Below are 56473 nucleotides of genomic sequence, written 5' to 3'. Positions count from 1 at the left end.
CCTACACTCGGCCCACTCGGCCGCTCGGCTCACTTGGCGGCCAGAACCCGAATGTAGGAATCGCGCGTTACGCACTTTGACGATCCGTGGCTGTGCGTTCGTTACATGTAACTCACTGGCGTAACGGGCAATACACATGTGTCACTGAGGAAACCTGCTGTTAATCCAGGCTTTCACTGGTGTAGGCGGCGACCAGCTCGGCGAACTCCTCAGGGGTGACGATCCGCACCCCGAGCTGCTCGGCTTTGGCCCGCTTCGACCCCGCCTTCTCCCCGGCTACCAGGAGTGACGTCCGGGCTGAGACGCTCGACGACGACTTGCCCCCGGCACGCTCGACCAGCTCGTTGACCTCGTTGCGGGTCAGCTCCGCCAGCGTCCCGCTCATGGCTCCGGTCACCACCACCGACATCCCGTCCAGCGGCCGCGCCTCCTTCGTCTCGCCATTCGGCTCCTCACCCGCCGGCAGACGCGCGGCGCCCCCGGGCTCGGCCATGTTGACCCCCGCGGCCACCAGCTTGTCGATCAGGTCGGTGAGCTCGGCCAGCTCGGCGACCAGCAGCGCGGCCTTCTCCGGCCCGACGCCCTCCACCTCCTGCACCCCGTCGGCCCCGGCGGCGCGGATGGCGTCCATCATGCCGAAGTGACGGGCGATGCGGCGGGACATGGACCGCCCGGTGCCGCGCACACCCAGCGCGCAGAACACCCTGCTCAGCGGTTGGGCCTTTGCCCGCTCGATGGCGGCCAGGAGATTGTCGGTGCTGGTCTCGCCCATCCGCTCCAGGCCGAGCAACTGCTCGCGGGTCAAGGAGAACAGGTCGGCGAAGTCGACGATCAGCCCGGCGTCGAGCATCTGCTGGATCCGGTTTTCCGCGAGGCCCTCGATGTCGAGGGTGTCACGGCCGACGGCGTAGGCGATGGAGGCGATCGCCCGGCACTGGCGCCCGCGCACGCATCGCCAGCGCTCCTGCGAGGCGTCGATGGCGTCACCGCACGACGGGCAGACCTGCGGGATCTCGATCGGCTGCTCGTCGCCGGTGCGCAGGTGCACCACCGGGGCCTCCACGCGCGGGATGACGTCGCCCGCCTTGTAGACGGTCACGCTGTCGCCGAGCATCAGGCCGCGGCGGGTGATGTCGGCGACGTTGTGCAGGGTGGCGTAGGTGACGACGCTGCCGTCGAGCTCCACCGGCTCCAGCACGGCCCGGGGGGCGATGATGCCGGTGCGGCCGGTGTTCCACTCCACGCCGATCAGCTTGGTGATCTTCTCGGTGGCGGGCAACTTGTAGGCGATCGCCCAGCGCGGCGCCCGTGAGCTGAACCCGGCCGCCACCTGGTCGACCGCCAGATCACACTTGATCACGATGCCGTCGATGCCGAACGGCAGCTCTGGACGGATGGTGGCGATCTCCCCGACGCGCTCCTGAACCTGCTCCAGCGACTCGGCCACGATGCCCGCGACCGGCGTGGCCGCCGTGGTCTGCACTCCCTGCCCGGCCACCCAAGCCATGATCTCGCTGTGCGGCAGCTCGCGCAGGCGCACGGCCGGCTCGGAGCCGTCGTCGGGGTGGGGCAGCGCGCCGTAGCCAAAGAACGTCAGCTCGCACACGTACGGCCGGTCCTGGGCCCGCAGCGTGCCCGCCGCCGCGCTGCGCGGATTGGCGAACGTGGTGCCGTCATGCGCCTGCCGCTTGGCGCAGGCGTCCTCGAACTGCGAGGCGGTCATCATCACCTCACCGCGCAGCTCCACCGTGACCGCCTCGGCCAGCCGGTCGGGCAGGCCGACGATGGTGCCGATGGCGTGGGAGACATCCTCGCCGGCGACGCCGTCCCCCCGGGTCACGAGCTGCGTCAGGCGGCCGTGCCGGTAGCGCGCCGAGATCGCCAGGCCGTCGAGCTTGGGCTCCACGCTCCAGGCGGCCACTGCCCGCCCCAGCCTCCGCTCCAGCCCGGCGGCCCATTCAGCCAGCTGCTCAGCACCGAACACGTTGTCCAGACTCAGCATGGGCACGGTATGCGGCACATCCCCGACCACCGCCCCGCCGGCCACCTTCCCGGTCGGCGAGTTGGGCAGCACCTGGTCGGGATGCTTGGCCTCATATGCCTCGATGCCACGGACCAGCCGGTCGTAGGTGTCGTCGTCGCGGGTGGAGGTGCCGTCGGTGTAGTAGGCGGCGGCGGAGTCGACAGCAAGCTGCACGGCTTCGGCGTAGGCCGTTTCGTCGGCCAGGACGGTGATGGGGGGCTCGTCGGTCATAGGGCCATCATGCCTGTTGGCACCGACAGTTCTGCGCCGGACATCTGGGGCTTGAGCTGCGCTCGAACCGGCCTGCCGGCACCCGCCTCATCGGCGCCGTGCCGCGCCCGATCAGGCCCGTGACTCTCGCGGACGCCACGACTCCGCTCAGTTCGGGACAGCCGAGCCGACCACCGAACAGGCCTGCCGGTCCGTTCAGTTCGGGACAGCCGGGCCCACCACCGAACAGGCCTGCCGGTCCGTTCAGTTCGGGACAGCAGAGCCCACCAGTCAGTCCGAGGCGGCCAAGCCGACCGCCGAGCCGGTCCGCGTGTGCATCCGGCCCGCGGGCAGGTCGCGCAGGCGCCGCAGCGGGCTCGCCAGCAGGATGAGGCCGCTCAGCGCGAAGACACCCAGCATCACCCACAGGGCCGCGCGCACGGAGAACGCCTCGGCCAGCGTGCCCGCCAGCAGGGCGCCGAGCGGGATGGCGCCGAAGTTGACCACCTGGATGCTGGTGCTCACCCTGCCCATCAGCTCGCCGGGCACGTACGACTGCGTGAACCCGCTGAAGATCACGTTCCCGGCGACGATCCCCCCGATGATCGTGATGCTGGCCGCCACGAACAGCACCAACCCGACGCCGCGATCCGCGCACGCGATCAGCAGGCCCAGCGGCGCCAGGCCGGCCTTGCCGAGCAGGACGGCCCGCGCGCTGCCCAGCCGGGCCGCCAGCGGCCGGGCGGCGAAGGCGCCGGCGACGCCGCCCGCGCTGGTGGCCGCGAGCAGCGCGCCGGTCGTGCCCGCGGACAGGCCGATGTCGCCGACCAGGAAGACGACGAGCAGCGACTGGTAGCCGGTCAGCGCCAGGTTGGCCACGCAGCCGTAGAACATGTTGCCGCGCAGCAGCGGGTCGCCCACCACCGTGCGCAGCCCGTCCCTGATCTCACTGCGCAGCCGCCGCCGGGGCCGCGGCTCCACGATCTCGACGTGCCTGACGCGCATCAGGCAGAGCGCCGAGACGGCGAAGCTCACCGCGTCCACCACCAGACCGCCGAGCGCGGAGGCGAACTGGGCGAGGAGCCCGGCCACACCAGGCCCGGCCAGATTGGCCACCTGCTCGCTCCCCTGCAGCTTCGCGTTGGCCTCCAGCAGGTCACGGTCCTCGACCAGCGACGGCAGGTACGCCCGGTAGGCAGTCGCGAAGAACACCTTCGCCGTCCCCGCGACCAGCGCGACCGCGACGAGCTGGCCGATGGTCAGGACGCCGAGCAAGGCCGCGGCCGGAACGCTGAGGAAGGCCGCCATCGACACCCAGTCGGCGGCGAGCATCACCCCGCGCCGGGAGAGCCGATCGACCCAGGCCCCCGCGGGCAGGCCGACCAGCAGCCACGGCAGCCAGACGGCCGCCGCCAGCACGCTGACGGCGAACGGGGAGGCGTGCAGCACGGTCACCGCGACCAGGGGCAGCGCGACTCCAGTGACCGCGCTGCCCAGGCTGCTGGCGCTCTCGCCGATCCACAGCAGCCGGAAGTCACGCTGCCGGAGCAGGCCGAACCTGAGCTTGGAAAGCGTCTCGGCCGTCATGGCTGCCCCGGGACGCCACGGGCGAAGGTGAAGACGGTGGCGCGTTCCTGGCCATCGTCGGGGATGTCACGCTCAGCCCATTTGTCCATGACGGCGATGATCTCGGCGGCGAACTGCGCCAGCTCGTCGTCGGTCGCCTGGATCCAGGTCTCGGTGGAGAACGGGCCGCGCTGCCAGCGTTCCTGCTCGGATTGGGGCTGGTCGGCCCAGCTCCGTACGTGGCCGACCTGCCGTTCCAGGTTGAGCGACTCAAGGGCGCGGGCGATGGCCTCGCCCGCCGCGTCCTCGGCGAAGTCCGTGGAGGACCAGCACAACTTCTCCGAGGTACGCCGCCACCAGCGCTCGCGCCGGTCGCGGGCCAGCTCGGGCGCCTCCTCGATCAGCCCGGCGCCGGCCAGGGCGCGCAGGTGGTGGCTGACATTGCCCACCGCCTCGCCCGTGCGCTGGGCCAGCGCGCTCGCGGTGCCGGGGCCGTGGATCTTCAACAGGTCGAGCAGGCGGCGGCGCACCGGGTGCGCCATGGCTGCGAGCACCCTGGAGTCGGTGATCTGGGACATGACCCCACCCTAATACACAAGAGTCATTGTGCAATATCTCTTGTGCTTTAGGCGCAAGTAGATGGTAGGTGTAGGGCGCCCGCACAGCATCGGCTGGACCTTCCCCGAAGAGGTCGACGCGCCCTGCTCGACTTCATCTGAGAAATCTGCGCTCACCTGTCGATCCGGGCCATCGCGATTCGTGTGAAGGGTGAGACGTCGGCACGAGAACGGCGCCAAATCCGACAGGAGAAGCTCGCCATGAAGATTGTCGTGACCACCAACGTGACGCTCGACGGGGTGGCGCAGGCGCCGGGCCGGCCGGACGAGGACCGGCGCGGCGGCTTCAGCCACGGCGGCTGGGCCCTGCCCTACAGCGACCACATCATGGGCGCGGTCATGGGGCGGCGGATGGCCGGGGAGGGCAGCCTGCTGCTGGGCCGCCGCACGTACGAGTACTTGTTCGGCTACTGGCCCAAACAGAACGACGGCAACCCGTTCACCGAGGTGCTCAACCGGACACACAAGTACGTGGCATCGCGGACGCCGTCCCAGCCGCTGCCGTGGGTCAACTCGACCCTGCTGGACGGCGACGCGGTCGAGGCCGTGGCCGGGTTGCGGGCGCAGCCAGGCCCGAGCCTGGGCATCATCGGCAGCCTGGACCTGGTCAGACAGCTAGCTCGCCGTGATCTGATCGACGAGTACGTCCTGCTGACCCATCCGCTGGTGCTGGGCACCGGCAGCCGGCTGTTCGCCGACGACAGCGCCTCCCGCCCGCTGCGACTGACGGACAGCGTAACGACCACCACCGGCGTAGTGATCGCCACCTACCAGAGGGAGACCCGATGACCGAGTACCTGCTCAGTGTGTACCAGCCGGACGGGCCACCACCGGCCCCGCCGATCCTCGCCAAGATCATGGACGACCTCGAAGCGCTGAACCAGGAGCTGCGGGCCACCGGTGCGTGGGTCTTCAGCGTGGGTCTATACCCACCGACCACGGCCACGGTGCTCCGCGCCCAGAACGGCGACGTACTGATGACCGACGGCCCCTTCACCGAGGGCAAGGAACACGTCGGCGGCTTCACCGTTGTCGAGGCCCCGGACCTGGACGCGGCCCTCATCTGGGCCGGCAAAATGGCCCAGGCCACCACCCTGCCCATAGAGGTCCGCCCAATCCGATGACCCCGGACCCGATCACGCCCGACGGACCCTGCCCGACCCGACGCCGCCCGAACCGATCACGCGAGACCCGATCATGCCGGACCCGACACCGCCAGACCCGATGACACCCAATCCAATGGCGCCGGATATCGAGGGTGTGTTCCGGGAGGAGTACGGGCGGGCCGTGGCGGTCCTGGTGCGTGTCTTCGGCGACATCGATCTCGCCGAGGAGGCGGTCCAGGAGGCCTTCGCCGAGGCGGTCAAGCGGTGGCCGTCCACCGGCCTGCCGCCCAGCCCCGACGGCTGGATCATCACCACCGCTCGGAACCGGGCCATCGACCGGGTGCGCCGCGAGGCGAGCCGCGACCGGCGGTACGCCGAGGCCGCCCGGCTGCGCGTCCCCGATGAACCGGCCGAGGAGGGTCCCGTGCGTGACGACCGGCTGCGTCTGATCTTCACCTGCTGTCATCCCGCGCTGGCCACCGCCGCCCAGGTCGCCCTCACCCTACGGCTGCTGGGCGGCCTGTCCACCGCGGAGATCGCCCGTGCCTTCCTGGTCCCCGAGCCGACCATGGCCCAGCGCCTGGTCCGAGCCAAAGGCAAGATCCGCGACGCCCGCATCCCCTATCGCGTACCCGCCGACGCCGACCTCCCGGCCCGGCTGCGATCCGTGCTGGCCGTGGTGTATCTGATCTTCAACGAGGGCTACACCGCGAGCTCCGGCGATCGGCTGACCCGCGAGGACCTCGCCGCCGAGGCGATCCGGCTGGGCCGCCTGCTGGCCGCGCTGATGCCCGACGAGCCCGAGGTCCTCGGATTGCTCGCGCTGATGCTGCTGATCGAGTCGCGGCGAGCCACCCGCACGACCCCGGACGGCGACCTGGTGCTCCTGGCCGACCAGGACCGGGCCCGCTGGGAGCACTCCCTGATCGCGGAAGGCCAAGCCATCGTCCGAGCCTGCCTGCGACGCGGCCGACCCGGGCCTTACCAGATCCAGGCCGCGATCAACGCGGTGCACAGTGACGCGCCGTCGGCGGCGGCCACCGATTGGGGGCAGATCCTCCAGTTGTACGACCAGCTCGCCGCCGTGGCCCCGAGCCCGGTAGTCGCGTTGAACCGGGCGGTGGCGGTGGCCGAGGTCAACGGGCCATCGTCGGCACTCGCCCTGGTCGACGGCCTCGATCTGGACGGCTTCTACCTCTATCACGCGATCCGCGCTGATCTGCTCCGCCGCCTGGGCCGTGGCGCGGAGGCGGCACAGGCATATGAGGCAGCCATCGCCTGCAGCGGCAACGCGACCGAACGCGCATTCCTGCGCCGTGCGGCCGTAGCGGTGGATCCAGCCTCGGACCGATCGGACTGATCCGAGCGCGCCCTCCCGCACCGATGCCGCTCCGGTAGCGGACCCAGTCTCGGGCCGAGCTGAGCGGGTTCTCCCACACCGTGCGGCTCTAGCGGTAGATGCGGCCTCCGGCTTGAGCCGAGCACGTCTTCTCCCACCGATGCCGCCCTGGCGGTGGAACCGGCCTCGGGCTGAGCCGAGCGGGCTCTCCTGCGCTGTGCCGCTCCGGCGGCGGATCCGGCCTCGGGCTGACGTGGGCGCTCAGCGTCCGACAGCCGCTGTCCGATCCGTCACAGCGAGTGTTTTCAGGGAGGCCACGGCCCGCGATGCGCCGTAACGGCGGCGGGCCCCGTGCGGGTCAGAGGCCGTCTCCCTGGAGGCGACCGACCCCGTACGGCGGGTGGCGCCAACCCGGCTGTGCCGTAAAAGAAGAGACAAAAGCATCGGGACGGCGGTCACGTGGACACGTGGATGAAGAGGCTGCGGCGGGTGGCTCCGTAAGAGAAGGTCAAAAGCGTCTGGAACGGAGATCACGCGGCCGCGGCGGGTGGCGCCGTAAGAGAAGAGACGAGAGCGTCTGGGAGGAGATCACGTGGCCACGTGGACGAAGTGGCCGCGGCGGGTGGGGAGGACGGCGGGACACGCGTCGGGCTCGTCGAGCCCGGCCAGGAGGATTTCGGCGAGTTGGCGGCGCTGAGAGCTGGTCAAGGTCATGGGCAGCACGATGGGCATCAGCTCGATGGCGTCGCCGGGTAGCTCGCGGACGTGGCAGGGCAGGAGGAGAGAGGAGTGAAGCACGACCCCACTATCGCAGCCGCCACCGACAGATCGCGGCGACTTGGTCTCACCGAGACCTGAGTGAAGCCTGGCCGACGCCGAAGGAGCGCGATTACCCCTCCTGGCCTTGGGTAACAGGACCAGAACAAAGGGGGAATCATGATCAAAATGCTCCACAAAATGGGCATCCGGTCCAGTCATATGTACGCGGCCGGTGTCGCGTCGATCGGTGCGTCCATCGCGTCCTGGCTGATGTCGAGGAACATGGAGAAGGCCGGCCTCGACCGGGCGGACCGCTGGGGGATCTTCGTCGGCCAGTGGGCGCCCACGTTCCTCGCCCTGGGTGTCGCGCTCCGCATCGAGGAGACGCACATGGAGGTCGACGAGGAAGCGAAGGTGGAGATGTTCGACCGGGCGTCCGGCGGTGTGCGCCCCCGGACGCACGCAGGCACGTAGTGGCGCGCGCCCCTGGACGCACGCGGGCACGTAGCCGCACGCGCTAATCACACGGAGCGAAACGACCAGCGAACCGACCGCAGGCCGCCTCTCATGGAGCGGCCTGCGGTCTGATGTCGAGAGAAAACCAATACACGTGAGAAAGCCGCCGCCGCGAGAAGCCCAGTGCCCGAGAGGGAGGTCTAGCGTGCTTCGTCCGTCTGTGCGGCCAGGAGCTTGAGCGGTTCGTCGGTCAGTCTGAACATCGTCCACTCGTCGAGCGGTACGGCGCCCAGCTTGCGGTAGAACCCGATGGCCGGTTCGTTCCAGTCGAGTACCGACCATTCGAGCCGGTGGTAGCCGCGTTCGGCGCAGATCCGGGCCAGCTCGGCCAGCAGCGCCTTGCCATAGCCGGACCCGCGCATCCCGGGACGGACGTACAGATCCTCCAGATAGATCCCGTGCGTCCCCCGCCAGGTCGAGAAGCTGAGGAACCACACCGCGAACCCGGCCACCTCACCATCGTGTTCGACGACATGCGCGAACACGGCGGGCTCAGCGCCGAAGAGCACGTCGCGCAGCTGTGCCTCGGTCGCCCGCACCTCGTGCGCAGCCTTCTCGTACGTGGCCAGCTCATGCACGAGCTGGAGCATCGCGGGGACGTCGTCAACGGTGGCGCGGCGAATCATGGGCCTCAGAGTAGTAGGGGCAGGCAAACGCCAGAACACCGGAACCGGTTGCAGTGATTTCGGCGCTTAGAGACCCGATGTTTTATGTCCGATATCCCCTCGATCTGGATGTTTCCAAATCATATCCCTTGTCACATCCGACCTTTGAGCCTAGCTTGAGCGTCAGGTCTGCAACCGACTGTCAGGCAGGAGCACACACCCCCATGAGCGAATCCGCCTTACCAAGAGCAGCCGCATGGGTTGCCGCCGTCATTCTGGCGATGTTCTCGATCGTCATCCCCGCTCAGCCCGCGGGGGCGCTGGCGGTGTTCAACGTCAAGGACTACGGAGCCACCGGCAACGGCTCCACGAACGACACCTCCGCCATCAACTCGGCCATCACGGCGGCCAACACCGCCGGCGGCGGGACCGTGCAGTTCCCGTCGGGCACCTACAAGTCCGCCAACACCATCCACATGAAGAGCAACGTCACCCTCCAGCTCGACGCCGGCTCCACCATCATGGGCGCCTCCAACGACGACTACGACGCGCCGGAGTCGAACCCGAACGACAACTACCAGGACTACGGGCACAGCCACTTCCACAACGCGATGATCTATGGCGACCGCCTCACCAACATCGGGTTCGTCGGGACGGGCACCATCGACGGCGGCGGCAACCTCATCACCGGCAACCCCGGCTCCGGCGAGGCGGACAAGATCATCTCCCTCACGCGGTGCGACGGACTGACGGTCAGCGGCATCCGCCTGCGGCGCGGCGGCCACTTCGCGATGCTCACCAACGCCTGCAACAACATCACCTCGGACGACCTGCGGATCGACACCGCCAGCGACCGTGACGGCTGGAACGTCATCAGCGCCCAGAACGTCACCATCCGCCGCCCGAACATCGCGGCCAACGACGACGCCCTCGTCTTCAAGAGCGACTGGGCACTCGGACAGACCTACGCGAACGGGAACGTCACCGTCACCGACGCCCAACTCTCGGCCGTGTGCTGCAACGCGCTGATGTTCGGCTCGGAGACCTGCGGCAACTTCACCGGCTACCACTTCGAGCGCATCTCCATCAACGGCTCGAACAAGTCAGGGCTCGGCATGGTGTCGATGGACGGCACGGTCATCTCCGACGTCCACTACAAGGACATCACGATGACCAACGTACGGGCGGCGATCACCGAGAAGATCGGCACCCGCAGACGATGCGGCGGCAGCCCCGGCGTCGGCCGCATCGAGAACATCACCTACGAGAACGTCACCTCCTCCGGCCAGAGCGGCAACAACTTCACCGCCACCCTGTGGGGCGAGTCGAACACCAGCAACCGGATCCGCAACGTCACGTTCACCAACGTCGACCTGACCGTCCCCGGCGGCAACGGCTGCATGGGCACCGGCGTGCCGAGCAACGACGCGACCAACTACAACCCGAACAGCATCGGCACCCGGCCGGCGTACGGGTGGTACATCCACAACGCGCACGACATCAAGTTCGTCGACAGCTCGGTCCAGTTCAACTCCAACGACTGCCGGCCCGCGGTGATCGCGAACACGGGCAGCACGGTGTCGTTCGACCGGTTCACGGCCGAGCGGGGCAGCAACAGCCCGAACGACATGGTCTTCCAGACGATCACCGGCTACTGCGTCCAGAACAGCCAGAACACCGCCGGCGGAGCCCTGCGGGTCAGCGCCACCGGCTCTTCCGACGCCTGTACGCCGGGCAACCCCGGCACCGAGTTCCTGGAGGCGGAGGACGCCACGATCTCCCAGGGCGTCGTGGAGTCCAACCACGCGGGCTTCAGCGGCACCGGCTTCGTCAACGGCGACAACCTGGTCGGCAGCTACGTGGAGTGGAGCGCGCCGGCGACGCAGGCGGGCAACACCACCCTGACGTTCCGCTACGCCAACGGCACCACGACCAACCGGCCGATGGACATCACGGTCAACGGCGTCCTGGTCGCCGACGAGTTCCCGTTCCCGCCGACCGGGGCCTGGACCACCTGGCAGTCCGTGACGGTGACCGCGCCGTTCAACGCGGGCGCGAACGCCGTACGCGCCACCTCCACCACGGCCGGCGGCGGCCCGAACCTCGACTACCTCGACACCGAGGTGGCCGGGCCCGCGCCCACGGAGTACCAGGCGGAGAACGCGACGATCTCCCAGGGCGTGGTCGAGTCGAACCACGCGGGCTTCACCGGCACCGGGTTCGTGAACTATGACAACCTGGTCGGCAGCTACGTCGAGTTCGCGGTGACGGCTGCCCAGGCGGGCAACGCCACGGTGGTCCTGCGCTTCGCGAACGGCACCACGTCCAACCGGCCGATGGACATCACGGTCAACGGCGTCCTGACCTCCGACGAGCTGGCCTTCCCCACCACCGGGGTGTGGACGACCTGGAGCACCGCCACGGTGACCGTCCCGCTCAACGCGGGCGCCAACGTGATCCGGGCGACCTCGACCACGGCCGGCGGCGGCCCGAACCTGGACAAGATCTCGGTCGCCTGAGCAAACCTTCCCCCTTCCGCCTTCCTGCGGGCGGAACGAACCGCCGCCCCGCCTCCACCGGCGGGGCGGCGGCTTCGTGAAGAGGGCCTGGAAGCTCGGCGGCTTCGTAACGGCTTCGTACGGAGGCCCGGCGGCTCGGCGGCAACGGCGCGCGATATAAAGATCACCAAGGAAGGAGCGCCATTTGGGAGCGCTCCCATGTGCCGAAAACGGGAGGACCTCTCCTTTGTTCCACAACCGCATCGCCGCGGTGTTCACCGGTATGGCACTCGTGCTCTGCACCACCGCCACACCCAGCTCGGCGACCCCGCCCACCACGACCAACCCCGCGAAACCGACCAAGCCCAGCACCATCACCCTCATCACCGGCGACGTCGTCGACTTCACGCCGGGCGAGAACGGCGAGCCACCGAAATTAGCCACCCGGGCCGCGCCCCGGCCCGACGGCTCGACGGTGACGTTCGCCACGCTGCCCCACCGCGACGGAGGCACCCTGGTCATGCCGTCCGACGCCGCCGACCTGGTGGCCGCGGGCACCCTCGACGAGGAGCTGTTCGACGTCGAGACACTCGTACGGGAGAACCGCGCCAAGGCGATCCCGCTGATCATCACGTACAGCGGCAACCCCGGCGCGAAGGCCGCCGAACCCCTGCCCGGCACCGAGCGCACCCGGACGCTCGACATCATCCACGGCGCGGCCGTGACGGTGCGGGCCACCGAGTCCGGCAAGCTGTGGTCGGCACTCCAGCCAGGAGCCACGCTCAAGAGCGGCATCTCCAAGATCTGGCTCGACCGCCGCGTCAAGGCGTCCCTCGACCAGAGCGTCCCGCTCATCGGCGCCCCCACCGCGTGGCAGAAGGGCTTCGACGGCGCCGGCACCAAGGTGGCGGTCCTCGACACCGGCATCGACGCCGGGCACCCCGACTTCGCCGGCCGCATCCTCGCCACCGAGAACTTCTCCACCACCCCGGACACCACCGACGTGGTCGGCCACGGCACCCACGTCGCCTCCACCATCGCCGGCTCCGGCGCGGCCTCCGACGGCAAGTACCGGGGAGTCGCGCCCGCCGCGTCGCTGCTCGTCGGCAAGGTGCTCGACGACGACGGCTACGGCGAGCTGTCCTGGCTGATCGCGGGTATGGAGTGGGCCTCGGCCCAGGGCGCCGACGTGGTGAACATGAGCCTCGGCGTGTGCTGCGGAGACGGCACGGACCCGACGAGCCAGGCGGTCAACGAGCTGACGAAGAAGTACGGCACGCTGTTCGTCGCCGCCGCGGGCAACGAGGGCGAGCCCCAGACGGTGAGCGTCCCCGCCGCCGCCGACAAGGCGCTCGCGGTCGGCGCGGTGGACAAGGTCACCGGTACGACCCTGGCCCCCTTCTCCAGCATCGGGCCCCGCCTCGATGACGCCGCGGTCAAGCCGAACATCGTGGCCCCCGGCGTCAACATCGTCGCCGCCCGGTCCGGCACCTCCGGCCAGCCGTCCATCCCCGGCAACGACCGCTACACCTCCTTCAGCGGCACCTCGATGGCCACGCCGCACGTCGCGGGCGCCGCGGCGGTGCTGGCCCAGCAGCATCCCGACTGGGACGCCGACGAGCTGAGCGCCGCCCTCGTCTCCACCTCGACGCGCAACGCGGAGCACAACTGGTTCGAGGAGGGCGGCGGGCGGCTGGACCTCGGGCGCGCGGTCACCCAGAGCGTCTTCGCCGACCCGGTCGTCGACTTCCTCCGCCTCGAACGGGACAAGGGCAGCGTCACCAAGAAGGTCACGTACCGCAACACCGGTGCCGCGCCCGTCACCCTCGCGTTGAAGGCCGACACCCGCGCCTGGAGCGGCGGCCCCACCCCGGCGGGCGCGATCCGCCTGGGCGCGGAGACCGTCACCGTCCCCGCGAACGGCACCGCCACGGTCGACCTCACCGTGAACCCGGCCCTCGGCCCCGAGGGCGCCTACGGCGGCTGGGTCACGGCGACGGCGGGCGACGCCCGGCTGGCCACGCCCTTCAGCTACTACACCGGCCCGGACACGCACCTGCTGAAGATCTCCCTGACCAACTCGTACGGCGCCAAGGAGTTCTCCTCCCGTCCCGGCCAGGGCGGGCGGCTCGGGCCGCTGGTCTACATCGTCCCGCTGCGGCGGAGCAACAGCCCGGATGACCCCTTCCATCCGTACGCGTACTACTACGGCCGCCTCGACCTGACCGGGAACGGCGAGCAGTACCTCCCGGACGGCGACTACGAGGTGATCGCCGTCGCGAACGAGACCTACATGAGGACCCGCACCTCCCTGGTCATCCGCGACGTGACCCTGAAGGACGACCAGACCCTCGACCTGGACGCCCGCGACACCGTCCCGCTCAAGCCGACCTCGCGCACCGCCACGGACGCCGCCATGGACGCCGAGGGTAAGGTCCAGTACGTCCGGACCTTCACCGACCGCCCCTCCCCCGTCACGATCACGGCGAGCACGGAGAACGGCAGGCACGTGGACCTGTACGCCACGCCGGTGTCGTCGGTCAAGGCGGGCACGATGAGCCTGTCGCACATGTGGCAGATGGAGCCCGGCGTGCTGGCCGCCGCCACGGCGGGCCGGCTCACCCTCGACCCGTCCTACGAGGTCGACACGGTCCGCTCGCTCATCACCAAGCCCACCGACTATCCCCTGGTCTACGCCGGTCAGGGCAGGCCGGCGGACTTCGAGGGCCTGGACCTCACCGGCAAGCTGGTCCTGGTGGGGGTGCCACTGGGCACCGGCCCGACGCCGTACAGCGACGCGACCCCGCGGATGGACGAGGCGTCCGCACTGGCCAAGCAGGGCGGCGCCGCCGGTTTCATCGGCTTCTACGACGCCGACGGTGCCGGGACACGGCTGCCGGGCTTCGCCGACACCAGGTTCCTGCGGTTCGGGCTGGACGCGGCGCAGGGTCGCGCGCTGCGGGCCGTCGTCCAGCGTGGGGCGACCTCGCTGCGGCTCACGCCGTACTCCGGGGAGCCCTCCTTCTACCGGCTGCGGTATGACTCGAAGGGGAAGATCCCCCGCAAGCCGGAGAAGCTGGACCGGGACCGCCTGGCCCGCGTCGAGACCCGCTACCACGCCGACCAGCCGAACGCCCAGGGACACCTGCTGGTGACGTCGTCCGCCGGTGCCGCCGAGCTGTCGTTCGGCCAGTGGGTGACGATGCCGTTCGAACGTACCGAGTACTACGGCCCGGTCCGCGATGACGTGCGCTGGTCACGCTCGGTCGGCAACCAGGGCCTGGAGCTCCGGTCGCAGGACACGTTCGCGCGGGCGGCCCGTACGGACGAGGACTGGTTCAAGGCCCCGCTCGTGCCCGGCGCGGCCACCGCGCCGTCGGGGGTGCCGGTGCCGTGCGCGCTGTGCCGGGACGGAGACCGGTTCGTGCCCGCCGAGCAGTGGCTGGACTCGGACCCGCGCCACTACAGCGACCTGAGCACGGTCTCCTCCGCTCCCCGTCTCGTGGCGGGCGGCACCGAGATCCCGGTGCAAGGCTGGGGCCCCCGCTCGTTCACCGTGCCCGCTGGACCGTCGGCGTACCGGCTGGACACGGTGGACACCACCTACCGGACCTTGTCCCCCAAGGTGACCTCCGGCTGGCGGTTCACCTCGACGGGAGCGCCCTCCGGCAAGCCGCGCGACCATACGTGCAGCTTCGGTCCCGCCTGCGCGTTCCAGCCTGCTCTGGTGCTCAGGTACGACCTGCCGGTGGACCTGCTCAACCGGGCCTCTTCCGGGCGGCCTTTCACCTTCGAGCTGACCGCCCGCCCGGCGGCGCGTTCGGCTTCGGAGGCACGCTCGGCCCGGGTGGAGTACTCCGTCGACGACGGCACCACCTGGCGCCAGGCCGAGAACGTGCGCAAGCTCGGCGACGGCCGTTTCCGAGTGCGCATCCTCCACCCAGCACTGGCCGCCACCAGCGGCTTCGTATCACTGCGGGTGAACGCTGAAGACAAGACTGGCGGCAGGGTCACCCAGACCGTCGACCGCGCGTACGGCCTGAAGTAACCTCTTCGGCTTCGGCGGCCACGGGATGCTCGCGTTCCGTGGCCGCCTACCCGCATGTCCAGTGCCAGCCGTTCCGGCACAATGGCAGCGAATTTGAGCCCGAGAACGGCGCGACGGTCGACGTTCGCGAGCATGACGACCTTGTCATGTCCCGCGCTGCACGTCGCGACACGCATGCTGGACTTCAGCAGCCCAAGGACACCCTGACCTCGCCGGCTCCGGGACGTCAGCTCTTTCTTCACCCTGGAGGAGCTCCACTGGCCGGCACCTGGGTCGACCGCCGGGTGCTCTCCCAGTCGGCGGTCGACTGGCAACGGCATGCGGTCGAGCGTCTGTTCGGCGATGATCCAGCGCTCGGTTCAAAGGCTTTCCGTCGAGAGCTCCAGGACTGCCTACGCGCTACCCTGACCATCGCCAGTGACAGTCGCCGGAAGCTGCGCCACCTCATCGACCTGGGCCGGCCCGGATACCCCGAAAATTCCGCCGGGGGAGCCGCCATACATACGCCGAAGTCGTGGTGTCACTGGTAGAGCCACGACTGAAGTACCCGCACTACATGCTCAAGAAGAAGGACCGTCGATCACGGTGAGCTTCGGGAGTACTCGACGGCGCTCAGCAGCCGCGATGACGGCCACGTCGAGCAGACGGAGCGAAAGGCCCTCAAGGGGTGCTTTCTATGGCCTATCACGCCGATGTGAAGCGGGGGTGGCGTCCTTGATCTACAGTGACAGTTCGGCAGAACGCCCAATTGGGTGGAACTACTCCGCCCTCGCAACCAGTTCTTCAGGAAGGCCCCGGCGGATGACCTGGAATGCATGGATGGGCGTACTTCACTGGGCAGCGTTCGTCATGGCCTGCGCGGTCGGGGCGTTCGGTTTGCTGGCGCTGAACACTAAGCTGCTGCATGCACGATGGCAGCGTCACCGGGGTGGAATCAGAGCGGGCCAACTGATTGCCAAGGCCGCCTGCTTGCTAGCGGTGTTTCTGATGGCCATGGCTAGCATTGCCCTCTTCGACTTTCCTCGCTGGCTGGTGCTGGCTCTGATCCCGCTTCAACTGGTATGCCTCGGCGCCTATATATGGTTGTGGTTGGTGGCACAGAGGATTAGATCGGAGAATGCGCCTCAATGAGGCACACCCCATCATGCTGGCGGAAACGGCCTGCACATTGGCCGCCGCCTCCGCCTCGGTCACCCAGACCACCGTCGCCTCGTCCTCATGAGCCACGGACAGACTCTAGAACCCCAAACCCATCCCGATCAGGTGATTTCGGGAAGTTTCCGCCGCACCGAGGCCAGGATCTCGCGAACCCCTGGTGACTAGCTGCTGATCCAGTGAAAGGGTCTCGTTCATGGACGAGCTTAGAGAATTGATCGAATCCTTCTTCAAGGCGGTCTCGTTCGACAAGGGTGGCCGGCCGTCCTACGCCGCGATCCACGATCTCTTCATCATGGACGGCAGGCTGATCAGGAGCGGTCCCGGCGACCCGGAAATCCTCACCGTCGCCCAATTCGCGACTTCTCGCGGCAAGCTGTTCGAGGCGGGCGAGCTCACGGCCTTCCGCGAAACCGAGTCGGCGGCGACAACGGAGACATTCGGCAACGTGGCTCATCGTTTCAGCACCTACCGGAAAGAGGGCGTCTTGAACGGGGCGCGGTTCACCGTAGAAGGCCTCATCTCAACTCAGTTCGTCCGGTTGGCGGGCGAGTGGAAGATGAGTTCCATGGCCTGGGACGATGAACGCCCCGGCCTGGTCATCCCCCAGCGATACAGATGACCAGGCAATACCGGCGACTGATCCGCAGCCGCCGGATCAACCCACCACGCCGGGCACGGCGTACTTACCTTCCGCGTGGAGCGGGAAGAGCTCACGGGCCTTCCCCGTCCGCACATTCACCGCGTAGGCCACCTCTGACGCACCGCTCGTGGACGACTGCTCGACGGCGATCAGCGTGATCTCGTCGGCCGTCAACCAACCGCCCAGCTTGTCCGGCAGCATGTTCTCCGGAAGGCCGGACACCGCCACCCGCTTCTGGGTGGCCCCGGTGAGGGCGTCGAAGATGACGATCGTTCCGTCTCTCCGCACCATGGGCGCCGTACGGCGCAGGACCTGCCCCACTCGAACGAGCGTGCGGCCATCGGGGTTCAAGGCGCTGAAAGCGTAGGTGAAGTCGGGGATGGTGACCGGCTTATGGCCACGCACCCAGACCTGGGTGGTGTTGTCGTACGGCTTGGCCAGCACCACCGGGCCGTCACCATCTGCCACGCTCACCGGCCACCAGCCCTTGTCCAGTTCCTCCACTGTCCCCTGCTCGACGTCCACGAGCATTTTCGGCTGACGCCGGCCACCCCAACCGGAGACGATGAAACGCAACCCGTTGGGTGACATCCGAAGGGCGTACTCGTCGGCGAAGTCCTCCTTCGGCTGCTTCAGCGGTGACTTCCAGATCCGGCCACTGGCCAGGTCGCGCACCACGATGCCGCGGCTCTGCACGCTGTAGTAGGCGATCCGGCGACCGTCAGCCGTGGCCGTCACCGGCCCCGGTCCGGCGGGTAGCTGGTAGATTTCGCCGCTTTGGGTGACGATGCGCCACCCGTCCTGCTTGCACCCTTCTGCGCAGGACGGCCGATAAGCCTGCTGTACCGGCGCGACCCCCTTCTCGGGCAGCGGGAGCGCCTTGGTCTCCGGTGGTGTGAGTACGACCGGCGGCACCCGCCGTACCTCTTGCTGGAGCAGTATGACGGAGCCGCCGGCGATCCCGACGACCACCGCGGCTGCGGCGGCCAGCGACAGGCGGACCACACGGCTGCGGCGGCGCGCTCCCCTGATCGCCAGGTCGGCCAGGTCGACGTCGGGAACGTGGGCGGCCAGCTCGTGCAGATCATCACGGAGCGTGTTCATCTGTCCACCTCCTGCGGGGTGAGCGCGCGCAGCTTCGACAGCGCGTAATGCGTCTGACTCTTGACCGTGCCCAGCGAGACGCCCATGAGCTGGGCGGTCTCGTGTTCGGTGCGATCTTCGTAGTAACGCAGCACGATCACCGTCCGCTGTTTCGGGGTGAGCTGGGCGAACGCCTGAAGCAAGGCGAGCCGCCGCACGGTCGCCTCGTCGTGCGACTGGCCGACCTCCGGCAACTCGCTTCCCGGCAGCTCGACCCGCTTGCGTCTGCGCCAGGAGATGTTCTGGTTGACCAGGGCCTTACGGGCGTAGGCCTCGGGATTACCGCCCTTGGTGAGCTTGGGCCAGTGTGAGGCGACACGGGTGAGGACCGTCTGCAACAGATCCTCGGCGAGATGGGTGTCTCCAGTGAGCAGGTACGCCGTCCGCATCAGCGATTGCTGACGGGCACGCACGAACTCCTGGAACCCCTCAAAACGGTCCATGCTCTTAAGAACTCCGGGGAAGACTCCGAAGTTGGAATGCTCGCTTACATAGGGCCACCAGCACTACTGGGCGTGCCCCTGAAGGAGCCGTTCCCACAGCCGCTTCGCGTCGGCGACCCGAAGCCAAGGACTCTCACTGAGACGGATGCCCTCCGACGACCTCTCCGTACGGCGGATGTGGCCGAGTCCGCCCGCCACGCAGAACTCGTACACCGTGATCAAGCATTCGCACGTGTGGCTTCGGACCCTGACGGAGTTGCTTCTGGCCACCGAGTCGGACCAGTCGATCGCGGTGTACCCCTTTCGTAGGGGCTTCAGGTGCGGGCCATGGAATTCCTCCATGATCATGCTGATCTCCAAGGAGGATCGCGTCATCAAGTTCCGGACACGGGATGGACTTACTCAGGCGCTCCCGTACTGGCCGAGGCCTTCGAGCCATGCAGAGCTCCGGCGTCCTCTACGTCAGGAATCGAGACGATCAGAACACAACTCTCGCCCTCCTCCTCGCCCTGATCGCCACCGCGCATCCCGCCGAACGACACCTCCCCGAGATAACCGCCATACAGCTCCATCGCCTGAACTCCTTTCGCCTGCCTCCGTTGTGGCACAACCTTAGGCTCACCTATACCCACCTGTCTAGGACTAGCCTGGACGCGACCTGTACTGTTTGGTCTATGTATGTAAGTAGGTGACGGTCTAGGGTCCGCCTGTGATGTTGCCTGACACGCCCTGGACTTCCGACGACTGGAACCCCGAGTTCTACCGATACGAGCAGATAGCCGACTGGGTTGGAGAGCGCATCCAAGCCGGCGACTACCCGCCGCGTACTGTGCTGTCCGAGGTACAACTCCAGGGCTACTTCGCCGTCGGCCGTGACACCATCCGCAAAGCGTTCGCCATCCTTCGCGAACGTCAGCTGATCATCACCAAGCCCGGCAGGGGATCCGTCGTCGTACGCCGCGATGACAACGAATCCTGAGACAGCCAGCTTCTTGGAATTCGAATAGACCACCACTTAGTTTTGTGGTCGAAAGCCCTTAGCGGCTAGGCGCCTTATGGCCTGCACGTAGCGGGCCGATTGCCGAAACCATCTCTCACGCTTGATCGTCTAACGGTGCGTTCCGTTTCTTCGCGATCTGAGGACACACCGATGCGGCAACTTCGCCCAGCACTCCCCGCCCTCTTCGTCATCATTTGCCTCACCGCGTGTGGGCCCATCAACTTGCCCGCACCGGGCAAGACGGTCGCCGGGTCAGATCAAGCACCCACCGCCACCGCAACCAAGGCCACCAAAGCGAAAAAGCCCAGCCCGACCACAGAGGCGAAGGCGTCGAAGAAGAAGCTGCCGAATGTCGTCGGCATGAACCTCCAAGCAGGCCAAGACAGGTTGCAAGCAGCGGGCTTCTACATCCTCAACGACAAGGACGCCACCGGCCAGAACCGTTTCCAGGTGTACGACCGCAACTGGGTCGTCACCCGGCAATCCCCTGCCGGCGGCAGCCGGGTCAGCACCTCCACGCTGATAACCCTCTATGCGAAGAAGTACGGCGAATAACGCACCATAGTTGCATCAGCCCAGGCGCCAGAAAAGGCGCCGCCACCCATGAAAGGGCGGCGGCGCTCATGGCTCAAACGTCAGGTGCGGTGCACGTCAGGTGCAGTGTTCGAAGGGGCTGTTGTAGGTGGACGCACCGGCCTTGCCGCCCCACTTGACGCACTTGTCCGCCGCGCTGGCGACTACCGGGCCCGCGTAGTAGGTGAAATTGCCCGTGTCGGTGGCCCGCGTCTTGCCCTTCACCTCCAGGTAGGCGCTGGTGGCGGTGGCCTTGCCGAGGGAGGTCGACTTGATGGTGGCCACGCAGTTCTTGCCGTTGGCCGAGTTGAACAGCAGGTAGACCTTGCCCGCCGTGCCCAGGGCAGCCGAGTCGATCACCTTGTAACCGCTGCCGCACACCGACTCGGCAGTGTTGGGGTTGCCGCCGCCTCCGCAGTTCTTGGAGGTGAGGGTCTGGTTCGGGTAGCCGAACGTGGCCCCGTTGAAGACGGCCTTCTGGATGTTCGACGGGTAGCTGCTGCCCTTGCGCACCTCGAAGTGCAGGTGCGGCGAGATGCCGTTGCCCGGCTTGCTGGTGTTGCCGACCGCACCGATCTTCTGGCCCTGGGTGACCTTGGCGCCCGCGGCCACGGCGCGCGAGTTCAGGTGCGCGTAGAAGGTCGTGTAGCCACCGCCGTGGTCGATCTTGACCAGGTTCCCGTAACCGTTGGTCGAGCCCTGGTGGGCCGAGATGACCACGGTGCCCGCAGCGGCGGCGACGACGGTGTCCCCGCGGTCGGCGTCCGGCGTGCTGCCCCGGTTGAAGTCGATCTCATACGACCGGTGCGCGCTGCTGCCGCTGGAGTTGCCGGTCCACTTCTGACCGCAGGGGAAGGGGAGCTGGAAGCGCGGGGCGGCCAGGGTCGACACCTGCGGCCCCTCCACCTGGTTCGGCGGGTCGTTGTTGTCCGGCCCAGAGGTCGGCGTGGGGGTGGCGGTCGGCGTAGCGGACGGCGTCGGAGTGGCCTCGGCCCCCGTGCTCGCTAACGCGCCCTGGCCCGATGCGAGACAGATGAACAGGGCGAACCCCGCCGTGAGCACAGCTTTGGGTCTCATACCAATCCTTTCAACGCGTGCCGGAGCCGCGCGTGGGTCTATGGGGTCGTTCCAAGCGCTCTTGCTGGAGATCAAGAGTGCGGATGAGCCATACAGAGAACATCCAGAAGCCGCATAGAGAGCCATCCGCGCCGAGCACACGCCGACCGGGAAGCCTAGTGTGACCTGCGGTTTCAGCCCGCGGGCTCCTCTCCTTCGATCAGGACCCGGTTCGGCCGTGCGGGCAGGAGCGAGACCGTGCCCAGCAGCCAGTCCGCCAGCCGATCGCGTTCGACCAGGATCAGCGGCTCCCGGGCACCGAGCGCCTCCAGCCGGGCCTGACGGGTCAGGCTCCCCGAGGTGACCAGGACTCCGATGTGCCCGGCGAAGGTGTTGGCGAGCGCGCCCAGGAAGTTGCGGACGTCGGGCGCGCCGACGGTCTTGCTGTAGCGCTTGCACTGGATGGCGTACTTCCCGTGTCCGGGAGCGACGGCGGTGATGTCCACCCCACCGTCGCCACTACGGCCGCGTTCGCGGACCTGCCGGAAGCCATCGGCGATCATCCGCTGGGCGACCAGGTGCTCGAACTGCGATCCGGACATCCGGTCGATCTTCTCCAACTCGACGTTGGCCGCCAGGAATTGCCGTCTGCGTGCCTCGATGGCCTGGTAGCGCAGGAGCAGCCCGCCGCCGAGCACCGCCAGGACCAGGCAGACGATCGCCGCCGCCCAGACCGGATGGTCGCGGACGAACGAGACCACGACCGCCCCGGCGATGGCCACACCCGCGACTCCCAGGACCCATATGTCCTGTCTGCTCCGCGACTTTCTCCGACCCCGTCTGGATCCCCTCGCCATGGGTTCCCCTCCTCGATGGGTGGTGTCCATGGCGAGTGTGAGCCACCGGTCCGACAAAATGACAGGGTCAGTAGCCCGCCGGTGCCGGCCAGTGGCGCTCAACGCCGATCTTGTCCAGCTCCCCGGTGAACTCCTCCAGCAAGGTCTCCTTCTCCCTGACCTCCTGCGGCTCCACCCTCCGGCGCAGGCAGTACGCGGCCAGCTGGCCCGCCGCCTCGCCCACGTTCCACTCCACCGGATGCAGGCGGAAACACCCGTTGGAGATGTGCGTGGTGCCGATGTTCTTGCCCGCGGGCAGCAGGTTGCGCATCCTGACCGGCAGCAACGCGCCGAGCGGGATCTCGAAGGGCACGCTGGCGATGTCGATGTAGTTGTCCCCGCCGGTCGACGGGTGCAGGTCGATGCGGTACGCGCCGACTCCGACGGAGTCATGGTGCCGCAGCGTGCCCCGGTCGCCGAGGATGGCCCTGGAGACGTGGTGCTCAGTGACGGTGGTGACCGCGCGGATGCGCCTCGACTCTCTGACATAGGCGGACTTCGCCAGCCCATCGGCGGTGCCGACCACGTCGTGGCGGAGCCGGAGCCCCGGGAAGCCGGTGCCGCCGTCAGGACGGGGCGCTTCGGTCTGGAGCCAGTACAGCACCGACAACGACAGCTGCTTGGCCTCCTTGTGCGCCAGCGCCGCAGTGTCGGCGTCGACTTCGATGATCGGGCGCAGCCAGTAGTCGTTCAGCGGCCAGTTGACCAACGTGATATCGGAGGCGGCGAAGCCCGGCTCGAACAGGTCCCGAGCGAGGATCCTGCGGAACATCCACAGGTCCTTGTCCCCTGATTGGGCACTCTGGTCGGCCAGAACCGCGCGGGGGTCACCGGTCGGGTTGGGGTCGAACCAGCGGGCTTCGGCCTCCAGGGTGCGCGGGTCCGGCGCGCTGAAGCCGAGCAGCGGTCCGGGCCAGAAGTCGGGCCGGTAATCGCGCCAGAATCCGTAGTCCGCTGGCCGGTCGATGACGTGGTTCTCGCCGTCGTGGTGGGAGACGGCGAAGCAGTAGGTGATGCCCTGCATGTTCAGCGGCTGGTATTCGTCCGGCGCGTGCGGCTCGTCGTGCTCGCCGCGGGCCTCCGCGCCCGTGACGTACTCCGTCTTCGCCAGCGGCAGCAACTCACCGGTCTCCGTCGCGTCGAGGACGTAGGCGGCGGCGATGGTGCGCGAGTCGCCGGAGCGGAGGTCCAGCAGCGTGACCGCGCTGACGCGGTCACGGTCCACCTCGACCTCGACGGGGCGGTGTTCGAGGAGGACGCGCAGGCGCCCGGCGGCCACGTGGGGAGCCAGCATGGCCTGCAGAACCGCCAGGGAGACGCGTGGTTCGTGGCACAACTTGCTGACATATCCGGCACCGGGGTTCAGCTCGCGCCAGCGCTGCGCGCCGCCGGTCATGGGGTACCAGCGCCGGTAGTATTCGCGGATGGAGCCGCGCACCTCACGGTAGGTGGCGGTGGCGCCGTAGCTCTCGATCCACGGGTGCTCGTCAGGGGGTACGGCCTGCGCGGTGAGCTGGCCGCCGATCCAGTCCGTCTCCTCGGTGAGGACGACGTCGTGGCCCGCGCGGCAGGCGGCCAGGGCCGCGGCGACGCCGCCGAGCCCACCGCCGACGATGAGGATGTCGGTCATGGGTGGTGCCTTTCCAGGGAGGGCTAGCGGGGAGGTGCCGCGGTCTCGCCCGGCTCCAGCTCGCAGGTCATGAGCTGGTGCCTGGGGACCGTACGGTCTCCCGCGATGAGTTTCGTGAGCAGCCGGACGGCCGCGGCCCCCATCTCGCGACGGGGTACGGCGAAGCCGGTCAGACCCGCCGGGCGGTCGGCGGGGTCGCCGAGCGTGGCCAGGGAGAGGTCGTCGGGGAAGCGCAGCCCCGCCCCCTCGGCGGCCGCCAGGAGGGCGCGGTGGGCGGCGTCGGTGTCGGTGGCCTCGGTGACCAGCGCGGTGATGCCCTGGTCGCGCCAGGTGCGCAGCCGCTCGGGGGTCAGGTCGGCGCCGTCGGTGCGTACCACTTCGGCGGCCAGGCCGCATTCGTCCATGCCGCGTCTGAAGCCCGCCTCCCTGTCGACGGAGGTGATCGCCTCGTCGGCTTCGCGTACGTACAGGATGCGCCCATGCCCCAGCCCCGCCAGGTGCCGCACCACGGCGGCGCCGGCGGAGACGTAGTCGGCGCCGACGTAGGGCAGGCGGTCGCCGAACTCGTCGTGCCGCCCTATGTAGACGACGGGCAGATCGGTGGCCAGCAGGCGGTCCATCTCCGGCACGGGCAGGTGCCTGCCCAGGAACAGGCAGCCGTCGGCCAGGCGTACCCGGTTGAGCACCTGGGCGTGCGGGCGCTCGCCCGTGACACTGGAGGCGATGAACATCAGCAGGTCGTAGCCCTGCGCCGCCGACTCCTCCTCGATACCTACCAGGAACGGGTAGTAGGCGTGCGACATCTCCGTGGGGAAGGTCGAGGTGAAGGTGTAGAGGCCGAGCAGGTTGTTCTGACCGGCCGCCAGGCGGGTGGCGATCGGGTCGGGCACGTACCCGAGCTGCTCGGCGGCCGCCATGACCTTGCGCTGGGTCTCCTCGGCGATGCCCATGGCGGCGGCGCCGCCGCCGAGGATCAGCGACACGGTCGGCTGTGAGACGCCGGCCAGGCGAGCGATGTCCGCCTGACGAGGTCGACCGCTGGGTCTCATGGCATATCCCCCAAGAAGTAGTAGATCACGGAGCTTCGAGCCCGCCGTCGGGCCTGCGCACCCGCGCGGCCCACCGCTCGTGCAGGTGTGTCTCCGGCGGGTACCGCTTGGCGGCGCCCTCATCGAGGTCGATGCCCCAGCCGGGCCGGTCGGAGGGCGTGATGTAGCCGTTCACCGTCCGCAACGTGCCCGGGAAGACCTCGTGCACGGTCTCCGGGTAGACGTGCGCCTCCTGGATCCCGAACGCGGGGCTGGTGACGTCGAGCGTGACGTTGGCCGCCGCGCCCACCGGCGACACGTCCGGCGGCCCGTGCCAGGCCGTCCGCACGCCGGTCAGCTCGCACAGCGCGGCGAGCTTGCGCACGGGCGTCAGCCCGCCGACGGCTGAGACGTGCAGGCGCAGGTAGTCGACGCCACCGGAGGTGATGAGCCGCGCCGCGTCGGTCACCGAGGAGACCAGCTCACCGGAGGCGATCGGCATCGGCGCCGCCGCCCGCACCTCGGGCAGCCGGTCGAAGTGCTCGGGCGCGAGCGGGTCCTCCAGGAAGAACAGCTGGTACGGCTCCAGCGACCGCGCGAGCACCACGGCCTCCTTCGGCGTGAGCCGGTTGTGCGCGTCGTGCAGCAGGCCGAGTTCGTCACCGAGGACCTCGCGGGCGCGCTCGAACAACTTCGGCGTGCTGCGCAGGTAGTGGCCGACGTCCCAGCCGTCGGGGTGGGGGCTGTCCGGATATCCGCCGGGCGTGCCGACGCCGCCGTACGTGCCGAGCCCCGGCCCGCCCGCCTGCAGCCGTACGTAGCGGTAGCCCTGCTCGGCGAGCGCGGCGGCCCGCTCGATCGACTCCTCGACCTCGCCACCGCGGGCCCCGGTGTAGACGGCGGCGGCCGCCCTGACCCGCCCGCCCAGTAGCTCGTACACCGGCACCCCGAAACGTTTGCCGGCGATGTCCCACAGCGCCTGGTCGATGCCGGACAGCCCGTTGTTGTGCACCGGGCCGCCTCGCCAGTACGAGGAGTAGTGCAGCATCCGGCCGATGTCCTCGATGTCGGCCGGATGCCGGCCGATGACCATGGGCGCGATGTGCCGCTCGATCGCGGCGACCACGGCGTGGAAGCGCTGGGTGAAGGTGGCGCAGCCCAGGCCGTACAGGCCGGGTTCTGAGGTGTCGATCCGCACGACGACGAGCGGGACCCCGCCCGGCGCGGTGACGATCGTGCGTACACCGGTGATGCGCAGCCCGTCCCTGGCCTGCCACGGCGCCTGCGTCTCCGGCATGATCATTATTGTCGCTCCTCTGGAAACGGATGCAAGGCGGTGAACCCGAGCAGCCGCCGGGCCGGTTCGAGATCGATGGCCACCGCCCTGCCGGGCAACGCCGTACGGCACGGCACGCCGGGGTGGTGTGCCGCGAGCAGGTCCTCGGTCGGCGTCGTCATGAGCGTGTCGGACGCGGCGACGAAGATGACCGGCGCGCCGGACAGCGGGGCCGTCAGCCCGAGCAGGCAGGCCCGCGCGGCGTCGCGCAGATCGAGATAGCTCCACACCTCCGTGGCCCCGGCCGCGGGATCCCCGGCCAGCCGCTCCGCGCGCGCGGCGAGCCTGTCCTGGTCGCCGAGGAAGGGGAAGCGCAGCGCGGCGACGGTCATGCCGTGCCGCCGGTGCATCATCGCCGCCGTGGCCTCGTCCACCTGCTTGGACAACGCGTACGGGTCCTCGATCAGCAACGGCACGTGCTCGTCCAGCGGCAGATACGCCGGGCTCGGGCGCGACCTGGCGAAGGGCAGGCCGGTGATCGACAGGCTGCTGGCGATCACGGCCCGCCGTACCCCCTGCTCCCCCGCCTCGTTCAACACCACGAACGTCGCCTGCGTGTTGGCCGAGAACACCACCTCGGGCGCCGCCACCTCGGGCGAGGCCAGCGCCGCCGTGTGAATGACGGCGTCGGCCCCGTCGAGGGCCGCGCGGACGGCGGCCGGGTCGCGGGCGTCTCCCACGACGACCCGCTCCGCCGCCAGCGGGCCGGGATCCTCCGCGACGAGGGCGGTCACGGCGATGTCGCGCGCGGCGAGTTCTGCCAGTACGGCGGAGCCGAGGCGGCCGGCCGCGCCGGTGACCAGGACCCTCATCCCTTCAACCCCGTGAAGGCGATGCCCCGGATGATCTGCCGCTGGAACAGCAGGAACACCAGGACGGGCGGGATGATCGCGATCAGCATCCCGGCGATGAGCAGGGCCTGGTCCGAGGTGTCGGCCAGCCGGGGCAGGGCCACCGCCAGCGGCTGGCTCTCGGTGTCGGTGATGGCGATCATGGGCCAGAGGAAGTCCTTCCACGCGTTCATGACAGCCAGCAGTGATACCACGGCCAAGATCGGCCGCGACATGGGCAGCACCACCCGGGTGAAGATCCGCCACGGCCCCGCGCCGTCGAGGCGCGCCGCCTCGAACAGCTCCTTGGGTATGCCGTCGAAGAACTGCTTGACCAGCAGGACGTTGAAGGCGTGCGCCCCGGCGGGCAACCACACCGACAGCGGGGTGTTGGCGATGGAAAGGTCCAGGACGGTCAGATAAAGCGAGACCATCGAGACCGTGCCCGGCAGGAACAGCGTCGCCAGGACCGCACCGTAGACGTACTTGCCGTAGGAGGGCCGCAGGACCGACAGCGCGTAGGCGCCGGTCGTCGCGACGAACAACTGGGTGAACCAGGAGCCGGCGACGAGGACGACGGTGTTCGTCAGGTAGTGGCCGACCTCCAGGGTCGTCCACGCCTCCGCCAGGTTCGACCAGCGAACGTCCGCCGGCCACAGGGCCAGCGGGCTGCGCAGCGACTCCTGGGTGGAGGAGATCGCGCCCTTGAAGATCCAGTAGATCGGCCCGGCACCCTCCAGGAGCAGGGCCACGATGAGCAGCGCCTGGGTGGTGCCCAATCCGAGGCGCATCCCGCGCCGTTCGGTCTCGGAGATCACTCCCCTCACTTCGTCCCCCAAGTTCTGGTGAGCCGCAGGTACACGGCCGACAGCACCGCCAGCACCACGGCCAGGCTCACGCTCAACGCCGCCGCCGTGCCGTAGTCGCCGTTGACGAACGCGTACCTGTAGATCAGCAGCAGCACCGTGACCGTCGAGTCCTCCGGCCCGCCGTCGGTCAGCACGAACGGCTCGGTGAAGACCTGGAAGGTGTTGATCACCTGGAGCAGCAGCATGATCAACAGAATGGGCCGCAGCTGCGGCAGTGTCACGTGCCACAACCTCCGCCAGACGGATGCGCCGTCCAGCTCGGCCGCCTCGTACAACTCGGTGGGCACACTGGACAGCGCGGCCAGGTAGATGAGCACGGCGCCGCCGGCACCCGCCCAGGTCGCCTCCAGCACCAGGCTCGGCATCGCCATACCCGTGGACTGCAGCCAGGGGTACGGTCCCAGCCCGACCAGCCCGAGCAGCTGGTTGAACAGGCCGGAGTCCGGGTCGTAGAACCACTTCCACATCAGCACGGCCACCACCGGCGGCACCACTACCGGCAGGTAGACCAGCACCCGCATCAGCCCGGAGCCGCGCCGCAGCTCCGACATCAGCACCGCCAGGAAGATCGGCAGCGGGAAGCCGATCACCAGGGCCAGGCCGGTGAACAGCAACGTGTTGCGCACCGCCAGGCCCAGCAGGGGGTCGGCGAGCAGGGTGCGGAAGTTGTCCAGGCCCGCGAACGTCGCCGCCTCGACCAGATTGGTCTGCTGGAAGCCGAGCAGCACGCTGCGGATGATCGGCCACCACGAGAACAGCCCGAAGACCAGCACCGTCGGGATGAGGAACAGCGCGGCCGCGACGCCTTTGCCCCGGGTCACTGTGCTTTCTCAAGCAGCGGGGCGACTCGGGCCGCCGCCTTGGTCAGCTCGTCGCGCGGGTCGGCGTCCTTGCGGGTCAGCACGGCCTGCACGGCGGTGTCGAGGGCGCCGTACAGGTCCTGGGCGGCGACCGGGGGCTCGACGACGTACTCCAGTTTGTCGGTGTCCTTCACGTAGGGCGCGAAGTTCGCCACCGGGATGTTGGCGTGCTTGGCGATCGCGGTGTTCACCGGGCCCGCCACCGACGTGCCGTAGAACGGCAGCGTGGGCAGGCCGACGGCCAGCTTGTCCGCCGCGTTGGCCACGGCCAGCTGCTCGGCGGCCGCCGGGTCGTAGTTGGGCTTGAGGTAGTAGAAGTCGATCCACTTCACCGCGGCGGCCCGCTGCGCGGCGGTGGCCTTGGCGTTGACGGCCGCCACCAGCCCGCCCAGCAGCGTCGCCTTGCCGGCGCCCTGCTGCGGCAGCGCCGCGATGCCGAAGTCGTCCGGCTTGCCGGAGTAGAGGGTGGTGTAGCGGTTGTAGCTGTTCACGGTGCCGATCAGCATGCCGATCTTGCCGGCCGCGAAGTCGCGCTCCGCGTCCTGCTGGGTACGCAGTTGGTTGGCGCCCATGGAGTCGTCCTGCCAGCGCATCGCGGACAGGTGCCGCAACGCCTGCTCGGCCGGGCCGTCCAGGAGCGCGGGCACGTACTTGTCGCTCTCCTGCTTCTCCATCCGCCCGCCGAAGGAGTAGGTCATCGCGGTCAGGATCCAGCCGCCGGTGTTCTTGACCGTCATCTGGGTGTAGCCGGTCGCGCCCGTCCCGGCGATCTTCTTGGCCGCCACCCTGACCTCGTCCCAGGTGGCCGGTGGCTGGTCCGGGTCGAGCCCGGCCTTGGTGAACAGGGCGCGGTTGTAGACCAGGCCCAGGGCGTACTCGGTGACGGGCAGGCCATAGACCTTGCCGTCCGCGCCGGTCGCGGGGGCCAGCGCGCGGGGGTCGAAGTCTCCGGCGTGCGGCAGGCTCTTGATCTCGGCGCTGAGGTCGGCGACCTGGCGGCGGGCGATGAGCCCCGGCGGCTCGGTGAGCGGCACGGTCAGCACCGTCTCCGCGTTTCCGCCGGCCAGCCTGGTCGCGAACGTCCTGGCGTCCCACTGCGTGTCGGTCGGCTTGATCTTGATGGTGGGGTTGGCCTTCTCGAACGCGGCCACCGCGTCGAGGAACTGCTTGCGGGTCTTGGCGGCGGTGGTGGGAGGCATGCCCGCCACGGTGATGGTGGTCGTGCCCGAGTCCTCACCCGACGAGCCGGACGCGCAGCCCGCCGTCGCGGCGGCGAGCACGAGCGCCCCCGCCATCCACTTCCTGGAGGCTGATACATCCATGGCCACTCCTCTACCTAATGCGGATTAGGTGGCATCTAATCCGCATTAGGAAGAGGTGTCAAGGCGTTACCGCCAGATTACGTGATGCGCACAGATCACCCTTGACACTCTCGTTCGGGCCGTACTACACATCTCCCTAATCCGCATTAGGTCGACAGGGAAGAGATCTTCATGTCTGACATCCCCCGACGCCGCTTCCTCGGCGGAGCCGTAGCCGCCGGGCTCGCGGGAGCGTTGCTCCCCACGGCACCGGCCCAAGCCGACACCCCTTCGATCTCCGCCGACGGCATCATGCTGACCGCCGGCACCGACGGCGGCATCAGCGTCCGCGACGGCGGCGGCGTCGAGCGGATCAGGCTCACCGGGTTCATGACCAAGGACTCCGTCACCGGCATCCAGCGCACCACCGGCGGAACGCCGTCGCTCGTCACGCTCCCGGACGGCACGCAGGCCATCCAGGTCGACTACACGCTCCCCAGCGCGGCCGGGGGAATCACCGTCCGCGGCGTCTTCGGCGTCGCGGCGCACCGCGCGAAGCTCCGCTGGGAGATCGGCGGCTCGACCACGCTGATCCCGGCCGGTTTCATGCTCGGCCGCGCCGTCGTCTCGCCCTCGGCGCCCGAGTCCTTCGCCGCGCTGACGACGTGGAACCGCGACGCCGGGGGCGGAGTGCCGTACGAAACCAATGCCGGGGTCGTCTATCAGGAGACCTGGGCCGACACTCGCGCCTACTTCCGGCTGGCCACCACCACCCCGGCCTGGACCAACGCCACCTGGATCCACGCCCCCGGCACCGGAACCACGAGCGCGGCCGTGACGGAGGCCGACCTCGTGCTCGGCTCGATGCGACCGGCCGCGGGCGGCACCATGGGCGCGGGCCTGCCCCTCGGCGTGGAGGTCTGGACCGACCAGCCCTTCTCCCTCTGGGACGCCGGCGGCCAAGCCATGACCCTGCACGCGGAGGTGGCCAACGGCGGAAGCGCCGCCCGCAGCGTGAAGCTGACGTGGTGGGCGCGCGACTTCGACGGCAAGACGCTGGCCGGCGGCAGCGTAACTGGCACGATCGCGGCGGGAGCCGCGTGGAGACAGACCTTCACCGTCACCTCGCCACCTCGCGGGATCGTGTTCACCGAGGTACGCGCCACCGCGGGCACCGACAGCGCGTTCGCCCGCACCAACCTCGCCGTCCTGCCGCCGCACACCTATCAGGCCGGCGCCGACAGCATGTTCGGCATCGCCAACTACCCCTGGCTGCTCAAGCCCGACACCGCCGCCGTCGTGGGATTGATGAAGCGCATAGGCATCCAGCGCGTCCGCATCTCCTATGACGGCGGGCCGGGCCTGCCGCCCGCCGCCCTCGACGCGGCGGGGATCAGTCACAACATCGAACTCGCCGGGATCCCCCTGGACGGAACGGCCGCCGAGGTCGCCGCCTGGGCCGACACCAACACGCAGAAGGCGATCGGGTCGGGTGCCGACTACTTCGAGGTGGCCAACGAGGTGAACAAGCCGTGGATGAGCGGCGAGACCGCCGCCGCCTACGTACGGGATGGATTACGCCCGGTACGCGACCGGCTGACCGCCGCGGGAGCGCCCACCAAGGTGCTCAACGCCGGCCTGGCCGGCATGGATCACATCTGGACCAAGAACTTCCACGACGCCGGCGGCTGGGACCTCATCGACGGGTTCGCCTTCCACCCGGGCCGGGGCAACTTCACCCCGGACTACGCGCCGCCTCCGGAAGAGTGGACGCAGGGCACCAACGGCTCCTACTGGAACTTCCTCGGCGGCCTGCGCAAGGCCCGCGAGACGATCGCGGAGTACGGGCACAAAGAGTTGTGGATGACCGAGGCCTACGCCTGCACGAAGCCGAACAGCTGGTGGCACGACACCTACCGGCAGGCCGCGGAGAACGTCCTGCTCACCCTGGCGCTGGCCATGGCCGAGGGGGTGAAGTGCGTGAACTGGTACCAGCTGCACGACAGCGTCCTGGGCAAGCCGCAGATGGCCGACCCGGCCAACCCCGAGTACCACTACGGGCTCATGAACCGCGACCTCAGCGCCAAGCCGTCCATGCTCGCCTACGCCACGGCCGCGCAGGTGCTGGACCGGGCGACGTTCATCCGCTGGCTGAAGCCGGCCGACCCCGACCTGAAGGGACTGCTGTTCGACACGCCCGAAGGACCCGTCTCGATCCTGTGGAGCAGGAAGGACGGGTACCTGCTCAACACCGATCACGCGCCCGGCGCCACGTGGTTCGCCGCGCCGGAACCGTGGGTGGACGACTGGCCGACCAAGACGGAGCTGAAGGTGGCCGCCGCCGGGCGTTCGGTGCGGGAGCTCGACTGCCTCGGCAGGGAACGGCTGCTCACCGCCCGCGACGGCAAGGTCCAGGTCCGACTGGACGGCGCCCCACGCATCTATTACGGCCTGACGGCGGCCCCTGACCAGCTGCACTGAGGCCTTCGGCGGCGGTCCCGGCTCCCGTCAAGGGACCGGGACCGCCTCTGACCACCTAGGCGAGATGCGTGAAGATCAGCCTCACGTCGTGCTCGAGCTGGTTCATCAGGGTGGCGTCGTTGATCTGGTCGTTGGCGTAGTGGGTCTTGGCGCTCTTCTGCTTGCCGTCACCGTCGAGCAACGTCTGGGTCGTGGTGAAGCCGCCGCCGTCGTCCACTTCGTAGAAGACGTGGTTCTTGCCCTTCCGTTCCACGGTTACGTGACAGTAGGTCCAGGACGAGCCGCTTGGGTCCATCGTCGGCTTCTTCGTGATCGTGAGGTGCGCGTTGTAGACCTGACCGTCCAGTGTCACCGTGAAGCCGTCCAGGAACAGCCACGCGCCGGCCGCGCCCTTGTCCCAGTAGCTGATGCTGGGCTTGCCGAACTCTATGACGTTCAGCCCGAGCTTCTTGTACGCGATGCTTTCCCAGTTCTTGATCGTCGTGCTTACCTCTGGCATGGGTCCCCCAGTTTTGGATGAGATCGACTTCCCCCGAGTCGCCCTTATCCTCACCGCGCGAAATAACTCGCCAATTGCCAAATAATTGCAAAGGCCGCTTGGCGATAAATTTCGCACCATCGCCTGGACGGTAAATTATTGCGCGCGATCCGAGCAGGGAAATGCACCAGAAATCGGCGTAACGGCCGCCATGGCGGCCGGCCCGCTAGATCCCGAGGACCATACGGATGACGTCGCGATCCTTCTCCTTTTCGGCTTCGGAGAGCAGTTCGTAGGGGCGGCGCTGCTCTTCGGGGGCCCAGTCCCGGTTGCGGACGAGCCACTTGTCGTGCACCACCGAGCTCGCCTCCTCCATGAACCGCTCGCTTCTGACGTCCACGCCGCTCGTCCGCGCCTCATCGACGAGCTGTACCCCGATGCGCGCGGACTCCTGGTTCTCGCGCTTCCAGTCGGCTGGCAGGTCGCGATAGCGCGTGTTGGCTATGTCGACCTGGTCGGTGTCGTGCTTCTTGATCCAGGCCGGGTCGCTGGTGGTCTTCACCCTCGGCTCGTACGTGCCGCCGGGCAGCTTGCGCGGAGCGCGCCACGCGTCGTGGAAGCGGTCGGCGACTCTGTCGACCCTGCGGTTGGTCAGGGTCTTGGACATGCCGCGCATCAGCGCCCCGAGGCGGGCGGTGATCTCGCGCAGCCTGGCAGAGACTCTGACGGCGATGGCTCTCAGCCGGGGCAACAGGTGGGGCGCGTACGCGACGGCCGCCACAGCGAGAGCGGCCAGCCCGGCCAGCAGACCGCCCACCCAGACCAGCGTTTCCCTGGCGACTCGCAACATGCCGGCCACGTTGGAGAGGCGGTCGGCGAGGTCGCCCGCAGTGAGGGCGATGCCGTCGCGGCCGTTCACATGGTCGTCCACCGCGTCGGCGGCTGGCCCGCTGTTTGCCCCGGCCAGCCGGTGGGCGCGTCCGCTCTCCGCGGCGAGTTCCCGGTGATGAGCGGCCGCCGCGTCCAGATCGGCGATGTGCCTGTCGACGCCGTCCAGGTCGGGCAGTGGCGGGACGCCGAGCAGCGCCAGCCCGGCCGCCAATGCCTGTTCCGTCACACGTCCCGCCCACGCGAGTTGGCGAGTTCTGTGCTCGTATTGATGGCGGCCATGGCGACCTGTCCCGTTCCGGCCTGGTCGAGCGAGCCGGACAGCCCTTCGCAAGCGGTGCGGAGGCCGGCCGTGAGCTCGTGGTAGCCGACCGAGAACTCCTCGTACGGCAGCGGCGTCTCGCCTCGGCCCCACCCTCCGGCGAGCCCGGAGTACTCGTCGGCCAGCGCGCCGAACGCCCGGCCCGAGGAGGCCCGGCCGCTGGCGTCGATCGTGATCCCGGTCGAGATCTCGGTCATTCCGTGATCCTCCTGAGAGTGTCGTCAAGCCTGCTGTTCACGTAATCGAAGTCCCTGTCCGCCTGAGCCTCCAACTCGTCCAGCCGCTGGAGGAGTGCGTCGAGGCCGGGGGAGTCCCGGGGCGGCTGCTCGTGCCCACGCTGCGCGGCGCGCACGACCTCCACAACCCGTCTGGCCAGCTCCGTCGAGCCGAGCCGCATGGCCCGCGGGTCGATGTGGAGGGCGGCCAGCAGCCCGTCCTCGCCCACCTCCGCCGTCACCGGCTCGTCCACCTGCACCTCCGCAAATTATGATCTTCGAGAGTCTATCCACCCGCACCACCGCCGAAGCCGACCCCGTCCAGCGTCGCCGTACCCGCTGATCCCCACGCCACCAGGTAGACCACCGGGTCACGAGCTATTCCACACCAGTAGCACCTGATCATCGTTGGGTCGGGCTCGACTCGTTACCTGGCCTTCACCGGATCGACCCGATACCGCGTGAGCTCCGGCGCGGAACCTTCGGCCTCCTCGGTGCAGGCGATCAGGAACGGCGCCGCATCGTCCCCGCCCTCGACGACGAACCCGTCATGGCGTTCGCTGAACTCCCGCCGTCCCGCTTTGCGCAGCACCGTCCGGATAACCTCAGCGCCCCGATCTCGCACGTCCACAGGGGCCGACGGCCCGCGCGCCGTACCTGACCTCCGGTTTGTCGTCGCTCACGGACCGCATCGTCAGCGAACCGAGACCTCGATCACAGAGTCTCTATATCACCACAGGCCAGTACGCGGTTGGTTCGGCCGTGCGGCTTTGTTTGACACGGGCCAGGCCGGTCAGCTCGTAGTTGAGCTGGGCGAAGATTTACTCGTCCAGCCAGGCTGCGTAGTAGGCGTAGACGGTGCTGTACGACGGACAGGTATTTCCAGGCGATTCCCGTTTGATTGATATACAGGATCGCATTGAAGACGCCCCACAATTCACCCGAGGCGGGCTGGCCAGTCGATGCTTGGCGCCAAACGGTTAAGTTCGATTAAAGCCCAGCGGGCGTCGGACAGGTCGCTCGGGTACGGCTTCGCTCGCTCATGGAGTACCCGAGTGGTTCGCCTGGTTGGGAGCCTCATGCGCCAATCGAAGGCGAGCATCACGATGACGATCGTCAGGGGGATTACACAGGCGGAGATGGACGGTGCCAGCAGATGCGCCGCCACGCTCATCACCTGCAGGAGGCCGCGGCCGGCCATGAAGAACACCTCGCCGACCCGGTCGGCGCTGTACCGGCCAAGGGGCAAATGGGCCAGATGATCGCCGAGCCGGCGATACATACCGCGCAACAGCGCTGTCCGCGTGCCCGGACCCACCGAACGCCTTGACCACCGCGATCCCCTGCTCCAACTCCACGACGGAACTGGCATCCGTCCCAAGGCCGCATCGAACTCCTCCTACTCGCGCGACCAGTCCGGGGTCGCCATCAAAGGGGCCAGCGCCACCGCCAGCACCACCGGGATCAGCGTCAGCCGCAAGTTGATAGTGAACAAGCAGATCAGCGACACCAACGGCACCACGAACGCGGAGGCCAGTTCACCAGGGGCACTGACGTCCCCCACCACCGTGGCCAGCTCGCCGGTCCGGCGCCGGGAGAACCAGCCGATCGGCACCCGCCCCAGCCGCGCTGCCACCTGCTGGCGCAACGTCAGTTGCACCTGGCCGTCGAGAAGGTGCCCTAGTCCGGACGAGGCGGCCGTGATCAGCCGCCGGGCGAACAGACCTACCGCACCCGTGATCATGATGGCCCGGACATGAGCGGGGTCGATCAGGCCGGTCGACAGCAACGTACGGCCCAGTTCGACGACAGCCGGCAGCGGCGCCAGGCCCGCGAGGGCGCCGATGAGCTGCAGGATGACAGCAGCGGCGAAGCTCCATGCGTAAGACCCTGGACATCGAACTCACCGAGCCCACCGGGCTGATACGGGCCAGGCTCGCCCTCACCGCATGGCGGCTGCTCGACGGCTGAGGCCGTGGAAACATTCGGGACGTCAGGCGACCTGCGTACCGGCCGCCACCCACGCCTTCCAGACCTCGCCTTCCAGACCTCGCCTTTCAGGCTGACGTCGCGATCACCGCTGCCCGCCATCCAGAAATCAGCCGTCACCGGAGGGTTGACCGTCACTTAGAAATTGCCGGGCGCCGCGCAACTTGGTGTGCAGCCGCCGCTGTGTCATGGCGCAGTCCAAGCGCACGTCTAGAGGACCGAGCAACTTGGTGTCCGCCCTCCGACCCGAAGGCAACTGGTCCGCGTCCAGGCCATCGCGACGAGCGATGAGCACCCCAAGCTCGTATCGGCTCACCGCATCGGCACCAGCGACATGGTGGACACCGCGATACTCAGCTGCGGCAAGTTCCAGGAGCGCCGCAGCAAGGTCACGTACATGCACGGGACACCGCACGTCATCGGTGAACAGCACTCCGCTCGACCTGCCGGTGGCCAGTGCATGCACCAGGACCTCGTGCGGGGAGTCACCGTCGCCAATGATCAACGATGTCCGGGCTATCACCGCACCCGGCACGATCGCGTTCACCGCCGTCTCCGCGGCGGCTTTGGCCGCGCCGTACGGGCTGATCGGGTCAGGGACGCACGTCTCGTCATAACGAATCGCGGCGCCGGAGAAGATCGCGTCGCTGGACACATGGACAAGACGCCCACCCACCATGGAGACAGCGAGAGCCACATTCTCGGCGCCGATCGCGGTGGTCGTCCAATCCGCCTGCCGGTACGCGGCGTTGATGACCACCCCGGGCCGGAAGGCGCCGATCAGCACCTCGACGTCCTCGCGCCGACGCACATCGAGTGGCACCCACTCAACGCCGCCGGTCTCCCCAGATCGGGTCAGATACGTCGCGGCAACCTCGTGCCCCGCCAGCGAACACTGCCGAGCCAGCTCACGGCCGAGAAACCCACTACCACCGACGATGAGGATCCTCACGGCCGGTCACCCTAGCCGATCAGTCGTTCCCAGACGCCCGCCGGACGCACAAGAGCCCGTACCCCCCAAAGGGAAATTGTCTAGCGTTGCTTGAGGCGGAGTGCTTCTTTGCGGGCCTCGGCCTGAACGGACCGCTCGCGCTCCAGCCACGCGGGGTTCTCCGCTTTCAGCGCATCGATCTCAGCGGTGGTGAGCGGTTCGGTGATCCCGCCTCTGGTCAGGCCGGAAATGGAGACCCCGAGCTTCGCGGCGACGACCTGCTTGGGGTGCGGTCCGTTGCGGCGCAGGTCAGCGAGCCAGGCGGGTGGCGTCGACTGCAACTCGTTCAGCTCGTCCCTGGAGACGACACCCGCCTGGAACTCGGCGGGAGTGGCCGAAAGGAGGACACCCAGCTTCTTGGCCGCGGTCTCGGGCTTCATCGTCTGGATGGTCTTCGATTTGGACGAGGTCATGGCGCCAAGCGTAGTCAGTCGGAACGGGTTCCCCTGACATCGGTAGTCTGTGGAAGTGACTGATGGGGAGACCGGCAGGGTGTTCCGGCTGGCGTACGTGCCCGGGGTGACACCCGCGAAGTGGGTCAACGTCTGGACCGAGAGGATGCCCGGCGTGCCGATCACCCTCGTCGCGGTTCCCGCCGCCGAGGTGGTGGCACTCCTGCGGGACGGCGGCGCCGACGCCGCATTCGTCAGGCTGCCGGTCGACCGTGACGGGCTCAGCGTGATCCCTCTCTACGTGGAGACCACAGTGGTCGTGGTACCCAAGGACCACGCGGTGACCGCCGCCGACGAGGTATCCCTCGCCGACCTGACCGACGACGAGGTGTTGCACCCTCTGGACGACACCATCGAGTGGACGACCCGGCCCGGGCAACCCGCGTTCACGCGCCCACCCACAACGGCGAACGCGGTCGAGCTGGTAGCGGCCGGCACCGGGCTGCTCCTGGTCCCCCAGTCGCTGGCACGCCTCCACCACCGCAGGGACGTCACGTACCGGCCGGTGCCGGACGCGCCGCAGTCTCAGGTCGCGCTGGCCTGGCCCAAGGACGCGACCACAGACCTGGTGGAAGATTTCATCGGCATCGTCCGCGGCCGCACAGTGAACAGCTCACGAGGCCGTACGCCCGCCTCCCCCGCGGAGGAACCGGCACAGCGGCAGGCACAGAAATCCGCCAAGAATGGCTCCGGCCGCCGGGCCGTACCGGCCGGCCGCAAAAGGAAAGGCAACCGCCCTCGGTGACCTGCGTCCCCGTGACCTGGTGAGAGGCCCGGCCACCCGGCGATCTCCTCCAGGCTCATGCCGACACGCTGCCCCTCGCCGTCATCGATCTCGTGGACGCGTACTCGCTCTGCCACTCGGACAGCCTGGTTACACCTGCGATACGGCGAGTCTGCGTTCACCAGCGGTGCCTGCGGCCTAGGCTCCAAGCGCGGCCCGGCTCGGGCGGCAGATCACTCCGGCCTTGGCTGCACGGGTCGCCTCGCCGCTCCACACGACACTCACCGCGGGAGAGATGAATGGGGTGGTTGGTCTCGCTGCTCGGGGCCACGCTCATCATGGCCGCCCTACGAGATCTTTTCCACACCCTCTGGCACCCCACCCGCCATGGAGGTCTGAGCCGGCTCGTCATGGCCGCGTTGTGGAAGCTGGCCCGGCATCTCCGAGCGCGCAGGCGTGTGGTGGGTCTCGTCGGGCCGCTCGCCATGGTCACGGTGGTGGGTATGTGGGCCGTCACCATCATCCTGGGCTGGGCCATCGTCTACTGGCCCCACATGCCGGAGGCGTTCGCCTTCGCGCCCGGTTCCGCACTGTCGCAGGAGCCGGAACTGCTCAACTCCGTCTATCTGTCGCTCGTCATGGTGGCCACCCTCGGGCTCGGAGACATCGTGCCCGCCGAAGGCTGGCTCCGCGTGGCCTCGCCCCTGGAAGCCGTCATCGGCTTCGTCCTCCTGACGGCCACCGTCTCCTGGGTGCTGGAGATCTATCCGACGCTGACCCGCCGACGGGTGCTCGCGATCCGATTGGCACTGCTGTACCGATCGGACCACTCCATGCAGCAGCTCGACTGCGCTGCAGGTGCATCATTGCTGGCAAGCCTGGCCACCGAGGTGGTCCGCGTCCGTATCGACTTCACCCAGTACGCCGAGGCGTACTACTTCCATGACGGTGAGGACCACTCGTCTCTGGCGGCCACGATCGGCTATGCCACTCACCTCGCCCAGCGCGGGCAGGCAGCCCGACGGGCAGATGTGCGTCTGATGGCCGCCCTGCTCGCTGGCGCGCTGGAAGACCTTGCCACCATCATTGACCAGCGTTTCCTCCACACGGATGGAACACCCGCGGAGGTATTTGCCGCGTACGCGGCCGACCACGGTCGCGCCCTCACCGGGGCCTGAGCGCTCTGCCCGGTAAGCTCGCGACCGTCGGTGCTTACGCACGACATCGCTCTTTGTCAGAGCCGTCGGCAAGTTCCAGCACTGGGCGCGACAGCGCATCCCGCGAGAAGTCCGCTTCCCGTCGGGCGACCCCTGTCGAGCAGTTTCTGTTTTTCGGCCACGAGTCGGCGGACGACAATGTCGACACAGCGGGCGAGATGTCTCTTGCGATCAACTGACCGAAGATCTCTCCTGCCACGGAGGTCTTGCCGACCCCAACAGGTTCACCGTCCTCGCACAGGCGGAACAGAGCGGCGACCGCATGCGGGCTGGGAGCAAGACGACTTCGCGGTCTACGTCTGGCGATCCATCCGGCGAAAGGGCGGCACCAAGACAGTCAAGTCTCGTAGGTCACTCACGCTCCCCCGGCGTTGCGTGGACCCGCCGCGCCTGCCACTTGCCCAAAATCAGATCAGCGACGCGGCCCGACGATCAGCGGCCGCCACCGAAGTTCTGCGGAACGCAGGACATGCTCGCGTCTACGGGGGAAGCACTTTGCTCAACACGACAGCGCGTCTACAGGTCAGGCGACCTGCCAAACGTCCGCTACGGGTGAGTCTGGTGATGGGGCTCACCAGCGTGGCGATGGCGGGCACCGGGTCACCGGTCTGGGCCGGACCGCCAGTTGCCGCCGGATTCTCGACCCGGCAAGCCGCACAGCCATCCACACCATGCGGCCCATCTCCGGAGGTGGAGTTCTACCAGGATGAGGTCCCGCAGCCGAAGGTGGCGACGCCTGACAACACTCGCTACGGCCATGACCATTACACCCTCACCGCCCACGTGGGTAGGCATTCGTTCTCTCCAGCGAACGACTGGCCTGAAGTAACCACACTGGGTTACAGCGCTTCCGGTGGCAGAGGCGGCAGTAGCAGCAGCGCCAGTAGTAGTAGCAGTAGCAGCAGTAGCGCCAGTAGTAGTGCCAGCAGCAGCGCCAGCAGCAGCGCCGACGGCGGCAGCGGTGGCGGTGACGGTGGCGGTGACGTCGAGATGAACTTCCTCGGCCCGACGATCGTCACGCGAGAGAACCGGCCGGTCGACGTGAAGGTGATCAACGCCTTGCCGGCGGCGGGAACCCAGATATTCCCGTTCGACCAGCCGAACAACGACAACAGGCTCACTCTGCACCGTCACGGCGGCCTGCAGCGGCCAGAAAGCGACGGAGCACCCGCCCCCATCGGAGTGGAAGTCCCACCCGGCGGCTCGCAGACCCAGCACTATCCGAACAACCAGGCCGCAGCACCCCTGTGGTACCACGATCACATTGACGCGCAGACCTCGTACCACGCGTACGAGGGGCTGGCAGGGTTCATCCCCAACACCGACCGGCGGGAGCGCCAATTCGGCCTGCCCACCGACGCCTTCGCCAAGGCTTACGTGCTGCAGGACAAGTCCTTCAACGCCGACAAGACGCTGTGCTACAGCCACGCCGATCCCGAATTCTTCGGCGACCTCCCAGTGGTCAACGGTATCGTCGCGCCGAAGCAGACGGTGGAACCGCGGCGGTACACCTTTACCTTCATCAATGGGTCAGATTCCCGCTTCTACCGCCTGAGCCTGAGGCAAACCAGCGGCTCGACGGCCTCTGCTCCCAAGATGACCGTGGTGGCCGGTGACTCTGGCTACCTGCTTCACCCCGCTGTGGTCACCGAGCTGCTTGTCGCCCCAGGCGAACGGTACAAGGTGGTCATCGACTTCACCGGCCACCGTTCACAGAACTGGGTGCTGGCCAACAACGCTCCGGCGCCCTTCGGCGCGCTGGATGGCGTCGATCCCACCGGGGCTGGGATTCCGCAGCTCATGCGGTTCGACGTCGGCCCTTCGACCCGCTGGCCAGACCGCTCCCGAGTTCCGCGTACGCTGCCGGAGACCAACAACCAGCTCCCACCCGCCGCCCTCCTCGCCAAAGCCAGACTGCGGACCGTGCAGGCCGGTGAGGTCATCCCCGGCGCCCCGCAGCTCGGGGACAAGGTCCAGTTGCTGAACTACGGGCCGGCCGACACGGCCACCGAGACACCGCGGCTGAACTCGACCGAGGCATGGGCCATGCGCAACCACAGCCCAGACGCTCATCCGATCCATCTGCATCTCGTCGAAATGCGGCTGATCGGCCGTTGGCCCGTCACCAAGTGGAGCGACCCCGACCCTGACACCGGCAACCAGGTACCGTTGGAGATCGGACAGTTCGTGCCACCGGCTCCTTACGAAAGCGGCCCGAAGGAAACGTTCGTGTCCCCGCCCGACTTCATCACCGTCTGGGCGAGCAAGTTCACCGTCGGTGGGTCATCCGTCTGGCACTGCCACATCATGTCCCACGAGGACGGAGCGAGCACGGGCGGCGCAATCGAGATGATGCGGCCGCTGGTGATCGGCAACAAGCCGCAAACCCAACTGCCGCTGGTCCACGACCAGGTCCAACTCGACGAGTTGATACGCCGGCCATAGAAAGAACCCGGTGGCCTCCAGCCTGGAGGCCACCGGGTTCTCCCAGTCTCACGACGCGCTACAAAGGCAATCAGGTGTTAAACCGGCGCACGCCTTTCCTGGCCTGCCCGGAGCTGGAGCCCCCCCGCCTGCGGCAGTGCAGTAAGGCGGGCGCCGTGACGAACCGGATGGGGAGCGCCTCGGCATCACGTCGATCAGGGAACTCGTCAGGCCGCGCGATGCTCGGACAGTCGGCTCCGGGGTGCCGGGCTCTCTCGGTGGCAACGCGTCTGTCGGCGCCGAATCGGAACAGGACGAAATGTAACCAGAACCCGAGCAAATGTAACCAGCGCATGGTTACATTTGCCTGAGCCAGAGCGTGAACGAGTTGGTCGCACGTCTCCGCAGCAGCCGGAGGCGACAGGGTATGACGGGGACTTCCCATTGTCGGATTTGGAAGAACAGGCATTCCTTGCCGCCCGGAAGCCGCCGCTCTTCGACCGGCAGCCCGTGACAGGCGCCACCCGCGAGGACCTGGATAGCGACCTTGTCGCAGCGTTCCTACGTTCGGTCCGCGAACGGGATCCCCACGGTCTGGGCCGGTTTCCTGACGATGCCGAGTTGCTGCGGCGTGCTGGAGTTACTCTGCCCGACGGCGCTCCGACCGTCGTAGGAGTGTTGGCTTTGGGGGTTCACCCACAGGAGTGGTTTCCGCGCTTCGTCATCCAGGCTTCGGCAGAGCCATTGCCGACCGATCCCGTAGGATCGCGGGCTCGGAACCAGACAACGATCACTGGGGCTATTCCACGGATGATGGAAGAGGCCCTGAACTGGGCACGGCGAACCTTTGACACCAGCGTCGTGTCGGCGCCGGACGGGACTGTTCGTGATCGGCCCGCCTAGCCATACATCGCATTTCGCGAGATCATCGCGAACGCTCTTCTCCATCGCGACCTCGATCATTGGTCGGCTGGCATGGCCGTGGAGTCCGCCTCCGTCGTGACCGGCTGATCGTCTCCAACCCGGGCGGCCTGTACGGCATCACGGTCGATCGGCTCGGCCGGGATGCCGTCACCTCAGCACGCAATGCGCGACTCGTTGCGATCCGTCAACACGCTCGCACACCAGAAACAGGCGCGCGAGTGATCGAGGTGCTGGCAACCGGCATTCCAATCGTGGCCGATGCCATGGCAGAGGCCGGGCTTCCACCTGCGCATTACATCGACGCCGCCATCCGATTCACTGTCGTCCTACGGCGGCAGGCAGTTCCCGTCATCCGCCCGGGCGACGACCTGAACGAGACGGAGCTACGCGTCTACGACACCTTGGCGGCCGGGACACGCAGTGTCGCTGACCTCAAGCAGGAACTGAACCTGTCCGCACCCAACATCCGCAAGGCACTCCGCGAACTGAGATCGAGGGGGCTCGTCGAGCAACTTGGGGGCCAAGGACGGCCAACAACCTACCGGAAACTCTCGGAGTAGGAGGATGCTGATGTCCTTGCACGCCGGTACGCCCAGCGAGACAAGATAGCCGCTGACGCCCAGTTGAACGACGACTGATCAGGTCAATCTCGTCGAAACTCGCGTGCGCGAGCCAATGGCGCGAGTGATGGCACGGTGATCATGCCTCTGACGTGGCGCTCGCTTGCGAGATCTGGCACGGTATGGCACGGCCTTGCGGCACGCAGATGGCACGGAAGCGAACCCGGCGCCCCCTACAGGCGATCCACCCGCAGGGGGCGAACTGCCGACGGTTTTACAGCGGGTCTACGTTCCTGCTTCATCAGGCCTCTGACCTCCGGGTACGACTCCCACCTTTCCCCCACCAGGGAAGATTATCCCGCGTATATCCCGCGAGGCGGAGCCAGCCACGATCGTCCCCCGCCCCCGGAGCCTGCGGATCAGCCACGTTCTCCGGTGAGCCAGGGTGAGGAACGAACCCTGGATCGTCGATCGCCCCAAGCAGGTATGGCGGCCAGCCATGCAATGGCGATCGTGAGGGCTGCATCTGTGAGGCAGCGCGGCAACCCCGGCCCGAGCGTTCGGTCAGGGGCGCTTGGTTAAGCCAGTCGAAAGCGGTCACTCACGGCCGTTGTCGTGTGGCGCGACTGCTGCACTTTGCTGCTGCTCGTGATGACAGTAGTGCGACAGCGTGTCGGTCACTTTCTCGCTATAGAGACTGTTCTCCGCGAGAAGAAGGCAGCAATCAAGGTGGTTGCCCCTGCGGCAATCAAGACGGTGGCGGGAATCTGAACAAGGTTTCGGACATCCTTGCATCTGTTCATATAGTCCATTTTTTCTACTGCCCAGTTACGAGTCTCATCCGTTAAGTAATCAGGGAGAGAGGCAGTAATGAATGCAGAACCACATGCCTCACCTTCCGAAGTAACAGGCATCAGGCCAGCAAGTACGCCTGAGCCGATCAGCAAGAAGGCGACGAACGCGAGGAGCTTGGTAGCCATAAGTAGTCCTTAGGTAGGTTCATCCGGGCCTGATCATTCCAGGTCGATCCTTGGCCCGGAAGTCTGGGCGGATGGTGCGGACGTAGGGCCGGCTCTGTGCGGCGGTGCGGCGCCTGGTCGGTGGGTTTGGGGTGTACGGCGGGGTCGCCGTACGGCGATGCCCCGCGCGGCGCTCGCGCGAGAACGGCCCTCAGGCCGCATGCGCAGCGCGGGACGGCGGCGCGGGGCGTACGGCGGCGCGCCGCGCCGCCGCTTGATCTTCATAAGAACAACTCGGCAAGGTAGCAACGCGCGAGGCTGCGCAGCCAGGTGCTGCCCCCACAGTCGCTTGAGCTCAACAAAGATCTAGACGGCTCTTCACTGCCGTCGCTAACGTCTCCAGCGTGACAACCATGGATCACAAGGAACTTCATGCGTCCGCGGTGGACTTCGCAAGGCGAGCTCTGGACGCCTACGTACGCAGCGACATAAGGGTTGTGCTACTGAATGCAGCCGTCAGCCTCGAACATCTGTGTAAGGCATATTTGTGCAGCCTAAATCCCGCCCTATTGGCGGATCTCAAGAATGGCCCCTTTGATTCTCTAGTGCTTCTTACTGGACATGGACACATGATTCAGAAGCCAAACCATCTACGGACCGTTGGCGGATGGGATGCATTTAAGCGCGCACAGCTACTGCTACCGAAACCACAAGCACCAGAGGCACCGATCAGGCAACTGATTAATGTGAGAGACGGTGTTATACATATGGGCCACCTCGACAGGCACGAGAACAGGGAATCATTTGCCGCCTACCTACGTTTCAGCGATAAACTTTGCGATGCACTTGGTTCGTCGAGAGATCAACACTGGGGACCACATAAAGATCTCGTGGACTCGCTAATAACCGAATCGTTGGATGAGATTGCGAGAATGGTTCGATATCGAATCTCGCAGGCGCGCGATCGCATAGAGTCACTACTGAGACTCTTTCCCGAGGATCAACATGAAGTAGTACTGATGGCACGACAGGTTCGCCCTTCAGGCGAATCGACCTACGGCCTGGAACGAATAGAACACGCATGCCCAGCATGCCCGAACCGCGGATCGGTCTACGCCGGCAGGCTCGACATAGCAAGAGACAGTGACCTGGACTCCAAACCAGTCAGGCCGGACGAGAAACGGCCATTCGTTCTGAGGGGCGAAATTTTCGCTTGCGGCTCATGTGATCTCCGCCTATCAGGCTCTGACGAGCTTAAGGCAGCAAACTTGCCGACCTATATACCTTACGAGATCGCTCAAGATGTCGATACTAGCGATCTGAAGTACCTGAGCCCCTCGGACCTAGATGACCTCGAACCTCTAGATCCCGATCTCATAGAAATGGACTCTGACGAGGCGCGAACTAACTACTACTCATGGAAACTGCGCCACTCAGACCCTAATTATGAATATGACTATGAGTACGACTCGCAAGATCCCGATCCTGGAGCCGGAGATACCCTAGAAGGCCTGCACTAGAACAACTAACTGATACTCCAGAGTTAAGATCAATCGAGCAGTTCCGGGCGTCGACTGGTGAGAGCTCCACGAGCTGTGACAAACCGTTCATGAAACTCCTCTGCGAGCGCTTCGCGGCGGTAGCGCTGCCGTAGAACCCGGTTCAGATCTCCTGCGCGGTTGACCAAGTCCGTAAGGGAGCGTCGGTCGATGTCGAACGCGGCCAGACCCTCAGCAACCGCCACGTCGAGATCGCCACGCCGGGCGTGAACTATGCCGAGATCTATATGGGCGTCTGCCACACGCATGGGAGCGTTGGACGTACCGTCCGGTCGAGTGTGCATCTGAATGGTTTCGCGGGCATGTTCTTCAGCCCGATCGTCATCAGCGAGCCACGTGTAGCAGGTGGCGGCGTAGAAGACCCACTTGGCGTGGTCGAAGACGAAGTGGTGGTCTGGGTGGTCGGGTATGGACAGGTTGCCGAGCACCTCAGCTCCGCGAGTCAGGGCACGGTCGGCTTCGCGGCGGTCACCGATGCGGGCCAGGCCGCGAGCCTCTTGCAGGGTGAGTTGGACCATGGCGCTGCTCGTGCCGGCCACGGCTTGGCCCATGCGGGCGGCGGTGACGACGTCTTCGTAGCGGCCTTCGACAAGGGCGAACCAAGCTGACATCTCGTGTGCCCATCCCATGAGTTCGCCGTGTCCGACCTGGCGGCCCATTTCGAAGGCGGCGCGTCGGGCCGTTTCGGCCTCTTCCCTCTCCCCAGGTCGTAGTGGGCACAGCCCAACAGGGCAGTAAGCCAGCCGGTAGTCAGGAGCAGTTCGCGGTGCTGGTCCAAGGTGAGGCGTCCGGCAAGCAGGTGGTTAATCTGCGCCAGCCGCTTCTGGGTGCGATCGCGTAGGGTGCCTGCGGGCACGACGGGATAGGCGCGGCACAGGAGATCGACGGCCTCGGCAAGGGCCTCCAGGGTTCCGGCTCCGACGTCGGATGCCTGGAGTTGCTGGGCGAGTTCCATGGTGCCGTACAGGTCGGCCTCGGCGCGAAGGGCGTCGGCGGGGATCACGCGGGCCTCGATGAGGCGGCTTTCGTTCTGCCTCCCCTGGGAGAACCCGAGATCTTCCGGCGCCTTCCCTGTCAACTGGGTCAACGCGAGCCGGTATTCGGTGCGCGGCCACCTGACTTCGCCTGCTTCCCAGCGCCGGATCCGCTCCTCGTCGCAGGCCAACCCTTGTGCGACACCAATGGGCGTGGCATTGATCTTTTCGGCCATCTGCGCGCGGTTGAGCATCTCCTGGTTGCGCCAGGCACGTAGGCGAACGTTCGGGATGTAGTCGGGCATCTGCGGGCCTTCCTCCCGGCTGGGGGCTCGAAAGGGGAAACAAGGGGGCCGTTCAGGGGTCCTGCTCAGACGCGGTTGCCGGTGGACTTGTCATCAATCAACCACGGTACGTCACGCGGCCTCCCGCCACAGGGAACGCCGGATGAACGAGGAGATGGCGACGGTGATCCGGCCAGACGAGACAAGCAAGACGTCGCCCCGCCCCGGCTGCCGGGGACGCGGGATCAAGCTGCGCGACTCGCGCCGTGCGCTCCTCATCGGCGACACCGACAGAGATCAGATGCCGAAAGGCGGCACCCGACCAGTGATGTGGAGGGTGCGGCGAACGTCCTGGCTGAGTACATCGCCAGGTGATGACGGGCGCGGCGAGGCGGGCTTGGTCCCTTCCGGAGGGGGTGGGGGCCGTGGTCTGGTCTCGTCGCGCCTTCCCCGGCAGGCAGATGCAGTGGCAGCCCCCGTGGCAACCTTCCCGCCCCGGTCACTGCACTGCCTGCCAGACTTCTCGCGTTCGGCTCCTGCTGTCGGCAACTACGTAGACAGTCAGCGACGAGCCGGATACGCTCAAACTTAGTAAAACAACCTGTCGGCTGTTGGACGGTCAAGATGTCGCTAGAGTCCGTGCCGCCTAAGTATGCGCAGCTTGTGCACACTCTTCAGAGGCGCATCGAGGCGGGAGACTACCCACCGGGCACGATGCTCCCCAGCGAGAACCAGCTCATCCAAGAGTTCAGCGTCTCCCGTCCCACCGTGGTCGCCGCCCTTCGCGTGCTGCGTGAGCAGGGTTGGATCGAGTCTCAGCAGGGCAAAGGCCGCTTCGTACGCGGCCGCCCGGCGATGGCCTCCATGGAGCAGAAGCGCCCCGGACAGGCGTACCTGACCAAGCCGGAGAGCGACTCCGCGAGCGAGGTCGTTGAAGTTGGCGCGGTGGCCGTTCCGAACAGGGTCGGCGTTCTCCTCGACGTGCAGGCCAAGAGCAGAGTATTCGTCCGCCGGCGACTCATCGTGCGCGATGGCGAGCCGACTGAGCTGGTGTCGCTGTGGTTGCCTCTGGAGCTGTCGGAGGGAACCGACCTGACCAGCGGTGAGCCATTGCGGGAGGGCATCCGTGAGCATCTGAAGTCGCGCAAGGGAGTGCGCTTCGATCACGTGGTGGAGCAGATCACCGGGCGCATGCCCACCGCTCAGGAAGCCAAGCAGCTCGGCATGCCGAAGAACGTGCCGCTCCTGGCCGTGTTCGGTGCCGTCCGGAATGCCTCCGGCCGTCCTCTGGCCGTGGTAGAGGTGCTACTTCCGGCCGATCGTCACGAACTGGAAGACGCCTACCCGGTCACGTGAGGAGCCGTCGCTGGCTTTCCGGGCCGCCACAAGCGGGCTACGTGAAGCGTCAGGCAGTTTACGGACTCGGACTGCTATGAAAAGAGGCTTCGATCTGCTCTGGCACAGACAAGTCCGCCTCGCAGTTCGGGCACGTCGTCCGCCCGAACAGGTGGGTCAGCTGCTCGGCAGCCTCAGCTTGCCCGGCCTTGACGGCCATGCGATACAGCCGGGAGGCCAGCGGCTGTAGGTCTGCAGGCGCCGCCGGGCGGACATTGGTCAGCGGCGGGCCCTTGAAGGTGAGCTTGCGCACGCTCGTGCGTGGGTCGCGACGGCGAGTGCCGAGGTCGGAGCCTTGGTAGAGGTCGATCTCCAGGGACTCTGAGCAGGACGGGCAGATCACGTCGTGGAGATTGGGGAGCAGACATTCGCTCCACACCGGCACTCCCTCAAAGGCTAGGAGTCCCTCCAGCGGATATAGATAGTCGAGTCCATCGCCCTCGAACGGCTCCTCCGTCAGGTGACGCAGGATCATCCGGTGCAACTCGTCGATCGCGGCCGGGTAGCGCTCACGGCAGTATCCCGGCCGGTGAAGCTGCCGTTCCCCATTGACGATCTGACCGGCCAACGCGCTCGCCGACTGCTGATCACCCGGCAGACGACCGGTGGCGATATCCGCCAGGACGGGCAGGGCGGCAAAGCTGGCCGGGTACACCGTCCCTTGATGACAGAGACTGGACCACAGCTCATGCCAGGCATTGGGAGCCAGTTCTGGATCTCCGACTTCTTCGAAAAGTTGCAGGAGGTCGGTCGCGGCACCGTAGGCGTGCTCAAGGCCTGACCAATCCGTCGGCATGCCCACGATCATCCCAGCCGCGCCTGACGGGCGAACCTCACATCCTCAGCTCCACCCACAAGATCACGCTCCATGCGCTAAAGGGAAGAAAACTGGCAAACGCCACCAAGGTGGCTATCCCTGCGCGAGTCTTTACCGAACAACATTGACGACGTCACTTGACCTAGCAAGTTTGAGTTGCCTAAATCTTAGAGCATCGCTTGGTAGGTTAAGTGACTGTCAGTTAAGAGAGGCAAAGCCTTGGCTCTGCAAGGCCCCATCCCAGTCACCTTCGCCATGGTCTTCCCGCACGGCTGCTACATCGTCGGCGAGGTCGAGCCCGTCAAGGACTTCGACGCCTCCGCCAAAGGCCGGTTCGTGCAGGCCCGCGACAAGCAGACCGCAGAGCTCGTCTGGCAGGTCGCGGTCATGGACGGTGACCCGGCCCTCAAGCCCGCTCAGAAGACGGTGGCGGTCAAGGTCCTCGCGCCGGTCCAGCCGGTGCCGCCGTCCCCGATCCCGGGGCTGCCGTTCACGCCCGTCGAGTTCGACGCCATCTCGGTCACGCCGTACGTCAACGGCAACGGTCGCCTCGCCTACTCCATCAAGGGTCGACAACCAGCTGACATGGAGAGACGGATTTCGACAGCGGAACGCGAGTCCTACACGATGCGCTCGCACAAGGCGGCCACCTGGTCAGCGATGGCCATCTTGGGTTGTGGCCCTCTTCTCGCAGGTCAAGGGGAATGATCTCTTATGACGCATGAGGCATGTCGCCAGCGAGCGGGGCTGCACGCGGACCCACCTTCCTTCAAGTAGTTAACCCAATGAGCATCAACCGTGACTCACCGTCGCGTAAATGCTTATTATGCGTAAGACGCCTTGCTTGAGGCGTCCTGTCTCCGCGGGGTGGGCTCATGACGGGTGAGACGATCCGGCTGCGCGTTCAGATGACCGACACCGCCGCCGATGCGCAGGACCTGGACCAGGCCGCTGCCAGCCTTAAGGACGAGCTGCTGGGACTGGACGTGGTGGTAAGCGCCGAAGAAGGGGCGGAAGCTCCCGAGGGCGCCCGGGGGGACCTGACGTTCACGCTCGGCGGACTGGTGATCGGGCTGGCAGGTACGGAAGTGCTCGCCACGATCGTGAACGCGGTGACCGCCTGGCTCTCTCGCAACCAGCACCGTTCGGTCAAGCTGGACGTAGAGGGTGACGTGCTAGAGGTGACTGGAATCGCGTCGAAGGAGCAACGCGAGCTCATCGACGTGTGGTTACACCGTAGGCAGCCGGGCACACCTCCGCCGGCAGGTCGGCGTGTGGCGTTGATCGTGGCCAGCGACGAGTACGGTGATCCCGGGTTGCGGCGGTTGCGGGCGCCGGCCCTCGACGCGGAAGCACTGGCCGGCGTGCTCGGGGACGCGGCCATCGGCGGGTTCGACGTACGTACGATGCTGAACGAGTCCACCGCTGTCATCAACGAGGCTGTCGAGGAATTCTTCGCCGACCGGCACCCCGACGACTTGCTCCTGCTGCACTTCTCCGGCCACGGGGTCAAGAACGACAACGGCGAGCTGTACTTCGCCACCCCCAGCACCAAGCTCAACCGCCTCGGCGCCACCGCTGTGTCCGCCGAGTTCGTCAACCGGCTGATGAGCCGCAGCCGATGCCGACGCATCGTGTTGCTGCTCGACTGCTGCTACGCGGGCGCGTTCGGGCGCGGCTCACTCTCACGGGCGGGCTCGGACCTCCATGTCGAGGAGCAGTTCGGCGGGCGCGGGCGGGTGGTCATCACCGCCTCCAACGCTCTGGAGTACGCCTTCGACGGACCCGAACTGGCCGATGCCCGGGACACGTCGCCTTCGGTGTTCACCAGCGCGCTCGTGGAGGGGCTCGAGACGGGCGACGCCGACCGTGACCAGGACGGCTATGTGGGCATCCACGAGCTGTACGACTATGTCTACGACAAGGTGCGAACCGGCACGCCCAAGCAGACACCGGGCAAGTGGACGTTCGACGTGCAGGGGGACCTGGTCATCGCGCGACGCAGCCGGCCCGTGAATCGGCCGGCGCCGTTGCCGCCCGAGCTCCAGGAGGCCGTCGACCATCCGATCGCGGATATCAGGGCCGGTACGATCGATACGCTGGCCCGGCTGCGGCGCAGTCGCCACGCAGGTCTGGCCTTGGCGGCCCGGCTGACGCTGGAAAGGCTGGCCGACGACGACAGCCGGATGGTCTCGGCCGCCGCGGCGCAGGCCCTCGGCACCGACACGCAGGCACACTCCCCTGCCTCGCCTTTCACTCCTATCGATGTTCCGCCGGCAGTACCACGACCGTCATCATCGGCGGTGGCCGCGAAGGGCGCAGGCGATCGGCCCGCCAGGGAGTCCGTGACGCCCGCTCCCACAACCGAGTCGGCACTCGACCGGCGATCCTTCGTGCGGCGAGACGAAGACGAGGTCGTTCCCCGAGACACCTTCGCGAGTCGGCGTCGCCCGTGGACTCTGGCCTTGCGCGCCCTCGCCTTCCTGTCCGCGCTGCTCCTGCTGGTCGGTCCGATGGCTCGCGAGTCCGGTATCGGATACCTATGGCTGCGAGGCGGCGTCGATCCGACGTGGTTCATGCTGTTCGTGGGCACCGCGATTGTGGTCGGCCTGCTCAGAGAAGGCCGGCCACGTACGGTGATACTGGGTGCCGCGGCCGGCCTGGCCGCGCTCCACGTGGGCCTGTTCGCCCAGATCATCGCGATCGCTCGCCTGCAAGCCCCGTTCGAGGTGCTGATGACTCTCATGGGCACGGTGCTCATCCTGCTGGTGGTGCTCGTGGAGATGGCCTTGGCCCTGAAGGGCACGGCCAGGGTCGTCGCGGCCGTCGCCGGCCTGTTGGCAGTGACAGCGACGGTCATCGATCTGATGATTCCCATCCCGGTGGCCGAGGCGGACCCCCCGACAACCGGATCGATGACAATCCTGGTCCTCATCGGCGCGCTCGTTGTCCGCGTGAGCCTGGACTCGGGGCGGCAAAGAGCCTGGCAGTCGATCGTGCTGGGAATGACGGCCACGGTTCTGGTCGCCTTCGGCGTCCTCAGTCTCCCGAGCGGCGACAGTCCGGGAAGTTCGTGGGTACCCGCGTATCTCCCGGTCCTGCTGGTGTTGTTCGTCGTGGAGTCCCAGGTGACGCACGACCGGCTGGAACTGCTGGCCGGCGTCCAATTCATGGTGATCGCGGGCTTGATCCGCAACTTCGCGCTGGTGCCGACCGGGCCGGCGTTCCTGGTGGTGATGCTGATCGCGGCGGCGTTGGCGGGTGCTGCCGCGTACCTCGAGCGAGCGCCGGAACGGGCGCGGGTGAGCGCAACCTCAGGATGATGTCCTGAGTGACCAGGGGAGGCGTAGGCGGGGTACGGCCCGCGCAGTGAGCAGGCCGTCCTCCCGCACCCTCAGCCAGGAGACGATGTCTCCCATCCCGCAGGCGCTCCGCTCATGATCACGAGCGGAGCCTTCTCACAGGTGGGCGGTACTGGGTTCGAACCAGTGACCCCTCGCTTGTAAGGCTCGCCGCGAGAAGGTGGGGCCTCGGGTGATTCGGGGTCCCACCTCGCCGAACGTTCCGGGCAGATCCTCAGCTGTCCACGCTCGTCCCGGGCCGTTGTCACTCAGATAGTCACTCAGTGGGAACGGCCTGGCCGTGCTCCAGATAGACGGTCTTGCCAAGCTCGCGGGCAGTGGCTGCGGCTTTGAGACGACGAGCAAGCCGCTCGATCAACAGACCGTCCAGTTCCCCGACGGGATGAAACGCATAGGCGCTCAGCTCGTTGTCCACGAACCTGATCTGCTTGAGCAACTCGCCGTCCAAGGTGCCTCCGTCGAACACGAACAGCACCTTGTCGCCCTCCTTAGGGAGAGGCGCCCAATCGACCACGAGGAGGCGACCGATGGCCGGCTGAATGCCTAGCTCCTCTTGCACTTCTCGAACGCACGCCTCGTACGGGGTCTCCCCCGGCTCGACGTATCCGCCCGGAATGTCCATGGAGGGCTTGTACGTAGGACGGACGAGAAGCACACGACCGCTGTCATCGAAGAACAGCGCACCGGCGGCGGCACGAGCCTGGGCGAACGGCGGAGCCTCCTGATCGTTCACAGCCCCGACCTTACGCCACAGGGACTGCCTTCACACGATGTGCAGTCGCCGGGCGAGAGCTGCGAGTTGGAAACTGGGTTTGCCCTTCTGCCTTCTGATCCACGACATCGTGAGCTGGCGGCTGAGGTAGTGATGGCGCACCTGCTCGGGAGCGATGGTCTCGGCCTCCAACAGCGCGGCCATCGCGTCGTCGGTACGGTTCCATAGGCTCAAGGCATGCGCCACGGCCAGGCCATGACGAGCGCGACGTTCGATCGGAAGCCCGCTGGTATCCAGCTTCGGCCCGAGTTCCACAGCCACCTGGATGTCTCCCAGCTCGATTGCCGTGGCCACCTGATGGATACGGACGTTCGTCGGCCCGAACGCGGTCCAGACATGGTTGGCGTCACTGCCGAGCCGCACCGCCGCTTCCTGTGCCTCGGCGAGGAACGCGCGTGTCGTGCTGCGGTCCTCGTCTCGCGCCGCCGCCATCGACCCAGCGAGGTACAGCGTGCCGTACACCGAAAGCAGCTCAGCCGTGGCGTGCGGGAGGTCAGGAGACAGCAGGTCGGCGGCGTCCATAGTGAGCTGCTTAGCTGCCTCGTAACGGCCGTTGGACAGAAGCGCGTGGGTCACGGAGCGAAGCAAGGAGGCCGTAACGAGCTGATCACCGGACTCCCGTGCAAAGGACAGACCGCGCTCGGCGGCGATCCACGCGAGATCAGCCTCACCAACCTTGCTAAGGATGCTGGCAGCGGCGTGGTAGACCTGCCCAAGCACTCCCGATGCCGCCATGCGCGCGTCACCGTTCGCAACGCGCGCGGCATGATGCGCCTCCCCGAGGAGTCCAGGCAGAGTCCGTATCACGTAGCTGTACCGGGCGCCCTGGTACGCCCGCCACACCTCGGCAAGGGCACGTCGCAGGTCGGCCTGCCCGGAGGGCTCCGCGTTCTCCACGAGCCCGGCCATCGGCGAGAGCTGCCGATAGTCGGTGATCGCGGCTCGCAGCGCGGGGATGGTCTGATCGCCGCTTCCGTCCGTCCACTCGAACAGGTGCGGCTCGGCCAGCAGATCACCGAGGGACACGTCCAACACGCTCGCCAGGGACTTGATGACGGACAGACGGTCCAAGGTGATGCGGTCGTTCTCTACCTTGCTCAGCCAATCGGTGGTCCGTCCCACCAGCCCGGCCAGTACGTCTTGAGACATCCCACGCCGTCGCCGATACCAAGCCACGCGCTGGCCGATGGACAGATTGCTGGTCATTCCTCGCATGCACTTCATCCTCATCGGATGCCTACGACGGACCCCTGAATTTCCTTCCGGCCTAGAAGCTCAGCCGGCACATACCGTCACGCTACGTCACTGCCGTACGTGATGGGAGGCCACTCATGCAACCGCAGAACCGACACCCCACGCCAGAGAAGCACGCCGCCGATGCCCTGGCCGACGCCCTCGCCGCTCATGGCGTATCCGCAGACGTGCATGACGGCTATGGCCTGAGCCTGGTGTCCGTGTGGGTCGGGCTCGTCGTCTGGTGCGACGGCGATTGGTACTGGTGGCGAGCAGACTGGGACGACCGCCGCAAACGGGTGCTATACGCCCGCCATCCGGCCATCGAACCGTCGAGAGCCGCGCGCCGGGTCGCCTTCCGCTACGCGGACCTTCAGCGACGCCACCCCCTCTCGGTGACGATCCGCAGTCTGCGCCCGGAATCCACGGAAGCGAGCCCTTAGTGAAGGAGACTCGCGAAAAGTTAGGATGTCGGGTCGAGATCGTGGCCATGCTGCACAGTCCCGCTCGCACTCGGGCCGTTGGCGATTTGCTGCTGGGGCAGCGCGGAACGGTGAAGGAGATCCTGCGCAGTGGCACGCTTGCGCTGGTGTCCGTCTGGGTCGGACCGGTCGTCTGGTGTCACGGCGGGCGGTACTGGTGGCGATCAGCATGGGACGCGAGACGACAGCGAGTCACCTACGCCTGGCACCCACTCACCGAGCCCACTCGGGCCGCCCACCGAATCGCTCCCCGCTACGCCCAACTCCGAGAGACTCAGCCACTCTGTACGCCGGTCGCCGGAGTCCAACCGTGCCCATGACCTTGGCGAAGTTGATCGCCGAGTACCCGGAGTGGCACGTTCACGACATGGCAGCAGGGTGGGCGGCCATTCGGAAACAGTCCGTTCCCCGTACAAGCGGGCAGTCCAACGTCCGTTGCGGGGCAACGTTGGATGAACTGGCTGCGAACCTGCAAGCGGAGACCAGGCTAGGGAACAAGAAGCAGAGGTCTCTTCGCGGGTCGGTCTGAAACGGCCCTGCGCCACGCCGGGCACCACCATAGGCAGCAACCCGGGTGAATCGATGGCAACCCGACCCGGAGCGCAGGGCCTCCAGGCCCGAGCACCGGAAGCGGGGCGGCGTGCGCCACGAGGCGCTGTATGACCGTGCGGAGATGAAAGGGCTCCGCCGACGGCCTGTCGTAGCAGGTCGTGCGAAGTGGGAGGCAGCCTGATCCCGGAGTCGTGGGTGAGGGTGGGAGCAGCCTCGACAACGTCAGGACGTGCCGGTACTGCCAGACGGTGCGGGCCTGGTTAACGAGCGGGAAAGGTGTACGTGAGGAACCAGTGGTGTAACGCCCTTCAAGGCTTCCACCAGCTCGAATCTGGCGGATATGGGCTGGGTTGCGGTGCGTAACCGCCG

At 67.3% G+C, this 56473-nt stretch carries 53 protein-coding genes and 1 pseudogene; 21 read left to right on the top strand and 33 right to left on the bottom strand.

What is annotated here, in order from left to right:
• Window positions 1-160: 160 nt before the first annotated feature.
• From ligA to AB0L53_RS36205, 3 genes are all read right to left on the bottom strand, one after another.
• Window positions 161-2254, bottom strand: coding sequence for an NAD-dependent DNA ligase LigA (ligA, locus tag AB0L53_RS36215; protein ID WP_364003891.1), 2094 nt, complete (start codon window positions 2252-2254; stop codon window positions 161-163).
• Between the two features lie 270 nt (window positions 2255-2524).
• Window positions 2525-3820 (bottom strand): MFS transporter, encoded by a 1296-nt coding sequence (locus AB0L53_RS36210; RefSeq protein WP_364003888.1) that lies wholly within the window; start codon window positions 3818-3820, stop codon window positions 2525-2527.
• Window positions 3817-4377 carry a helix-turn-helix domain-containing protein gene (locus AB0L53_RS36205; RefSeq protein WP_364003885.1) on the bottom strand — a complete coding sequence of 187 codons (561 nt, stop codon included), beginning with the start codon at window positions 4375-4377 and terminating at the stop codon, window positions 3817-3819. Before AB0L53_RS36205 ends, AB0L53_RS36210 begins: the two co-directional genes overlap by 4 nt.
• Window positions 4378-4617: 240 nt before the next feature.
• On the opposite strand from AB0L53_RS36205, the gene AB0L53_RS36200 reads away from it, so the two are divergent.
• The 3 genes from AB0L53_RS36200 to AB0L53_RS36190 all read left to right on the top strand — a co-directional run bounded on the left by AB0L53_RS36200 (window position 4618) and on the right by AB0L53_RS36190 (window position 6882).
• Window positions 4618-5205 carry a dihydrofolate reductase family protein gene (locus AB0L53_RS36200; RefSeq protein WP_364003882.1) on the top strand — a complete coding sequence of 196 codons (588 nt, stop codon included), beginning with the start codon at window positions 4618-4620 and terminating at the stop codon, window positions 5203-5205.
• Entirely contained in the window at window positions 5202-5540 is a 339-nt protein-coding gene (locus AB0L53_RS36195; protein ID WP_364003879.1) for a YciI family protein, read from the top strand. The genes AB0L53_RS36200 and AB0L53_RS36195 overlap by 4 nt, the downstream gene beginning before the upstream one ends.
• A 100-nt stretch (window positions 5541-5640) precedes the next feature.
• Complete coding sequence (locus AB0L53_RS36190; protein ID WP_364003877.1) at window positions 5641-6882, top strand: RNA polymerase sigma factor; 1242 nt, start codon at window positions 5641-5643, stop codon at window positions 6880-6882.
• Window positions 6883-7449: 567 nt separating this feature from the next.
• On the opposite strand, the gene AB0L53_RS36185 is transcribed toward AB0L53_RS36190, so the two are convergent.
• Window positions 7450-7659, bottom strand: a complete 210-nt coding sequence (locus AB0L53_RS36185; protein ID WP_357940479.1) for a hypothetical protein — start codon at window positions 7657-7659, stop codon at window positions 7450-7452.
• A gap of 138 nt (window positions 7660-7797) precedes the next feature.
• On the opposite strand from AB0L53_RS36185, the gene AB0L53_RS36180 reads away from it, so the two are divergent.
• The gene (locus AB0L53_RS36180; protein ID WP_364003874.1) at window positions 7798-8094 is read left to right on the top strand and encodes a hypothetical protein; all 297 of its coding nucleotides are present in this window, start codon (window positions 7798-7800) and stop codon (window positions 8092-8094) included.
• A gap of 182 nt (window positions 8095-8276) precedes the next feature.
• Here the strand turns inward: AB0L53_RS36180 and AB0L53_RS36175 are convergent, their stop codons facing one another.
• Complete coding sequence (locus tag AB0L53_RS36175) at window positions 8277-8762, bottom strand: GNAT family N-acetyltransferase (protein WP_364003871.1); 486 nt, start codon at window positions 8760-8762, stop codon at window positions 8277-8279.
• A 203-nt stretch (window positions 8763-8965) separates the two neighbouring features.
• On the opposite strand from AB0L53_RS36175, the gene AB0L53_RS36170 reads away from it, so the two are divergent.
• The 5 genes from AB0L53_RS36170 (at window position 8966) to AB0L53_RS36150 (ending at window position 17064) form a co-directional block, all read left to right on the top strand.
• Window positions 8966-11260 (top strand): glycosyl hydrolase family 28 protein, encoded by a 2295-nt coding sequence (locus AB0L53_RS36170; protein ID WP_364003868.1) that lies wholly within the window; start codon window positions 8966-8968, stop codon window positions 11258-11260.
• A gap of 226 nt (window positions 11261-11486) precedes the next feature.
• Window positions 11487-15287, top strand: a complete 3801-nt coding sequence (locus tag AB0L53_RS36165; protein WP_364003865.1) for a S8 family serine peptidase — start codon at window positions 11487-11489, stop codon at window positions 15285-15287.
• Window positions 15288-15325: 38 nt separating this feature from the next.
• Window positions 15326-15817 (top strand): hypothetical protein, encoded by a 492-nt coding sequence (locus tag AB0L53_RS36160; protein ID WP_358450122.1) that lies wholly within the window; start codon window positions 15326-15328, stop codon window positions 15815-15817.
• A gap of 289 nt (window positions 15818-16106) precedes the next feature.
• Window positions 16107-16418 carry a hypothetical protein gene (locus AB0L53_RS36155; protein ID WP_364003862.1) on the top strand — a complete coding sequence of 104 codons (312 nt, stop codon included), beginning with the start codon at window positions 16107-16109 and terminating at the stop codon, window positions 16416-16418.
• Between the two features lie 220 nt (window positions 16419-16638).
• The gene (locus AB0L53_RS36150; RefSeq protein ID WP_357940466.1) at window positions 16639-17064 is read left to right on the top strand and encodes a DUF4440 domain-containing protein; all 426 of its coding nucleotides are present in this window, start codon (window positions 16639-16641) and stop codon (window positions 17062-17064) included.
• Between the two features lie 36 nt (window positions 17065-17100).
• Here the strand turns inward: AB0L53_RS36150 and AB0L53_RS36145 are convergent, their stop codons facing one another.
• The 3 genes from AB0L53_RS36145 to AB0L53_RS36135 form a co-directional block, all read right to left on the bottom strand.
• Window positions 17101-18189, bottom strand: a complete 1089-nt coding sequence (locus tag AB0L53_RS36145; protein WP_364003858.1) for a hypothetical protein — start codon at window positions 18187-18189, stop codon at window positions 17101-17103.
• Window positions 18186-18671, bottom strand: coding sequence for a SigE family RNA polymerase sigma factor (locus AB0L53_RS36140; protein WP_364003855.1), 486 nt, complete (start codon window positions 18669-18671; stop codon window positions 18186-18188). The genes AB0L53_RS36145 and AB0L53_RS36140 overlap by 4 nt, the downstream gene beginning before the upstream one ends.
• 398 nt (window positions 18672-19069) lie before the next feature.
• A complete protein-coding gene (locus AB0L53_RS36135) occupies window positions 19070-19243 on the bottom strand; it encodes a hypothetical protein (RefSeq protein WP_364003852.1) in 174 nt (57 codons plus the stop codon).
• A gap of 140 nt (window positions 19244-19383) precedes the next feature.
• Between AB0L53_RS36135 and AB0L53_RS36130 the strand changes: the two genes are divergently transcribed.
• Together AB0L53_RS36130 and AB0L53_RS36125 are read left to right on the top strand one after the other, a co-directional pair.
• Window positions 19384-19650, top strand: a complete 267-nt coding sequence (locus AB0L53_RS36130; protein ID WP_357941471.1) for a winged helix-turn-helix domain-containing protein — start codon at window positions 19384-19386, stop codon at window positions 19648-19650.
• A 171-nt stretch (window positions 19651-19821) separates the two neighbouring features.
• The gene (locus AB0L53_RS36125) at window positions 19822-20226 is read left to right on the top strand and encodes a PASTA domain-containing protein (protein ID WP_357940456.1); all 405 of its coding nucleotides are present in this window, start codon (window positions 19822-19824) and stop codon (window positions 20224-20226) included.
• A 96-nt stretch (window positions 20227-20322) separates the two neighbouring features.
• Here AB0L53_RS36125 and AB0L53_RS36120 read toward each other — a convergent pair whose 3' ends face one another.
• The 9 genes from AB0L53_RS36120 to AB0L53_RS36080 all read right to left on the bottom strand — a co-directional run bounded on the left by AB0L53_RS36120 (window position 20323) and on the right by AB0L53_RS36080 (window position 30071).
• Complete coding sequence (locus AB0L53_RS36120) at window positions 20323-21321, bottom strand: M23 family metallopeptidase (protein ID WP_364003849.1); 999 nt, start codon at window positions 21319-21321, stop codon at window positions 20323-20325.
• A gap of 173 nt (window positions 21322-21494) precedes the next feature.
• Window positions 21495-22082, bottom strand: coding sequence for a restriction endonuclease (locus tag AB0L53_RS36115; protein WP_364003847.1), 588 nt, complete (start codon window positions 22080-22082; stop codon window positions 21495-21497).
• 142 nt (window positions 22083-22224) lie between these two features.
• Window positions 22225-23826, bottom strand: coding sequence for an FAD-dependent oxidoreductase (locus AB0L53_RS36110; RefSeq protein WP_364003844.1), 1602 nt, complete (start codon window positions 23824-23826; stop codon window positions 22225-22227).
• 23 nt (window positions 23827-23849) lie between these two features.
• Window positions 23850-24875, bottom strand: coding sequence for a LacI family DNA-binding transcriptional regulator (locus AB0L53_RS36105; RefSeq protein WP_364003841.1), 1026 nt, complete (start codon window positions 24873-24875; stop codon window positions 23850-23852).
• A gap of 25 nt (window positions 24876-24900) precedes the next feature.
• Entirely contained in the window at window positions 24901-26151 is a 1251-nt protein-coding gene (locus AB0L53_RS36100) for an enolase C-terminal domain-like protein (RefSeq protein WP_364003838.1), read from the bottom strand.
• Between the two features lie 5 nt (window positions 26152-26156).
• Complete coding sequence (locus tag AB0L53_RS36095; protein ID WP_364003835.1) at window positions 26157-27002, bottom strand: NAD(P)-dependent oxidoreductase; 846 nt, start codon at window positions 27000-27002, stop codon at window positions 26157-26159.
• Window positions 26999-27838, bottom strand: a complete 840-nt coding sequence (locus AB0L53_RS36090; protein WP_364003832.1) for a carbohydrate ABC transporter permease — start codon at window positions 27836-27838, stop codon at window positions 26999-27001. Before AB0L53_RS36090 ends, AB0L53_RS36095 begins: the two co-directional genes overlap by 4 nt.
• 5 nt (window positions 27839-27843) lie before the next feature.
• Window positions 27844-28710, bottom strand: a complete 867-nt coding sequence (locus tag AB0L53_RS36085) for a sugar ABC transporter permease (RefSeq protein ID WP_364003830.1) — start codon at window positions 28708-28710, stop codon at window positions 27844-27846.
• Window positions 28707-30071: an extracellular solute-binding protein gene (locus tag AB0L53_RS36080; protein ID WP_364003828.1), complete on the bottom strand. Its 1365-nt coding sequence runs from the start codon at window positions 30069-30071 to the stop codon at window positions 28707-28709. Before AB0L53_RS36080 ends, AB0L53_RS36085 begins: the two co-directional genes overlap by 4 nt.
• Window positions 30072-30242: 171 nt before the next feature.
• Between AB0L53_RS36080 and AB0L53_RS36075 the strand changes: the two genes are divergently transcribed.
• A complete protein-coding gene (locus AB0L53_RS36075) occupies window positions 30243-32531 on the top strand; it encodes a hypothetical protein (protein WP_364003825.1) in 2289 nt (762 codons plus the stop codon).
• 55 nt (window positions 32532-32586) lie between these two features.
• On the opposite strand, the gene AB0L53_RS36070 is transcribed toward AB0L53_RS36075, so the two are convergent.
• From AB0L53_RS36070 to AB0L53_RS36030, 9 genes and pseudogenes are all read right to left on the bottom strand, one after another.
• Entirely contained in the window at window positions 32587-33030 is a 444-nt protein-coding gene (locus tag AB0L53_RS36070; RefSeq protein ID WP_364003823.1) for a hypothetical protein, read from the bottom strand.
• Between the two features lie 205 nt (window positions 33031-33235).
• Entirely contained in the window at window positions 33236-34126 is an 891-nt protein-coding gene (locus AB0L53_RS36065; protein ID WP_364003820.1) for a hypothetical protein, read from the bottom strand.
• Window positions 34123-34416, bottom strand: coding sequence for a hypothetical protein (locus AB0L53_RS36060; protein WP_364003817.1), 294 nt, complete (start codon window positions 34414-34416; stop codon window positions 34123-34125). Before AB0L53_RS36060 ends, AB0L53_RS36065 begins: the two co-directional genes overlap by 4 nt.
• A complete protein-coding gene (locus AB0L53_RS36055) occupies window positions 34413-34694 on the bottom strand; it encodes a hypothetical protein (protein ID WP_358545090.1) in 282 nt (93 codons plus the stop codon). Before AB0L53_RS36055 ends, AB0L53_RS36060 begins: the two co-directional genes overlap by 4 nt.
• 167 nt (window positions 34695-34861) lie before the next feature.
• Window positions 34862-35026 (bottom strand): hypothetical protein, encoded by a 165-nt coding sequence (locus AB0L53_RS36050; RefSeq protein WP_364003814.1) that lies wholly within the window; start codon window positions 35024-35026, stop codon window positions 34862-34864.
• A 154-nt stretch (window positions 35027-35180) separates the two neighbouring features.
• Window positions 35181-35515 (bottom strand): annotated as a pseudogene (locus AB0L53_RS36045) (transposase); the annotation flags it as partial.
• Between the two features lie 318 nt (window positions 35516-35833).
• Complete coding sequence (locus tag AB0L53_RS36040) at window positions 35834-36178, bottom strand: hypothetical protein (protein WP_364003812.1); 345 nt, start codon at window positions 36176-36178, stop codon at window positions 35834-35836.
• Between the two features lie 354 nt (window positions 36179-36532).
• A complete protein-coding gene (locus AB0L53_RS36035; RefSeq protein ID WP_364003809.1) occupies window positions 36533-37375 on the bottom strand; it encodes a sugar nucleotide-binding protein in 843 nt (280 codons plus the stop codon).
• 80 nt (window positions 37376-37455) lie between these two features.
• Entirely contained in the window at window positions 37456-37827 is a 372-nt protein-coding gene (locus tag AB0L53_RS36030) for a DUF5997 family protein (RefSeq protein WP_225289020.1), read from the bottom strand.
• Window positions 37828-37882: 55 nt separating this feature from the next.
• Here AB0L53_RS36030 and AB0L53_RS36025 point away from each other — a divergent pair, with 55 nt between their 5' ends.
• Both AB0L53_RS36025 and AB0L53_RS36020 read left to right on the top strand, forming a co-directional pair.
• Window positions 37883-38611: a LysR family substrate-binding domain-containing protein gene (locus AB0L53_RS36025; protein ID WP_364003806.1), complete on the top strand. Its 729-nt coding sequence runs from the start codon at window positions 37883-37885 to the stop codon at window positions 38609-38611.
• A gap of 278 nt (window positions 38612-38889) precedes the next feature.
• The gene (locus tag AB0L53_RS36020; protein WP_364003803.1) at window positions 38890-39768 is read left to right on the top strand and encodes a potassium channel family protein; all 879 of its coding nucleotides are present in this window, start codon (window positions 38890-38892) and stop codon (window positions 39766-39768) included.
• Between the two features lie 878 nt (window positions 39769-40646).
• Here AB0L53_RS36020 and AB0L53_RS36015 read toward each other — a convergent pair.
• The gene (locus tag AB0L53_RS36015; RefSeq protein ID WP_364003800.1) at window positions 40647-40826 is read right to left on the bottom strand and encodes a hypothetical protein; all 180 of its coding nucleotides are present in this window, start codon (window positions 40824-40826) and stop codon (window positions 40647-40649) included.
• On the opposite strand from AB0L53_RS36015, the gene AB0L53_RS36010 reads away from it, so the two are divergent.
• Together AB0L53_RS36010 and AB0L53_RS36005 are read left to right on the top strand one after the other, a co-directional pair.
• Window positions 40798-42252 carry a multicopper oxidase domain-containing protein gene (locus AB0L53_RS36010; RefSeq protein WP_364003797.1) on the top strand — a complete coding sequence of 485 codons (1455 nt, stop codon included), beginning with the start codon at window positions 40798-40800 and terminating at the stop codon, window positions 42250-42252. The two genes, AB0L53_RS36015 and AB0L53_RS36010, sit on opposite strands and share 29 nt — an antisense overlap.
• A gap of 941 nt (window positions 42253-43193) precedes the next feature.
• Window positions 43194-43715: an ATP-binding protein gene (locus AB0L53_RS36005; protein ID WP_364003794.1), complete on the top strand. Its 522-nt coding sequence runs from the start codon at window positions 43194-43196 to the stop codon at window positions 43713-43715.
• Window positions 43716-44392: 677 nt separating this feature from the next.
• Here the strand turns inward: AB0L53_RS36005 and AB0L53_RS36000 are convergent.
• Window positions 44393-44695 carry a hypothetical protein gene (locus AB0L53_RS36000; protein WP_364003791.1) on the bottom strand — a complete coding sequence of 101 codons (303 nt, stop codon included), beginning with the start codon at window positions 44693-44695 and terminating at the stop codon, window positions 44393-44395.
• Between the two features lie 383 nt (window positions 44696-45078).
• Between AB0L53_RS36000 and AB0L53_RS35995 the strand changes: the two genes are divergently transcribed.
• On the top strand, window positions 45079-46194 hold the full coding sequence (locus tag AB0L53_RS35995) for a hypothetical protein (RefSeq protein ID WP_364003789.1): 1116 nt from the start codon (window positions 45079-45081) through the stop codon (window positions 46192-46194).
• Window positions 46195-46223: 29 nt separating this feature from the next.
• Here AB0L53_RS35995 and AB0L53_RS35990 read toward each other — a convergent pair whose 3' ends face one another.
• Window positions 46224-46661 (bottom strand): hypothetical protein, encoded by a 438-nt coding sequence (locus AB0L53_RS35990; protein ID WP_364003786.1) that lies wholly within the window; start codon window positions 46659-46661, stop codon window positions 46224-46226.
• Between the two features lie 14 nt (window positions 46662-46675).
• Complete coding sequence (locus AB0L53_RS35985; protein WP_364003784.1) at window positions 46676-47512, bottom strand: hypothetical protein; 837 nt, start codon at window positions 47510-47512, stop codon at window positions 46676-46678.
• 642 nt (window positions 47513-48154) lie between these two features.
• On the opposite strand from AB0L53_RS35985, the gene AB0L53_RS35980 reads away from it, so the two are divergent.
• Window positions 48155-48847 carry a GntR family transcriptional regulator gene (locus AB0L53_RS35980; RefSeq protein ID WP_364003782.1) on the top strand — a complete coding sequence of 231 codons (693 nt, stop codon included), beginning with the start codon at window positions 48155-48157 and terminating at the stop codon, window positions 48845-48847.
• A gap of 58 nt (window positions 48848-48905) precedes the next feature.
• On the opposite strand, the gene AB0L53_RS35975 is transcribed toward AB0L53_RS35980, so the two are convergent.
• The gene (locus tag AB0L53_RS35975) at window positions 48906-49694 is read right to left on the bottom strand and encodes a hypothetical protein (protein WP_364003779.1); all 789 of its coding nucleotides are present in this window, start codon (window positions 49692-49694) and stop codon (window positions 48906-48908) included.
• 228 nt (window positions 49695-49922) lie between these two features.
• Here AB0L53_RS35975 and AB0L53_RS35970 point away from each other — a divergent pair, with 228 nt between their 5' ends.
• Window positions 49923-50411 carry a plasmid replication, integration and excision activator gene (locus AB0L53_RS35970; RefSeq protein WP_364003776.1) on the top strand — a complete coding sequence of 163 codons (489 nt, stop codon included), beginning with the start codon at window positions 49923-49925 and terminating at the stop codon, window positions 50409-50411.
• 167 nt (window positions 50412-50578) lie between these two features.
• Entirely contained in the window at window positions 50579-53026 is a 2448-nt protein-coding gene (locus AB0L53_RS35965) for a caspase family protein (RefSeq protein ID WP_364003773.1), read from the top strand.
• Between the two features lie 295 nt (window positions 53027-53321).
• Here the strand turns inward: AB0L53_RS35965 and AB0L53_RS35960 are convergent, their stop codons facing one another.
• Window positions 53322-53798, bottom strand: a complete 477-nt coding sequence (locus AB0L53_RS35960; RefSeq protein WP_364003770.1) for an NUDIX hydrolase — start codon at window positions 53796-53798, stop codon at window positions 53322-53324.
• Between the two features lie 30 nt (window positions 53799-53828).
• The gene (locus tag AB0L53_RS35955) at window positions 53829-55043 is read right to left on the bottom strand and encodes a helix-turn-helix transcriptional regulator (protein WP_364003767.1); all 1215 of its coding nucleotides are present in this window, start codon (window positions 55041-55043) and stop codon (window positions 53829-53831) included.
• 125 nt (window positions 55044-55168) lie between these two features.
• Here AB0L53_RS35955 and AB0L53_RS35950 point away from each other — a divergent pair, with 125 nt between their 5' ends.
• Window positions 55169-55513, top strand: coding sequence for a hypothetical protein (locus tag AB0L53_RS35950; protein WP_364003764.1), 345 nt, complete (start codon window positions 55169-55171; stop codon window positions 55511-55513).
• The last annotated feature ends 960 nt before the right edge of the window (window positions 55514-56473 follow it).

It is taken from the genome of Nonomuraea sp. NPDC052129 (assembly GCF_040680095.1).
Taxonomy (GTDB): Bacteria; Actinomycetota; Actinomycetes; order Streptosporangiales; family Streptosporangiaceae; genus Nonomuraea.
The sequence above is the reverse complement of the archived record's forward strand: the minus strand, read 5'-3'. Positions and strand labels throughout refer to the sequence as shown.

What these genes read in the sequence shown, in the direction of transcription:
- AB0L53_RS36040 (WP_364003812.1), bottom strand. Translation starts at nt 36,178, where the DNA reads ATGATCACGGGTGCGGTAGGTCTGTTCGCCCGGCGGCTGATCACGGCC.
- AB0L53_RS35965 (WP_364003773.1), top strand. Translation starts at nt 50,579, where the DNA reads ATGACGGGTGAGACGATCCGGCTGCGCGTTCAGATGACCGACACCGCC.
- AB0L53_RS36170 (WP_364003868.1), top strand. Translation starts at nt 8,966, where the DNA reads ATGAGCGAATCCGCCTTACCAAGAGCAGCCGCATGGGTTGCCGCCGTC.
- AB0L53_RS36030 (WP_225289020.1), bottom strand. Translation starts at nt 37,827, where the DNA reads ATGACCTCGTCCAAATCGAAGACCATCCAGACGATGAAGCCCGAGACC.
- AB0L53_RS36130 (WP_357941471.1), top strand. Translation starts at nt 19,384, where the DNA reads ATGTTGCCTGACACGCCCTGGACTTCCGACGACTGGAACCCCGAGTTC.
- AB0L53_RS36150 (WP_357940466.1), top strand. Translation starts at nt 16,639, where the DNA reads ATGGACGAGCTTAGAGAATTGATCGAATCCTTCTTCAAGGCGGTCTCG.
- AB0L53_RS36200 (WP_364003882.1), top strand. Translation starts at nt 4,618, where the DNA reads ATGAAGATTGTCGTGACCACCAACGTGACGCTCGACGGGGTGGCGCAG.
- AB0L53_RS36070 (WP_364003823.1), bottom strand. Translation starts at nt 33,030, where the DNA reads ATGCCAGAGGTAAGCACGACGATCAAGAACTGGGAAAGCATCGCGTAC.
- AB0L53_RS36020 (WP_364003803.1), top strand. Translation starts at nt 38,890, where the DNA reads ATGGGGTGGTTGGTCTCGCTGCTCGGGGCCACGCTCATCATGGCCGCC.
- AB0L53_RS36135 (WP_364003852.1), bottom strand. Translation starts at nt 19,243, where the DNA reads ATGGAGCTGTATGGCGGTTATCTCGGGGAGGTGTCGTTCGGCGGGATG.
- ligA (WP_364003891.1), bottom strand. Translation starts at nt 2,254, where the DNA reads ATGACCGACGAGCCCCCCATCACCGTCCTGGCCGACGAAACGGCCTAC.
- AB0L53_RS36105 (WP_364003841.1), bottom strand. Translation starts at nt 24,875, where the DNA reads ATGAGACCCAGCGGTCGACCTCGTCAGGCGGACATCGCTCGCCTGGCC.
- AB0L53_RS36175 (WP_364003871.1), bottom strand. Translation starts at nt 8,762, where the DNA reads ATGATTCGCCGCGCCACCGTTGACGACGTCCCCGCGATGCTCCAGCTC.
- AB0L53_RS35950 (WP_364003764.1), top strand. Translation starts at nt 55,169, where the DNA reads ATGCAACCGCAGAACCGACACCCCACGCCAGAGAAGCACGCCGCCGAT.
- AB0L53_RS36080 (WP_364003828.1), bottom strand. Translation starts at nt 30,071, where the DNA reads ATGGATGTATCAGCCTCCAGGAAGTGGATGGCGGGGGCGCTCGTGCTC.
- AB0L53_RS35985 (WP_364003784.1), bottom strand. Translation starts at nt 47,512, where the DNA reads ATGCCCGACTACATCCCGAACGTTCGCCTACGTGCCTGGCGCAACCAG.
- AB0L53_RS36145 (WP_364003858.1), bottom strand. Translation starts at nt 18,189, where the DNA reads ATGAACACGCTCCGTGATGATCTGCACGAGCTGGCCGCCCACGTTCCC.
- AB0L53_RS36095 (WP_364003835.1), bottom strand. Translation starts at nt 27,002, where the DNA reads ATGAGGGTCCTGGTCACCGGCGCGGCCGGCCGCCTCGGCTCCGCCGTA.
- AB0L53_RS36125 (WP_357940456.1), top strand. Translation starts at nt 19,822, where the DNA reads ATGCGGCAACTTCGCCCAGCACTCCCCGCCCTCTTCGTCATCATTTGC.
- AB0L53_RS36120 (WP_364003849.1), bottom strand. Translation starts at nt 21,321, where the DNA reads ATGAGACCCAAAGCTGTGCTCACGGCGGGGTTCGCCCTGTTCATCTGT.
- AB0L53_RS36060 (WP_364003817.1), bottom strand. Translation starts at nt 34,416, where the DNA reads ATGACCGAGATCTCGACCGGGATCACGATCGACGCCAGCGGCCGGGCC.
- AB0L53_RS35975 (WP_364003779.1), bottom strand. Translation starts at nt 49,694, where the DNA reads ATGATCGTGGGCATGCCGACGGATTGGTCAGGCCTTGAGCACGCCTAC.
- AB0L53_RS36180 (WP_364003874.1), top strand. Translation starts at nt 7,798, where the DNA reads ATGATCAAAATGCTCCACAAAATGGGCATCCGGTCCAGTCATATGTAC.
- AB0L53_RS36010 (WP_364003797.1), top strand. Translation starts at nt 40,798, where the DNA reads ATGAACTTCCTCGGCCCGACGATCGTCACGCGAGAGAACCGGCCGGTC.
- AB0L53_RS36110 (WP_364003844.1), bottom strand. Translation starts at nt 23,826, where the DNA reads ATGACCGACATCCTCATCGTCGGCGGTGGGCTCGGCGGCGTCGCCGCG.
- AB0L53_RS36140 (WP_364003855.1), bottom strand. Translation starts at nt 18,671, where the DNA reads ATGGACCGTTTTGAGGGGTTCCAGGAGTTCGTGCGTGCCCGTCAGCAA.
- AB0L53_RS36155 (WP_364003862.1), top strand. Translation starts at nt 16,107, where the DNA reads ATGGGCGTACTTCACTGGGCAGCGTTCGTCATGGCCTGCGCGGTCGGG.
- AB0L53_RS36205 (WP_364003885.1), bottom strand. Translation starts at nt 4,377, where the DNA reads ATGTCCCAGATCACCGACTCCAGGGTGCTCGCAGCCATGGCGCACCCG.
- AB0L53_RS36190 (WP_364003877.1), top strand. Translation starts at nt 5,641, where the DNA reads ATGACACCCAATCCAATGGCGCCGGATATCGAGGGTGTGTTCCGGGAG.
- AB0L53_RS36210 (WP_364003888.1), bottom strand. Translation starts at nt 3,820, where the DNA reads ATGACGGCCGAGACGCTTTCCAAGCTCAGGTTCGGCCTGCTCCGGCAG.
- AB0L53_RS36000 (WP_364003791.1), bottom strand. Translation starts at nt 44,695, where the DNA reads ATGGCTACCAAGCTCCTCGCGTTCGTCGCCTTCTTGCTGATCGGCTCA.
- AB0L53_RS36195 (WP_364003879.1), top strand. Translation starts at nt 5,202, where the DNA reads ATGACCGAGTACCTGCTCAGTGTGTACCAGCCGGACGGGCCACCACCG.
- AB0L53_RS35955 (WP_364003767.1), bottom strand. Translation starts at nt 55,043, where the DNA reads ATGACCAGCAATCTGTCCATCGGCCAGCGCGTGGCTTGGTATCGGCGA.
- AB0L53_RS36100 (WP_364003838.1), bottom strand. Translation starts at nt 26,151, where the DNA reads ATGCCGGAGACGCAGGCGCCGTGGCAGGCCAGGGACGGGCTGCGCATC.
- AB0L53_RS36075 (WP_364003825.1), top strand. Translation starts at nt 30,243, where the DNA reads ATGTCTGACATCCCCCGACGCCGCTTCCTCGGCGGAGCCGTAGCCGCC.